Origin of the sequence: Streptomyces sp. NPDC017225, from assembly GCF_044331465.1 — a bacterium.
Taxonomy (GTDB): Bacteria; Actinomycetota; Actinomycetes; order Streptomycetales; family Streptomycetaceae; genus Streptomyces.
Genome location: NZ_JBIRNE010000021.1, coordinates 54,026 through 109,069 on the forward strand (window position 1 = coordinate 54,026; position 55,044 = coordinate 109,069).

Here is a 55,044-nt window from a genome sequence, read left to right on the forward strand (position 1 = left end):
GGCCCCGTCCCGGAGGTCCTAGACTCGTGGGTGTGGTGAGCACCGACTGGAAGAGCGACCTCAGGCAGCGCGGCTACCGGCTGACCCCGCAGCGGCAGCTGGTGCTCGAAGCCGTGGACACCCTCGAACACGCGACCCCCGACGACATCCTCGGCGAAGTGAGGAAGACGGCGTCGGGGGTCAACATCTCCACCGTCTACCGCACGCTGGAGCTCCTGGAGGAGCTCGGGCTGGTCAGCCACGCCCACCTCGGGCACGGCGCGCCCACCTACCACCTGGCCGACCGGCACCACCACATCCACCTGGTATGCCGGGACTGCACCAACGTGATCGAGGCCGATCTGCCGGTGGCCGCCGAGTTCACCGCCAAGCTGCGGGAACAGTTCGGTTTCGACACCGACCTGAAGCACTTCGCGATCTTCGGCCGGTGCGGGGACTGCTCCCTGAAGGGCTCGACTGCCGAGTCGTAGGCTAGGGGTATGAAGAGCCCCCTGCTGGCCCTGCCCGGCGCCGTTCCCGCCGAGGGCGTGGACGAAGGCGTCGCCGCCCACTACGGCGACCTGTTCCGCGAGCAGCGTGCCCTCGCCGAAGGCACCGGTTTCGTCGACCTCTCCCACCGCGGCGTCGTCGCCGTCACGGGCGACGACCGGCTGAGCTGGCTGCACCTGCTGCTCACCCAGCACGTCAGTGACCTGCCGACCGGCGAGGCCACCGAGGCGCTGATCCTCTCCGCCAACGGCCACATCGAACACGCCCTGTACCTCGTCGACGACGGCACGACCGTCTGGGCCCATGTGGAGCCCGGCAGCCAGGAGGCGCTGATGGCCTACCTGGAGTCGATGAAGTTCTTCTACCGGGTCGAGGTCGCCGACCGCACCGCCGACACCGCCGTCGTGCACGTGCCGGCCGGCTCGATCACCGAGGTCCCCGAGGGCGTCGCCGTCCGGGAGACGCCGTACGGCCGTGATCTCTTCCTGCCGCGCGACGAGCTGGAGTCCTTCGCCGACCGGGCCGGCCCGCCGGCCGGGATCCTCGCGCACGAGGCGCTGCGCGTCGAGCGGCACCGTCCCCGCCTCGGCTTCGAGACCGATCACCGGACCATCCCGCACGAGCTGGGCTGGATCGGCACGGCGGTCCACCTCCAGAAGGGCTGCTACCGGGGGCAGGAGACCGTCGCCCGGGTGCACAACCTCGGCAAGCCGCCGCGCCGCCTGGTCTTCCTGCACCTGGACGGCAGCGAGGTCCACCTGCCGCCGAACGGGGCCGAGGTGCGCCTCGCCGACGACGGGCCCGACGGCCGGAAGATCGGTTTCGTCACCACGTCCGTACGCCACCACGAACTGGGGCCGGTCGCCCTCGCCCTCGTGAAGCGGAACGTCCCGGTGGACGCACGGCTGATGGCCGAGGACACGGCGGCGGCCCAGGAGACAGTCGTAGAGCCCTGAGGGCCTGGGAATCCGGTCGGGACGGGGGCCCGGCGGGTGTCAGACCTCGACCAGCACCGTGAACGGGCCGTCGTTCGTCAGCGACACGCGCATCTGCGCGCCGAAGCGGCCCGTCGCCACCGTCGCGCCCAGCGCGCGCAGCTGGGCGACGACCTCGTCGACGAGGGGCTCGGCGACGTCGCCGGGCGCCGCGGCGTTCCAGGTGGGGCGACGTCCCTTGCGGGCATCGCCGTAGAGAGTGAACTGGCTGATCACCAGAAGCGGTGCCCCGGTGTCGCTGCACGACTTCTCGTCGTGCAGCACCCGCACCGACCAGAGCTTGCGGGCCAGCTGCGCCGCCTTCTCCCCGGTGTCGTCATGGGTGACGCCGACGAGGACGCACAGGCCCTCGCCGTCGATCGCTCCCACGGTCTCGCCGTTCACGACGACTTCCGCGCCGTCCACCCTCTGCACCACCGCACGCATCCCGCCATGATGCCGTGCGCCCCCAGGGTGTCGGCGCGCGGGCCCGTACGGGGTTTCTTTTCGCTCCCTAACCCCCCATCTGGGGCCGATCGGGGCCGATCATGGGCACTCGGTCACATAGCGGCCACCTGGGGTGGCACGATGCTCCCAGAAGCCGGTCGAGGGGACGGTTGAGGCTATGAGCACATCGAGTACGGGGCAGCCGCTTGGGACTGTCGCGTTGACATATCCGGGGGGCCTGGAGGCGCCCCGGCCACCCGTGCAGCGCACGGACAGCCCGGAGCTGCCCGCGGATCCGCCGGGGCACGGACAGACCGGGCTGAGCCTGTCGGAGCTGCGCACCCTGCGCCGGAACGCGCAGCGGGACGAGGCCGACCTGAGTTACGTGCGGCGGCTGCTCCAGGGCCGTATCGACATTCTGGGCGCGGAGCTGGCGCGGCGTCGGCCGACGTCCGTGGTGACCACCGCGGCGACGGGGTCCGTGGTCGAGCGGCTGTCGGAGATCCTGACCGACGCCCCGGCCCGGCAGCGTTCCTCCGCCCGCCATGTGACGCTCGGCACTCCGCGGAGCGAGGAGTGCCGACGGCTGGCGGCGGAGATGCTCGGCGAGGTGGAGCTGTCCGACCTGACGGCCCGCACCGACGCCGAGCTGACCGCCGGAATGGGCCGGCTCGTCCGCTACGAGCAGCAGGTTTCCCGGCGGCGGCAGCGGCTCCAGCGCACCGCCGACGACTGCAGCGCGGAGATCGCACGCCGGTACCGTGAAGGGGAAGCACAAGTCGACGACCTGCTCGTGTGACGCGTGGGGCGGCCTCCGGGCCGCCCTCCGGGGCCCGGCGGTCCCGGGCCGTCGCCCGCGGCGGGTCACCCGTCCGGAAGGCCACCGCCGATGCCCGCGCCGCAACCGTCCCAGCCCCAGCCCTCCCAGCCCCGGACCCAGCCGTCCCAGCCCCAGCCGTCCGGGCCGCGGTCGTCCGGGACCGCGCCCACGTCGGACCTCTCGTCCGTCGTGCCGCCCGTCCTCGCCGAGGTCGTCCGGTCCGGCTTCGTCGAAGGGCGGCACCGGGGCAGCCTGGTCGTGCTGGGCGCCGACGGGGCCGTGGAGCTGGCGCTGGGCGAGGTGACGGCGCCGGTCTTCCCGCGCTCCGCCAACAAGCCGATGCAGGCGGCGGGCGTTCTGCGGGCCGGCCTGGAGCTCGCGGGGGAGCGGCTGGCGCTGGCCGCCGCGAGCCACTCCGGGGAGCCCTTCCACCGCGACCTGGTACGCGAGATGCTGGCCGAGTACGACCTGGACCCGGCCCTGCTCCAGTGTCCGGCAGACCTGCCGCTGGACCCCGAAGAGCGGGACACGTATCTGGCGTCCGGCGCGGCGCCCGACCGGATCACCATGAACTGCTCGGGCAAGCACACCGCGATGCTGGCCGTCTGCGCACAGCGGGGCTGGCCTCTGGAGAGCTACCTCGACCCCGGCCACCCGTTGCAGCGGATCATCCACAGGGTTGTGGAGGACGCGGCGGGCGAGCCGGTCGCCGCCGTCGGCACCGACGGATGCGGAGCGCCGCTGATGGCGATCAGCCTGGTCGGGCTGGCCCGCGCCTTCCGCTCCTTCGTCCACGCCGAGCCCGGCACGGCGGAGCGCCGCGTCGCCGACGCGATGCGCGCCCACCCCGAGTACGTCGCCGGCACCCGCCGCGCGGACACCTGGCTGATGCGCGAGGTGCCCGGCGCCCTGTCCAAGATGGGCGCGGAGGCCGTCCAGGCGGTCGCCCTGCCGGACGGCCGCGCCCTGGCCTTCAAGATCGAGGACGGCGCGACGCGGGCCCTGAACCCTGTGCTGGCCCGAGCGCTGACGCTGCTGGGCGTGGCGGGACCCGTGGTCGACCGCATCGGCCGTACGCCCCTGCTGGGCGGCGGGCGCGAGGTGGGAGAGATCCGGGCGGCCTTCTGAGGCCCGGGGCCGGGCGGCTCCCCCGGGCTCCACGGCGCCGGGGCGGGCAGCCCTCCGTGACGCCGGCGAGGGCAAATCCGCGCGACGCCGGTCCGGTCGCCGACCTACCGTGAGCCCATGACCAGCCGCACCGACATCGACGTACGTCCCATCAGCGAGGCCGAGTTCCCCGACTGGCAGCGCGCCCTGAACACCGGGTTCCTGATGCCTCCCACCGTCAGAGCGGAGCAGTTGGAGGCACGCCGCAACCTCTTCGTCCCCGGCCGGTCGCTCGGCGCCTTCGACGGTGAGCGGTGCGTGGCGACCTACCGGTCCTTCGCGCAGGAGATCACGGCCGTGGGCGGCGCCCAGGTGCCCGCCGACGCGGTCTCCAACGTCACCGTCACCGCGACCCACCGCCGCCGCGGCCTGCTCACCCGCATGATGGCGCAGGACCTCGCGGCGGCGAAGGACCGCGGGGACGTCGTCGCGACGCTGATCGCGGCCGAGTACCCGATCTACGGCCGGTACGGCTTCGGCCCCGCCACCACCATGACGGAGTGGACGGTCGACGTGCCGCGCGCCGGTCTCGACCGGCGCCGGGCGGCCCCGGAGGACGGCGGCCGGATCGACCTCGTGGACGGCGAGGACGTCCGCAAGCTCGGCCCCGAGCTGCACGAGCGGCTGCGCCGGGCCCAGCCGGGCGCGGTCAGCCGGACCGAGCAGTGGTGGCTGACCCGTACCGGGGCCCTGAGCGTGTACGACGCCCCGTGGACCGAGCCCTTCTTCGCCGTGTACCGCTCCGCGGACGGCGAGGTCGAGGGCATGGCCTCGTACCGGGCCGACGACCACTGGGGCGACGCCAAGCAGCCGCTGAACACGGCGACCGTCGACTGGCTGCTGGCCGTCACCCCGGCCGCCGAGCGCGCCCTGTGGCACCACCTGTGCTCGATCGACTGGATCACGACGGTGAAGAGCGGCTGGCGGGCCCCCGACGACCTGCTCCCGCACCTCCTGCCGGATCCGCGCGCGGCGAGGATCACCACACAGGCGGACTGGTTGTGGGTCCGGATCCTGGACGTCGTACGGGCGCTGGAGGCGCGGACGTACGAGGGACAGGGTTCGCTGGTGCTGGAGGTCGTGGACCGATGGGAGTCCCCCCGCTCGAGCGGAGCCGAGAGCGGGGGAGGGCTCACCGGCGGTCGGTGGCGGCTGGAGGCGGGGGAGGACGGGGCGTCCTGCACGCCCACCACCGAGAGCGCCCACCTGGAGCTCGAAGTGGCCGAGCTGGCGGCGCTGTGGCTGGGCGACGAGTCCGCCGTACGGCTGGCCGCGCTCGGCCGGGTCCGGGAAGTACGAGCGGGCGCCGCCCGTGTGGCCGACGCCCTGCTGCGTACGTCCAGGCGGCCTTGGTGCCCGGACATGTTCTGAGAGGGCTCCCTTCTGCCGGTGACGGGTGGGCGTGCGCATCCGTAGCGCGTGCTCTTCAGTTGTGGTTGCGGTCCTGCTTGTCATGCTGGTCGTGCGTGGTGCTGACTGACTGTCCGGGCTCCCGGCTCCCCTCCGGAAGGGGGCCCGGACATCAGTACGTCGGTTCAGCCGCACTGAACGAGCGGCACCGTGGTGGCCAACCCTTAGGAGGTACGACCACGTTGTTGAAGTTGGCTGCCAACTTCACTGTACTTATCTCCGCTTGGAAGCGGCTCATAACCACCTTCGCGCGAACTGCCCAAAGATGGCGAGAAGTTGTAGTGTTTGGTCGTGGAGCAGGAACATGCCCCCGTCAACGGGCGGAAGAGACCGCAGCGGCCACAGAGAACACATCGCGAGGTGGCCGACGAACTGCGCGCCCGTATCCGGGCCGGCCGGCTGCGACCGGGCCAGCGCATGCCCACACAGGCGCAGTTGGCCGAGGAGTTCGAGGTGGAGCGCGGTGCCGTCCGGCAGGCCCTGCGCATCCTGCAGTCGGAGCGGCTGCTCACCAACGTGTCCAAGGGAAGCCCCGCGACCGTCGCGCCCGACTCCCACACCGCCCTGACCGGGCCCGGAGCGGCGCCCATGCCGACCACGGTCTCCCTCGCTCCCCGGATCGCCGAGGCCTTCGCCGCCCCGCACGTCGAGATCGACGCCCTGTGTCTGACCTCGGTCTCCCTCACCCTCGCCATCGGTGAATCGCTGCGACAGATCCACGCGGGGCGATGGAAACCGGCCAAGATCGACGTACGGGTGCTGCTGCCGAGCCGGAACATCGACCTGGCCTTCCCGGTGGCGGTGGACGGCCGCGGGGCCGGTGACCCCGTGCACGAACGGTGGCTGGCCATGCGCAACGCCCAGGGTCAGGTCCTCCGGCACAACCTGCTGGGCCTGCGGGCCACGCACGGCATCGACGTGCGCGTCTCCTTCCGCGCGCTGCCCTTCACGCCGCCCGTGAAGCTGTACGTGCTCAACGGCGCGGAGGCCCTCTTCGCGTACTACACCCTCAGTCGCCGCGAACTGGAGATCGATCACGAGCCGACGGAGATGTACGACGCGGAAGGCATCCGCTCGACGCTGTTCGCCTTCGGGCAGGGCGGTGGCCTGCGCGACGGGGTGTTCGTGGAGCAGTCGCGGCTGTGGTTCGACGCGCTGTGGGAGACGATCAGCTCGGAGCTGCTGCTCACCGCCTGATCATCTCCCGGTCACCGCGCAGGGCCCGCGACCAGGAGGGCCAGCACCACCGCTCCGGCGGAGCTGACGGACGGACTCTTGGCCTTGATGCCCACGGTGAGCAGGAGCAGGCCGACGATGCCGCCGGCGCCGTACCTCCACTGCACGAACTGCTCGAAGGTCACGACGAGGACCGCGGAGACGAACGCGAGGACGGGCATGGTCTTTCCCCCTTCGGAAGTCTGGGAAGGAACTTCCGCCAACTAGACCAAGTTGGCAACCAACTCTGACTAGGTTGTCCCCACTTGGCTGCTAGTTGTAAACAAGTTTCAAACAACTCCCCGTAGGAAGGTCGAAGTTGTAGCGTTTGGTCGTGACTCAGGAGAACGTGTCCGTGAACGGCAGCAGAAGGCTCTCGTCCCAGGAGATCGCCGACATCCTGCGGGAACGGATCCGCGGGGGAGACCTCAAGGCGGGCGACCGCCTGCCCACCCAGGCCGAGCTGGCCGACGAGTTCAAGGTGGAGCGCGGCACCGTCCGCCAGGCCCTGCGGGCGCTCCAGGAGGACGGCCTGCTGACCAACGTCAGCAAGGGCAGCCCGCCCCGCATCGCCGAGCCCGCCACACCCTGGGGCGAGCCGCAGCCGACGATGGTGGCGCTCGGTCCGCGGCTGTCGGAGGCGTTCTCGGCACCGCGAGTGCGGGTCGACGTCGTGTGCCACACCTCGGAGACGCTGATGCTGGCCCTCAGTGAGCCGCTCCGCCTGATCCACGAGGGGCGCATCCGCCCGGAGTCCATCGACTTCCGCGTCCTGATGCCGTCGAGGAACATCGAACTGGCCTTCCCCGTCCTGGTCGAGGACGAGGAGGACGACCCGGTCCACCAGCGCTGGCTCCAGATGCGCAACGCCCAGGCCCGGGTGCTCCAGCACAACCTGCACGCCGTGCGCTCCACCCACGGCGTCGACGTGCGCACCGCCTTCCGCGCGCTGCCCTTCACCCCGCCGACGAAGCTCTACCTGCTCAACGGTGAGGAGGCCCTCTTCGGCTACTACATGCTCACCCGGCGCGAGGAGGAGTACGAGAGCCGGACACTGGAGATGTACGACGCCCTGGGCTCCCAGTCGCTGCTGTTCTCCTTCCTGAAGCGGGCGGGCCACCGGGACGCGGTGTTCGTGGAGGAATCGCAGAAGTGGTTCGACGCCCTCTGGGAAACCATCACCTCGGACATGACACTCTCCTAGTGACTTCTGATGCGACGCGGACCGGGCCGGTGGCGGCGGACACGGAGAAGGCCGACCCCGAAAGGCTGGCAGGGCTGCTCGACGACGCCCGTTTCGTGCTCTGGGACTTCGACGGGCCGGTCTGCCGCCTGTTCGCCGGCCACAGCGCCGAACGGGTGGCGGCCGACCTCGTCGACTGGCTGGAGGGGCGCGGACTGCGCGGACTGCTCACGGAGTCGGAGCGGGAGTCCCCGGACCCCCACGCGGTGCTGCGCGCCGTCGACCGCCGGCATCCCCGCAGCGACCTGGTCGAAGAGCTGGAGGAACGGCTCACCCAGGAGGAGCTCCGGGCGACCGCGTCCGCCATGCCGACGCCGTACGCCGACCCGCTGATCCGGACCTGGACGGCGGTCGGGGTGCGGCTGGCCGTCGCCACGAACAACTCGCCCCGAGTCGTGCGCGCGTACCTCGCCGGCCGAAGCCTGCTGCCGTGCTTCTCCCCGCACATCTACGGCCGTACCCAGGAACTCCGGCTGCTGAAGCCCGACCCGCACACGCTCGTCCGCGCCCTCAGCGCCATGGGGGCCGCCCCGTCCGCCTCGCTGTTCATCGGCGACTCCCCCTCCGACTGCCAGGCGGCCCGGCGCGCCCGGGTCCCCTTCCTCGGCTACGCGCGCGACGACCGCAAGGCCAAGCTGCTCACGGACGCGGGCGCCGACACCGTCGTCGACTCCTTCGAACCGCTGGTACGCCTGCTGCGGAACGGCGGGTAGGGGGCGCCGTTCGGGTGTGCGCCGATTCACCCGGGGCGGGGACGGGGACGTACGAGGGCCGGTCCTCCACTCCTGCCTCGAGCGCGGTGGAGTAACGTGCGTCCCCCTTACCCCATTGGCACCACCCGGATGGGCAGAGCGCACAGAATGACGCCCCGACCTGCCTCGCCCGTCAGGCAGCGAGCCGAAGCGATGAATTGCGGCTCGTCCCTGGTCAAGGGCCCGCTCAAGGGGTACCACCACGAGACGTACGTGCTGTCGCCCCCCGGCGGGCCGGGGCCCGTCAAACTGCGTGAACCGCGCTCCACGAGCCTGTGGTTCGACCGCCGGTGCTTCCGGTCGGAGGAGGAACTGCTCCGGGGGCTCAAGGGGCGCGTCGACCGGGTACCCGACGTGGTCGACGTGGCGGGCATGGGCCTGCAGACGTTCATCGAGGGCCGGACCCTGGGCGCACACCGGTGGCGGTGGGGCCGGCGGCTGCCCGACGCGGTGTTCGAGCAGATCGTCACCCTGTTCCGCCAGATGGTGCCGATCACGGCGGAGACACTGCGCGTGGAGCGCCGCTGCTCGCCCCAGGACGCCCCGGAGGACGGCGACACCGACGGGTTCCTGAAACGCCTCATCGTCTTCGTCGGGGAACAGGTCTACGAGGCCAACCGGGCGGACCTCGGTGGACTCTTCGAGGACTTGGGCGTAGGCGACGAGTCGCTCGTGCGCCTGGAGAAGAGCGTGGCCGGGCTCACCGGGCGGCCGTTCTGCCTGCTCCACGCGGACCTGCACCGCGAGAACCTCGTCCTCGACCCGCGAGGGAGGCTGTGGACCATCGACTGGGAGCTGGCGATGGTCGGGGACCCGCTCTACGACCTGGCCACCCATCTCTACCTGATGCGGTACCCGGCCGATCAGGAAGCCCGCATGATCCGGGAATGGTGCGAGGTGGTGGAGGCCGTCCGCCCCGGCAGTTCCCGTGCGTGGAAGCGCGACCTGCGGCTGATCACCGACTTCAAGCGGGCGCAGTCCGTCTACACGGACACCATCCGCGCGGCGATGTCACTGCGCGACCAATCCGGGTTCCGCTGGGCGGCTCTTCCGCGGGCGGCGGGGAAACTGCACGACGTCCTGACCGCCGCCGCCGGGCCGCTCGGCCTGGAGGACGTGCCGGGCCGCCGGGAGATCATGACCGCGTTGATCCACCGGCTCCGAGAACCCACCGGCGAACCCTCCGGCGAACCCACCGGCGAACCCTCCGGCGAACCCACCGGTCTCTCCCCCGGCGAACCGGCCGGCTCCGCGCGGTACTAGCGTCCCCGGTGGCCCGGTCCCCGCGCGGAGACGGAGAGCTGACGGTGCGGCCGGCCGCGCCCGGGGAGGTCGGGGCGCGGTCGTCGACGCCGTACGGGCCGCGCTCGACCGGGACGGCTCCCGTCGGTGTCGTCGGACATCAGCTCCGGCCGATCACCTCGGCGACCCGGGTGAACCCGTCTCCGCCGTGTCCGAGCGCGATGACCCGACGGGCCTGCCCCTCGATCACGCGCATCACGCTCGCGTCGATGCCGTGCGCCTCGGAGGCGTGCACCACGTGCGCCATGGTCGAGGCGGCCGAGGTGATCGGGTTCAGCTCGCCCGAGTACGTACCGGCGTCGGTGTCGGCCGCGAACTCGGTGAACAGCGGCGGCAGGATCGCGGCGATGCCCTGGGCGAAGGGGGCGAGTTCCGCGCCGGTGACGCCCTCCGCGCGGGCCACGGCGAGGGCGTGCGTGTAGCCGCCCATCGCCGTCCAGAAGATGTCGAGCAGCGCGATGTCGTAGGCCGCGGCCCGCCCGGCGTCCTCCCCCAGGTGGGTGTGGGTGCCGCCGAGCGCCGCCAGCACGGGCCGGTGCTCCCGGTACAGCTCCTCGGGGCCGCTGTGCAGGAACACCGCGTCGTCCGTGCCGATGGTCGGGGTCGGGGTCATGATCGCGCCGTCCAGGTAGCGGACGCCGTGCCGGGCGGCCCACTCGGCCGTGTCCCGGGCGCGGTCGGGGGTGTCGGCGCTCAGGTTCACGAGGGTGCGGCCCTTGAGGGCGGCGGTGACGGTCTCCTGGCGCAGTACGGCGTCCGAGGCGTCGTAGTTGACGACGCAGACGACGGTCAGCGGGGAGGCGGCGACCGCCTCCCCGGCCGACGCCGCCGCGAGCGCGCCCCGGGCGACGAGGTCGCCGTCCCGGCCGGGGGTGCGGTTCCAGACGGTGGTGCGCAGCCCGGCGTCCAGGAAGGCGGCGGCCAGTGCCCGGCCCATCGGGCCGAGCCCGAGAACGGTGACGGCGGCGGTGGACGGGGACCGGTCGGTGTGCACGGACATGCTTCAACTCCCGTAACGTGATGACTCGTTGTCGGACAATCGCTGATGAAAAGGGGCACGGCATGGCGCACCGGCGTCAGGATCCGAACGTCTGCGGAGTGACCGCCGCGATCGCCGTGATCGAGGGCAAGTGGAAGACCACGCTGCTGTGGCAGCTGGAGTCGGGCCCGCACCGGCCGGCCGAACTGCGCCGACGGGTGCCCGGCCTCACCGAGAAGGTGCTGACCCAGGCGCTGCGTGAGATGGAGGAGGACGGCCTGGTGGACCGGCGGGTCCACGACGTGCTTCCGCCGAAGACCGAGTACTCCCTGACCGCGTTCGGCCGCGATCTCGCCGAGGCCCTCTCCCCCCTTTCCGACTGGGGCCACCGACGCCTGGACAGGATGGCCGGACCGGAGGCCGTCACTCGCGCGGCCTCCTGACGTTCACCCGCCCCCTCAGCTTCGGCCGCGACCGGGCCGAAGCCAAGTACGCACAAAAAAGTGGGTGTGGACCGGAAGGCGCACTATTGCAAGCAGGCGCTTGCAATAGTTAGCGCCCTGGTGCATCGTGGAGGCATGGCATCGCTCAACGTCGGCAATCTCGGTGAGTACCTGCGCGAGCAGCGGCGCAACGCGCAGCTGTCCTTGCGGCAGCTCGCCGAGGCCGCGGGCGTGTCCAATCCGTATCTGAGCCAGATCGAGCGCGGGCTGCGCAAGCCGAGCGCGGAGGTGCTCCAGCAGGTCGCCAAGGCGCTGCGCATCTCCGCCGAGACGCTGTACGTGCGCGCCGGGATCCTCGACGCCGAGCGGGACCGGGACGAGGTGGAGACGCGTGCGGTCGTCCTCGCCGATCCCTCGCTGAACGAGCGGCAGAAGCAGGTGCTGCTCCAGATCTACGAGTCCTTCCGCAAGGAGAACGGATTCGGGACGGACGCGGACGATGCGAACGATGCGAACGACAGGGCGACGGCCCGGGACAGACCGGTGGACGCCGTCCCGGCCGACGTGGCGGGCGGCATCCCGGACGACGCCCGGGGCGCTGTCCCGGACGGCGGTGCCTCCATATCCGGGCGCCGCCCCCGTACGACCGGCGGCAGCGACGCCGGCCCGCAGCAGACGGCCGGATGAGCGGGAGCCGGCAGCCGGCCGGCCGGGACGCGGGACCACCACGAACCCTCAGCCCAACGTATTTCCGGAGGACCATCACCATGGCCATCACCGACGACCTTCGCAAGACCTTCAGCGACCCCACCCCGCTCTACTTCGCCGCGGGCACCGCCGACCTGGCCTTCCAGCAGGCCAAGAAGGTGCCGGTGCTGGTGGAGCAGCTGCGCGCCGAGGCGCCCTCCCGTATCGACGCCGTGCGCAACACCGACCCGAAGGCCGTCCAGGAGAAGGCGACGGCCCGCGTCAAGGAGACCCAGGGGTCCCTCCAGGCCAAGGCCAACGAGCTCTTCGGCTCCCTCGACGCCGACTTCAAGAAGCTCGGCGAGACCGCACAGGACCTCGCGCTGCGGTCGGTCGGCGTCGCCGCCGAGTACGCCGTCAGGGCCCGGGAGACCTACGAGAAGGTCGCCGAGCGCGGCGAGCAGGCGGTGCGTACCTGGCGCGGCGAGGCCGCCGACGGCATCGAGGACCTCGCCGAGGAGGTGGAGGAGCTCGCCGTGGCCGTGGAGCCGACCAAGCCCGCCACGTCCAAGCCCGCCAGGCCCGAGCCGGTCAGGACCGAGCCCGTGAAGACCGAGCCCGTGAAGACCGAGCCGGTCGAGGTCACGGAGGAGAAGTCCGTCGCGGGCAAGAAGGCCCCCGCCCCGCGCAAGGCTCCGGCCAGGAAGAGCCCCAACGGCACCGCGAAGAAGACGACGCCGCCCGCCAAGTAACCGGCGGCGGCACGGCGAGCACGGCGCGGGCCGGGCACCCTTGGGGTGTCCGGCCCGTTCTCCGGGTACGGTGACCGCGTAGAGACGATCCGAGTCTGGTGGTGGATGTTGTGCTGATGCAGGGGTTCGCAGACTTCCTGGGGCTGCTGAACATCGCCCTGATGTTGTTCACCGGCTTCGCGCTGGTCGACGGTGCCATGCGCCGTGAGGACGCCTACCGGGCGGCCGACAAGAAGACCAAACCGTTCTGGCTGATCATCCTCGGGCTCGCCTTCGTGGTGAGTCTGGTCTTCCCGATCCTGTCGTTCCTGCCGATCATCGGGCTCATCGCGACGATCGTGTACATGGTCGACGTACGGCCCGCACTGCGCGGCCTGCCGGGCGGCGGCCGCAGCAGCCGCCGAGGCTCCAGCAGCGACGGCCCCTACGGTCCGTACAACGGCGGACGCTGACGCGCCGCGCCCTCAGCGGGCGCGGGCGCGGAGCTCCGGCGCGACGGGCTCGGGCGGCTCCGCCGCGCAGGACCGACGCGTCGGACAGGGCGCTCGTCAGGGCGCCCGTTCCAGAGTCCAGCAGGACCACTGCCGCGTCGTCCGTCAGGGCGCCCGGTCCAGCAGGACCACCGCCACGTCGTCCGCGAGTTCGCCGCCGTTGAGCGCGCGGACCTCGTTGACGGTCGCCCGCAGCAACTGCTCACCCTGCAGCCCCTCGGCGAACTGGCGGCGGACCATCTCCACCATGCCGTCCTGGCCGAGCCGCTCCCGGCCCTCGCCGACGTGGCCCTCGATCAGACCGTCGGTGTAGAGCATCAGGCTCCACTCGGCGCCCAGCTCCACCTGCGTGCGAGGCCAGCGGGCGCCCGGCAGCAGACCGAGTGCCGGGCCGTTGTTGTCGTAGGGCAGCAGCCGCGCGGGCGTGTCCGGGCCCGCGACCAGGGGCGACGGGTGCCCGGCCAGGCACAGGCCGGCGCGGCGTCCGTCCGGGGATATGTCCACGGCGCACAGGGTCGCGAAGATCTCGTCGTGGGCGCGCTCGTGCTCCAGCACCTGCTGGAGCGTGCCGAGCAGCTCGTCGCCGCAGAGCCCCGCCAGGGTCAGCGCGCGCCAGGCGATCCGCAGCTCCACACCGAGCGCCGCCTCGTCCGGGCCGTGCCCGCAGACGTCGCCGATCATGGCGTGCACGGTGCCGTCCGGGGTGCGGACGACGTCGTAGAAGTCGCCGCCGAGCAGGGCACGCGAGCGGCCGGGGCGGTAGCGGGCGGCGAAGCGCAGCGGGGAGCCCTCCAGCAGCGGGGTCGGCAGCAGGCCGCGTTCCAGACGCGCGTTCTCCTGCGCCCGCAGCCGGCCCTCGGCCAGGCGCCGCTCCGCCGAGTCGGACCGCTTGCGCTCGACGGCGTAGCGGATCGCCCGGCTCAGCAGCCGGCCGTCGAGCTCGTCGCGGAACAGGTAGTCCTGGGCACCGACCGCCACGGCCTCCGCGCCGCGCTCGGCGTCGCTGGAGGAGGTCAGCGCGAGCACGGCGTGCCGGGGCGCGAGCTCCAGCACGTGCCTGAGCACCGCCAGCTCGTCGTCTCCGCTCCCGTCACTGTCACTGTCCCTGTTGCTGTTGCCTGTGCTCTCGGCGCCCGGGCGGGGCGGGGCGGGGGCCGACAGGGCGAGGTCCAGCAGGATGCAGTGGACGTCGTCGGTCAGCAGCCGCTCGGCCTCGGTGAGGTTGCGGGCCGTCCGGACGCGGATCGGCTTGCCGGCCTGGTCGAGCAGGTCGGGCACGATCGGCGAACCGCCGGGATCGTCCTCGATCAGCAGCAGCGTCAGATTGGTGGGGGCGGCGCTCTCGCGCCGGCCCGTGCCCTTGTCGGTGCTCTCGCCCGTGGTCTCGTCCGTGGTCTCGTCCGTGCTTTCGTCCGTGGTCTTCTCGCGCTTCTCCGTGGGGTGCTCTCGCCGGGTGGCGGGGTTTTCGGCCGGGTGCGTCCCGGGCGGGGCCTGTTCCATGGAAGGGCCGCTGTCCGGGGACGCGGCGGGCGCCTGACCACACTCCACGGCCGGGATCGCCCTCTGCCGCGGTACGGGTACGGGCATCGTCTTGGTTTCCTTCCCTCCCCCCGAGGGCATGGCGGAGCGAGGGACCTCGACCCACCGACGGGGACCATAGCGGGTGACGGCGCCGCTGCGGAATGGTCCGGAACACGTCGGGCGGCACTCGGCCACTGTCATATGCCGCGTTATGTACCGCAGTTGGACACGTCGACCGGGGGCCGGGGATGACGAACGTCACGCGGGGCGGGGCGCCGGGCGTGGACTGGGTCACGTGGCCCGCGTCACTCGGTGAGTACGCGCCGCGGGTCACTCCGAGGACGCGGCGCCCGTGTCCGGCCGCACCACCCCGAGGATCGGCATCGTGCCCGCCCCCGCGACGGTGATCGAGCGCCCGGGGCGCGGGGCGTGCACGACGGAACCGTCGCCGACGTACATGCCGACGTGGCTGGCGTCGTCGAAGTAGATGATCAGGTCGCCGGGCCGCATGTCCTTGATGTCGACATGCTTCAGCTGCTTCCACTGCTGCTGCGAGGTGCGCGGGATCGCCTGCCCGGCCGACACCCAGGCCTGTGAGGTCAGGCCTGAGCAGTCGTAGGCCTTCGGGCCCTCGGCGCCCCACTGGTACGGCTTCCCGACCTGGGCGGTGGCGTACTCGACCGCCTTCCGGCCCCGCTCCGTCGCCTCGGTGTCGAGGTCCTCGACGACGCCGGAGCCGAGCCAGGCGGTCTGGGCCTTGGCCTGGGCCTCCCGCTCCAGCTGGGCGAGGCGCTCCTTCTCCTCCTGCTCCAGCTCGGACTCCAGCTCCTCGGCCGCCGCGATCTGCTTCTCGGTCTTCTTCTGGGCGGTGGCCTTGGCCTTGCGGTTCGCGTCCAGTTTCTCGAACTGGGCGGAGGCGTCCGCCGCGTAGGTCTTCAGGTCCTGCTGGGCGCGGGTCAGCTCGCCGAGCAGGCCCTTCGTCGCGCGCTGGCCCTGGATCACCCGGCCGGTGCCATCGAGGAAGTCCTCGGGGTCGTCGCTCAGCATCAGCTTGGCCCCGTCCGGCAGGCCGCCGGTGCGGTACTGGGCGCGGGCCGCGGCGCCGGCACGCTTCTTCAGTCCGTCGAGCTTCTCCTGACCCTTGACGATCTTCTTGGCCAGTTCGACGATCTCGGCGGACTGCTTCTGCGTCTTCTCCTCGGCGGCGTTGTACTCCTCCGTGGCGGAGGCCGCCGAGCGGTAGAGCTCGTCGAGCTTCTTGCGTACGGCTTCCAGGTCCTTGCCGGGGGTGGCGGCCGGGGAGGAGGGGCCGGGGGAGGCGGCGGGGGTGTTCGGGGCGCCGGACGAGGGCGCCGCGGGTCCGGGGTCCGCGAACGCCGTGCCCGGTACCGCGAGTACGGTGACCGCGCAGACCACGGCCACGGCAGCGGTCATCAAGCCATGCTTCCCCGTACGCATACCTCGCCCCCAAACTGATTAACCGCCAGTAACATAGGTCGCCCGGGGGATCGTGCCATGCCGGCGCGGAAAGCGACAGAGGCAGTGGTTTCCCTCCTGCTCCCCTCTCCTGCTCCCCTTCCACCTCGCCGTCTCCCCGCTGTGTGACGAACGTCGCACGGAGATCGTTCCCGGCGTAGGTTCACGCGCGCGGCGCCAACGCCTCCCACCGCACCGTCACTTCGCCCTGCCGCCACCGCGCCGGCCCGTCCGTCACCGGCCAGCCGGCCGTCAGGTCCCGCACCGCGCGCGTCCAGCGCTGGCGGGCACCGTAGGAGGCGTAGGGCGCGGCGGCGGCCCAGGCGCGGTCGAAGTCGCGCAGGAAGGCGTGCACGGGCTCGCCGGGGACGTTGCGGTGGATGAGTGCCTTCGGCAGCCGTTCCGCCAGGTCGGAGGGGCGGTCGAGGGAGCCCAGCCGGGTCGCGAAGGTGACCGTGCGCGGCCCCTCGGGCCCGAGCGCCACCCACACGTGCCGACGCCCGATCTCGTCGCAGGTGCCTTCGACCAGGAGCCCGCCGCGGGAGTGCTCCGACGCCGGAGCGAGCCGCGCGCACAGCCGCTGCCAGACGGCGGCGACCTCCCCCTCGTCGTACTGGCGCAGCACGTTCGCCGCCCGGATCAGGAGGGGACGGCGGGAGGGGGGTGAGAGGGGGATCTCGAAGCCGCCGTGGCGGAAGACGAGCCCCGCGCGCGCGTAGGGCTCGGCCGCCGCCACCCGCGCCGGGTCGATCTCGACGCCCACCACGCGCGCGTGCGGCGCGACGGTGCGCAGGCGGCCCAGCAGCTCGACGGCCGTCCAGGGGGCCGCGCCGTAGCCGAGGTCGACGGCGACGGGATCGTCGGCGCGGCGCAGCTCGGCGCCGTGCGTGGCCGCGATCCAGCGGTCCATGCGGCGCAGCCGGTTCGGGTTCGTCGTCCCGCGCGTGACCGTGCCCACGACGGGGAGGGCGGCGGCGCGGGAGCGGGAGGGCATGCGTACGAGGGTATGCGGCGGGGCCGCCCTCTCTGACGCGTCCCCACGTCGAACGGTTGATCGATAAGCGGTAATGATTCGGCAAAGGTCGGGAAACCGGAAATGGAGCGCCGTCATCCGGTGTTCCCACCTCTTGGAGGGCGGAGCGTGTCCTCCGCACGGCTTGCCCGCAGCGAGGAGGAACGGCTCGTGAGCCAGTACGTCAGCAGGCTCGGGCGTCGCTCACCGGCGGCCTCCCCGCGGCTCCGGCTGCTGCGCAGGCCCCGCCGCGTCGCCATGCTCTCCGTGCACACCTCACCGCTCCACCAGCCGGGCACCGGCGACGCCGGCGGCATGAACGTCTACATCGTCGAACTCGCGCAGCGCCTCGCCGCGATCAACATCGAGGTCGAGATCTTCACGCGCGCGACCACCGCAGCGCTCCCGCCCACCGTCGAACTGTCGCCGGGCGTCCTCGTCCGGCACGTCGACGCCGGCCCCTACGAGGGCCTGGCCAAGGAGGAGCTGCCGGCCCAGCTGTGCGCCTTCACCCACGGCGTCATGCAGGCCTGGGCCGGACACCGCCCCGGCTACTACGACCTGGTCCACTCCCACTACTGGCTCTCCGGCCACGTCGGCTGGCTCGCCGCCCAGCGCTGGGGCGCCCCCTTGGTGCACGCCATGCACACCATGGCCAAGGTCAAGAACGCCAACCTGGCCGACGGCGACACTCCCGAGCCGGCCGCCCGCGTCATCGGTGAGACGCAGATCGTCGCCGCCTCCGACCGGCTGATCGCCAACACCGCCGAAGAGGCCGACGAGCTGGTCCGGCACTACGCCGCCGACCCGGCCAAGGTCGCCGTCGTCCACCCCGGCGTGAACCTCGAACGCTTCCGCCCCTTCCCCAAGGGCTCCGAGCCCGGCCCGGGGGAGACCGTGAACGCCCGCGCCGCCGCCCGCGCCCGCCTCGGCCTGCCGCAGGACGCGCTGATCCCGCTCTTCGCCGGCCGTATACAGCCGCTCAAAGCCCCCGACGTGCTGCTCCGCGCGATCGCCGTCCTGCTCGACGAACGCCCCGAGCTGCGCTCCCGCATCGTCGTCCCCGTCGTCGGCGGCCCCAGCGGCAGCGGCCTCGCCAAGCCGGAGGGCCTGCAGAAACTCGCCGCCCGGCTCGGCATCGCCGACGTCGTGCGGTTCCGCCCGCCGGTCGGGCAGGAGCAGCTCGCCGACTGGTTCCGGGCCGCGTCCGTGCTGGTGATGCCGTCCTACAGCGAGTCCTTCGGCCTGGTCGCCATCGAGGCCCAGGCGGCCGGTACGCCGGTACTCGCCGCCGCGGTCGGAGGCCTCCCGGTCGCCGTGCGCGACGGGCACACCGGCCGCCTCGTCGAGGGCCACGATCCCGCCGCGTACGCGCGCGTCCTGCGCGAATTCGCCGACAACCCGGAGCTGACGCCCCGGATGGGCGACGCCGCCGCCCGGCACGCCCAGTCCTTCGGCTGGGACAGCGCCGCCGCCGCTACGGCCGACGCCTACACGGCCGCGATCCAGTCCCACCGACGTCGCGTACGCTCCCACCATGGCTGAGGCAGCGCAGAAGGCGGCACAAGTCCTCGAGGCGGCGCTGCGGGACGCCGAGCTGGAGTGGGAGAGCCCCGAGCCCGGCAACTACGTCGTCAGACTCCCCGGCACCCGCAAGCTCTCGACGACGGTCTCCCTCCTCCTCGGCAGACACTCCCTCTCCCTCAACGCCTTCGTCATCCGCCACCCCGACGAGAACGAACCCGCCGTCCACCGCTGGCTGCTGGAACGCAACCTCAAGCTGTACGGCGTCGGGTACGCAGTCGACCGCCTCGGCGACGTCTACCTCACCGCGAAGCTGCCCCTGGCCGCCGTCACCGCCGACGCGATCGACCGCCTCCTGGGCCAGGTCCTGGAGGCCGCCGACGGCGCCTTCAACACCCTGCTGGAGCTGGGCTTCGCGTCCGCCATCCGCAAGGAGCACGAGTGGCGGACCGCGCGCGGGGAGTCGACCCGGAACCTGGAGGCGTTCCAGCACCTGATCGAGCGCTCGGAGCGCTCGGAGCGCTCGGACCGCTCCGAGCGGCCCGACCGCTCTGAGGGCGTTGAGGATTCCGAGGGCTGACGCGCGGTCAGTGCCCTCCGCCGCCGCTGGTGCGGTAGCGGCCGGGCGTGACGCCCACCAGCCTCTTGAAGTGCCGGGTCAGATGCGCCTGGTCGTAGAACCCGGTCGCGGCGGCCACGTCGGCCGGGGCGCGCCCCGCCAGCAGCAGCCGCCGGGCCCGGTCGACCCGGCGGGACATCAGGTACTGGTGCGGCGCGATGCCGTAGGCGCCGCTGAACGCCCGTACCAGGTGGGCCGGATGGGCGCGCACCAGCACGGCCGCGTCCGCCAGGCCGATCCCCTGGACGACCCGCTCGTCGAGCAGCTCCCGCAGCCGCCGAGCGAGCACGGGGTCCCCGCGGCGCACCGGACCGGCCTCCTCCCGGGGCCGCAGATGGGCGTGCAGCCGCTCCCCGACCAACGTCAGCCGGCTCTCCGCCTCCAGCTCGTCACCGGGCAGGGCGAGCGCGGAGTGCAGCTGCCCCACCCGCCGCCGCAGCACCGGATCACGCAGGGCGGGGGCGTCGACGGCGGCCCCGATCAGGTCGTCGCCGAGCCGGGAGGCGTCCAGGTACAGGACACGCTTGCGGAAGCCGTCAGGCGTGGCGGGGGAGCCGTTGTGCGGCACGTGCGGCGGCAGCAGCGACACCGTGTCGTGCGGGGTGCCGTGCTCGTGCCGGTCCAGGTCGTACCGTACGGCCCCGTCGTCGACGATGAGCAGCGTCCACGCGTCGTGGACGTGCATCGGGTAGGCGTACTCGGTGTAGTGGGCGTGGAAGACCTCGACGACGCCCGGTACGGGGGGTCGCCAGGCGGAGACGGTCCGCCGCCGGTCCTGCTCGGCCATGCAAAAAACGTACAAGACCCGGCCGCACGCCGACCGGCAGTCTCACCGTATGAGCACGCACGACGCAGACCCCTCTGACGCCCCCGTCCGCTTCGACACCAAGATCGCCGTCCTGCTCCGCGAGGACCTGGAGACCTGGCAGCGCCTGAACGTCACCGCCTTCCTGGTCAGCGGCCTGGGCGCGGAGATCCCCGAGGTGATCGGAGAGCCGTACGAGGACGCCGACGCGGTCGGCTACCTGCCCATGTTCCGCCAGCCGGTGCTGGTCTTCGAGGGCACCAAGGAGACGCTGACCAACGCCCACGCGCGCGTGCTGTCGCGCGCCCTGCCCCGCGCGCTGTTCACGTCCGACCTCTTCGCCACGGGCAACGACCGCGACAACCGGGCGGCGGTACGGGCCGTGCCCACGGCCGGCCTGGACCTGGTCGGCCTCGCGGTGTACGGCCCGAGAAACGCGGTGGACAAGGTGCTGAAGGGGGCGAGGATGCACCCGTGAGGCCCGGGTGACCGGACGGGGCCGTCACACCGCGCCGACGTCGTCCTTCGCGGACTCGCGCGGTTCGGGAACCCCGGACGCCCCGGAGGCCTTGGAAGCCTCGGACACCTCGGACACCTCGGACACCTCTGACACCTCGGATGCCTCGGACGCTTCGAAGGCGACCGTCTCCTCCCCCGGCAGCCCCCGCATGAGCGTCCAGTACCCCACGGCCGCCACCGTGCCGACGACCGCGCAGACGCCCCACAGCCACTCGGCGCCCCAGCGGTCGATGACGAAACCGGACATCAGCGGGGCGACGAGGGCGGCGACCGCCCAGGACATGGTGTACATCCCCTGGTAGCGCCCGCGCCCGTGCGCGGGGGAGAGGCGGACGACGAGCCCGGTCTGGACCGGCGCGTTGACGATCTCCGCCAGCGTCCACACGCACACGGTGAGCGCGAAGACGCCGACCGACCCCGCGAAGGCGGTCAGCCCGAACCCGTAACCGGCCAGCAGGGACGAGAGGACGAGCAACTGCCGCGGATCCCGGTGCTCGATGAACCGGGTGACGGGAATCTGCAGTACGACGATCAGGACCCCGTTGACGGCGATCGCCATGCCGTAGTCGGCCGGCGTGAACCCGGCCTCGCCCATGGCAACCGGCAGCCCCACGTAGGCCTGCTGGAAGATCACGGCCACGAGGAAGGACAGCCCGACGACGCTCATGTAGCGCCCGTCGCGCAGGACGGTCCCGAGGGAGACGGCGGGCTCGTCCGCCGCCGAGACGTCGCCGGCCCCGCCCTTCCCGGGCGTCCGCTCCGGCCGGGACTCGGGCAGCTTGACGAAGATGAGGACGGCGCACGCCATGGTCATCCCCGCCTCGATCAGGAAACCGGCGAGATAGCTGACCTCGGCGATGAACCCGGCCGCCATGGAAGAGATCGCGAAACCGAGGTTGATGGCCCAGTAGTTGAGCGAGAAGGCGCGGATACGGTCCTCGGGCCGCACGATGTCCGCCATCATCGCCTGCACGGCCGGCCGGGAGGCGTTGCTCGCCATGCCGACCAGGAAGGCGACGGCCGCGATGGCGACCGGGTCCCGCACGAAACCGAGCAGGGCGACGGACAGGGCGGTGGAGGCCTGCGCGACGAGCAGCGTGGGCCGCCGGCCGAGCCGGTCGGTCATCACCCCGGCGCCCAGCGAGGACACGACCCCGCCGAGCCCGTGCAGCGCGGCGACCAGACCGGCGTACGAGGCGGAGTACCCGCGGTCGATGGTCAGGTACAGCGCCATGAAGGTGGCGACGAAGCCGCCGAGCCGGTTGACCAGGGTGCTGGTCCACAGCCACCAGAACTCGCGGGGGAGCCCGGAGACCGACTCGCGCGCGGCACGCCTCAGCCCGGCGACTGACATGGGACCCCCGTGAACTCTTCGTGTGCTGGTCTGTGTAAGTGGCGAAAAAGCCAGCCACAACTTACAAACGAGGCCGTCCCGGGAACCACTCGATTAACAATTCCCGTCAACCGTCCGCCCTGCGGGCGCGGCGCGCGGGCGCTCAGACGGTTCGATTACGCTCGGAGCCATGGCCGACGCACCGTACAAGCTGATCCTCCTCCGCCACGGCGAGAGCGAGTGGAACGAGAAGAACCTGTTCACCGGCTGGGTGGACGTCAACCTCACCCCGAAGGGCGAGAAGGAGGCGACGCGCGGCGGCGAGCTGCTCAAGGACGCCGGCCTGCTGCCCGACGTGGTGCACACGTCCGTCCAGAAGCGCGCGATCCGCACGGCCCAGCTCGCGCTGGAGTCCGCCGACCGCCACTGGATCCCCGTCCACCGCCACTGGCGCCTGAACGAGCGCCACTACGGCGCCCTCCAGGGCAAGGACAAGGCCCAGACCCTCGCCGAGTTCGGCGAGGAGCAGTTCATGCTGTGGCGCCGCTCCTACGACACCCCGCCGCCCGCGCTGGACCGCGACGCCGAGTACTCCCAGTTCTCCGACCCGCGCTACGCGATGCTCCCCCCGGAGCTGCGCCCGCGGACGGAGTGCCTGAAGGACGTCGTCGTCCGGATGCTCCCGTACTGGTTCGACGCGATCGTCCCCGACCTCCTCACCGGCCGCACGGTCCTGGTCGCGGCGCACGGCAACTCGCTCCGCGCCCTGGTCAAGCACCTCGACGGCGTCTCCGACGCGGACATCGCGGGCCTGAACATCCCGACGGGCATCCCGCTCTCCTACGAACTGGACGCCGAGTTCAAGCCCCTGAACCCGGGCGGCACCTACCTCGACCCGGACGCGGCCGCCGCCGCGATCGAGGCGGTCAAGAACCAGGGCAAGAAGAAGTAGCTTCGCTCTTAGAGCCTCCTACCTGCGGATTCTTCGTGGGAAGGGGGCTCTTCGGCGTTGCTGTGGGCCGTCTCGGGACCGGCCGAGGGCTTCGGCGCGGGGTTCCGTGCGGTCGTGTCTGTCCAGTTCAGCCGGCGTCGAACGACCAGACGAGGCCGATCTCCTCGCGGGACACCACGACAGGCCCGAGTTCCCAGGCGTACTGAGTCATCGGCCAGCAGCCGGTGACCCGTTCGTAGAGGCGGGGGTGGTCGTCGTCGTGTCGGGTGTTCGTGCAGAACCGCGAGCCCTGCGGGAAGCGCGACAGGATGACCCGCGCGTGTTTCTCCATGCCCGGTCGACGGTCATCGAAGCCGTACGCCGCGACACGTCCATGGCGTCCGTCGCCGGCATGACGAGCAGCCGTACGACGGCGGAACGCGGAATCTCGGCCCGGAAGGCATCGGGGGAGTTCGGTGGATGCCGCTCCACCCCGACGCGGACAGGAGTGTGCCGTCTCTCTCCGACTCGCCGGCTCCTGCGGGTTCCCTGACGTCAGCCCATGCTCTTGGCGCCGTCCAGGGTCTCCCGGATGATGTCGGCGTGGCCGGCGTGCTGGGCGGTCTCGGCGACGATGTGCATCAGTGCCCGGCGGGCCGACCACTGCGCGCCGGGCTCGAACCACGGAGCCTTCGGCAACGGCCACGCGGCGTCCAGGTCGGGCAGGGTGGCGACCAGGTCGTCGGTCCGGCGGGCCACCTCGGCGTAGTCGGCCAGTACACCGGCCAGCGTCTCGCCGGGCAGCATCCGGAACTCGTCGGCCCGGTGGGCCCAGTCGGCCTCGGTCATGGCCGTGAAGTCCCCCATCGCCGACGGGCCGTTGAGGATGAAGCCCACCCAGCCCCGCTCGACCGAGCCCACGTGCTTGATCAAGCCGCCCAGACACAGCTCGCTGGCGGTGGGCCGGAGCCCGGCCTGCTCGTCGGTGAGGTCACGGGTGGTGAAGCGCAGGAAGTGCCGTTGCTTGGCCAGCATCTCCAGCAGGTCGGCGCGCTCCCCGGTGGCGTCCGCCGCTGCGGCCTGATCGCGGGTGGTCTGCTCGTTGGACGTCATGGGTTCCGCCTTCCGGTGTTTTCGCTCCGTCGGTCGACGACCACGCTATGAGGCCTCTAGGTCAGATGACGTCCTAGATCGCGCGAGGGCTCCCTCGCGGAACCGCTCCGCCCTCAGCCGCTACGATCACGGCCAAGGGCGGGACGTAGCGCAGTGGTCGACGCGAGCGGTCTCCAGAACCGCGAGGACGCCGGTTCGAATCCGGTCGTCCCGCCCCCTCAACCCCTTCTGAGGCCGCCCCGGGCTTTTCGACCTACGGCAGCGGCCTCACGCGGGTTCCACCGGCAGCCACAGTTCGCAGGTCGCGGTGGAGAAGTCGGCCGCGCGGTCGAGGACGGCGACGATCGACGGGCCCGGGCGCAGGCGCCACGGGTTGGACGGGAACCACTCCGACGCGGTGGCCGCCCAGGTCGACTGAAGGGTTCCCGGGTAGGGGCCCGCGCTGCGGAAGACCGCCCACCGGCCGGCCGGTACCTCGATGGCGTCGAGGTCGTCGGGGGTCGGCGTGTCCCGGGTGACGGCGACTCCGTGCAGGTAGGTCAGTTCGCTGCCCTCCGAGTTGTCGGGGGCCAGGTCGTCGCAGACCGCGAGCAGGCCCGCCGGGTCGGTGTCGCCGAGAGCTTTCAGGCGGGCGTGCTCCTGCTGGGGCAGCGCGGCGATGTGCTGCTCGATGTGCGGGTTGACGCCCTCGTGGATGAGCGGGACGCGGGTGGCGTGGCCGATCAGGCGGAAGGCGGGGCGGTCGGCGAAGCGGGTGTCCATGGGGGTGCTCCCTTCGACGGTCAGGCGGAACCTGAGCTGCGGCTGTGTCTGAAGGGGGCCTCCGTCACGCCGTACGTCACGCGGGGCGGCGCCGTGGACCGCCCGGAACGCACGTCCGAACGCTTCCGTGGAGCCGTATCCGTGCCGTACGGCGATGCTCAGCAGGTCGTCCTCACCGCGTACGACGTCGGCGGCGGCGACCGTCATGCGGCGCCGGCGCACGTACTCCGACAGCGGCATGCCCGCCAGCGACGAGAACATCCGGCGCAGGTGGTACTCGGTCGTGCCGAGCGCTCCGGCCAGTGCGGGGACGTCGAGTTCCTCGGTGAGGTGTTCCTCGACGAGGTCGACGAGCTTGTTGAGTGCCGAGATCACGAGGCCTCCTTTCGACATCAACCGTGGCAGGGAGCCGGGGCGCGCTTCCCGATCGTTGCGGTCCGGTTCGGTCGGGCGCGCTGACGGGAGGGCTTGGGATCGTGGCAGCACGGTGAGCGCCGGGCGAGTCCCGCCGATGGCGTCGCGCGGCCGGTGCCGGCAGGCCTCGAAGCCGGCCGCGCGTCGGCGACCCTGCTCGTGGGTCACTGGGGTGGGGGCCGAGTGGCTCCGCCGTCCGTCGGCCGCTTCTCAGCTCGCCGCCGTCAGACGCCCCCGGCGCTCCTCCCGGTGTCCCCGCAGGGCCTGCCAGACCGCGCCCAGGGCCAGTGACTGGACCAGGGCCGCGAGCACGATGCCGCCGATGAAGAACCAGGCGGGGGCGTCGCCGCCCCAGCCCGCCTCGCCGAGCCAGGCGACGAAGCCGAAGGCCGGGAAGGTGAACAGGGCCGGCCAGACCCAGATGAGGGACGCGTCCGGGCTGGTCGTGAAGAGGGGCTCCAGCGCGGCGACGGCCATCGCGCCGCCGACCAGTGCGAGGTAGGCCGCCGAGGCGCGGTTGGCGAAGGCCATGCGGGTGAAGGTGCGTATCGGGCCGGTGCGTATCGGGCCGGTGCGTAGCGGGATGGTCTTCATCGGATCTCGGTCTCCCCGTGGTCGTCGTCCCGTCCAGGGTCGGACGGGAGCGGTCCCGGGGCCTGAGTACCCGTACTCAAGTCGGGCGACTCGGTACCCACCGGTCCAGGGAGAACCCAGGGGGCGGAAGCGGGGGTGCGGCGGCCGGGGTGGTCCCGGACGCCGCACTCCCGCGTTTCGCTGTCGCTGTCGCTATTGCGATCGCTGCTGCTGCCGCCGTTGCCGCTGCCGCGTCAGCCGCACTGGCAGGGACTGCCCGACTGGCAGCCGCAGCCGCAGCCCGAGCCGCAGCCGCACGCGGCGATCAGGGGCAGGCTGCGGATCTCGGGCGGCTGTTCGGTGGGGCGTTCCTGTGCGGGGTCGGGGCTGGTGCTGGGGGAATCGGCCATGGTTCCTCCTAGAGGCTGGTGCCTGGGCCCATTGCACGCCCCGGAGGCCGGTGGCATCAACGGCGCATTGGGGCGAGTACGCGCGCCCCCGGCCCGAGGGTCCGCCGGCCGGCCGCCGCCGGGCCGGCCTCAGGCCCCCTCGACCTGCGTCGGCGGCTGGATGTCCGCCTGGAGCTCGCTCACGTGCTCGCCGGTGACCAGGTAGACCACGCGCTTGGCGACCGAGACGGCGTGGTCGGCGTAGCGCTCGTAGTAACGGCCGAGCAGGGTGACGTCCACGGCCGTCTCGATGCCGTGCTTCCAGCGGTCGTCCATCAGGTGCTGGAAGAGGGCGCGGTGGAGGAGGTCCATCGCGTCGTCGTCCTGCTCCAGCTGGAGGGCCAGGTCGACGTCCTTGGTGATGATCACCTCGGCCGCCTTCGCCATCAGGCGCTGCGCGAGCTGGCCCATCTCCAGGATGGTCGCGTGCAGGTCGTGCGGCACCGCCCGCTCCGGGTAGCGCAGCCGGGCCAGCTTGGCCACGTGCTGGGCCAGGTCGCCCGAGCGCTCCAGGTCGGCCGACATCCGCAGCGAGGTGACGACGATGCGCAGGTCCGTCGCCACCGGCTGCTGCCGTGCCAGCAGGGCTATCGCCCTGGCCTCCAGCTCGTGGTGGAGCTCGTCGACCTTCTGGTCGCCCTCGATCACGTTCTCGGCCAGCTTCAGATCCGAGTCGAGGATCGCGGTCGTGGCGCGTCCGATGGCCGACCCGACCAGCCGGGCCATCTCCACCAGACCGTCGCCGATCGAATCCAGTTCCTCGTGGTACGCGTCCCGCATAAGGGTTCCCTCTCGTACGTCCTTTTAGGGGGCTCGCACTGGCTCGCACCGGCTCGCAACCCCTCGCCGTGCCCCCACGCTTACACGTTCCGGCCTGGACGCGTCCGTTTCCGGCACCACAAATGAACCATCCCTGGCTCCAAGGTGAACTCTGGGCGACGAGTGTTCGAGGTCGCAGTCCGATGGCTGGGGCCGGACCGTTCGCCATGCCTAACCTGGAGGCATGGACGTGAACGCGGCGGTCGCCGCAGCGGCAGCGATCGCCGGAGTGCTCACCGGCGTCATCGCCATGCTGGCGTTCCGCTGGAGCGAGCGCGACCAGCGCCGCCCCACTCGCACCTCCCTGCACACCGACCCGGTACTCCCGCCCGGCGTGGACACCGTCCTGTCGGTGCTCCGTTCCTCCGCGGTCGTCCTCGACGAGGCCGACGCGGTGGTCAAGGCCAGCTCGGCGGCGTACGCCCTGGGCCTGGTCCGGGGCGGCAAGCTCGCCGTCGAGCCCATGCTGCAGATGGCCCGGGACACCCGGCGGGACGGGGAGATAAGGCAGGTCGAGCTGGACCTGCCCCGGCGGGGGAACGGACGCGGGGAGGCGCTCGCCGTCTCCGCGCGCGTCGCGCCCCTCGGCTCACGGCTCGTACTGCTGCTGGTCGAGGACCTCACCGAGGCCCGCCGCATCGAGGCCGTACGGCGCGACTTCGTCGCCAACGTGAGCCACGAGCTGAAGACCCCGGTGGGCGCGCTCTCACTGCTCTCCGAGGCCGTGCTGGACGCCTCGGACGACCAGGAGGCCGTCGAGCGGTTCGCCGGGCGCATGCAGATCGAGGCGACCCGGCTCACCAACCTGGTGCAGGAGCTCATCGACCTCTCCCGGGTCCAGAACGACGACCCCCTCGACGACGCCGAACCCGTCCGCGTGGACGAACTCGTCGCCGAGGCCATCGACCGCTGCCGGCACGCGGCCGGCACCAAGCAGATCACCATGGCCGCCGGAGGAACGGCGGATCTGCACGTACGCGGAAACCGCGGCCAGCTCGCCGCCGCCCTCGGCAACCTCGTCGAGAACGCCGTCAACTACTCGCCCGCCCGCACCCGCGTCGGCATAGCCGCCCGCCGGGTCAGCACCACCGGCGGCGACCTGATCGAGATCGCCGTGACCGACCAGGGCATCGGCATCTCCGACAAGGACAAGGAGCGCGTCTTCGAGCGCTTCTACCGCGTCGACCCGGCCCGCTCGCGGGCCACCGGAGGCACCGGTCTGGGTCTCGCGATCGTCAAGCACGTGGTCGCCTCGCACGGCGGGGAGGTCACGGTGTGGAGCGCCGAAGGCCAGGGCTCCACTTTCACCCTGCGACTGCCGGAGTCGGGCAGCGCCGCCCGCGACCGCGCACCGCGCCGGGCCGCCCACGAGGACCACGACGACCACGAGAACCGTGTGGACCAGGTCGACCAGATGGACCTGGGACACGTGGAACACGGAGAAATCGCCGACAACGGGCGGTCCGCCCCGCATTCCCCCCACACTTCCCCGTACCGAACGCTTCCCGCCCCGGAGGTCCTTCCGTGACCCGTGTGCTCGTCGTCGAGGACGAGGAGTCCTTCTCCGACGTCCTGTCGTACATGCTCCGCAAGGAGGGCTTCGAGGTCGCCGTGGCGACCACAGGGCCCGACGGGCTCGACGAGTTCGAGCGCAACGGCGCCGACCTCGTCCTCCTCGACCTGATGCTGCCCGGCCTGCCGGGCACCGAGGTGTGCCGCCAGCTGCGCGGCCGCTCGAACGTCCCCGTGATCATGGTGACCGCCAAGGACAGCGAGATCGACAAGGTTGTCGGGCTGGAGATAGGGGCCGACGACTACGTCACCAAGCCCTTCTCCTCCCGTGAGCTGGTCGCCCGCATCCGTGCCGTACTGCGCCGCCGCGGCGAGCCGGAGGAGGTCGCCCCCGCCGCGCTGGAGGCCGGGCCCGTCCGCATGGACGTCGACCGGCACGTCGTGACCGTGGGCGGCACCAAGGTCGACCTGCCGCTGAAGGAGTTCGACCTGCTGGAGATGCTGCTGCGCAACGCCGGCCGCGTGCTGACCCGCATGCAGCTGATCGACCGGGTCTGGGGCGCCGACTACGTCGGTGACACCAAGACCCTCGACGTCCACGTCAAGCGGCTGCGCGCCAAGATCGAGCCCGACCCGGGCGCGCCGCGGTACCTGGTGACCGTGCGGGGGCTCGGCTACAAGTTCGAGCCGTAGAGCGGCCGGCGCGGCCGGCTCCTTGCCGCTGCCGCGTCCGTACGCCCGACGCGCCGTGCCGGTGGCGTGTCGTGCGTACGACGAAGGGCGGGACCTCCGGGAGAGGTCCCGCCCTTCGTGCGGTGTGTGCGGCGTTACGGGGGCTCAGTGGCCGGCCGTGTCCTCCTGCGAGTCCACGGTGCCCGGAGCGTCCTGCGCGTCCTGCGCGTCCTGCGCGTCCTGCGGGGCGGAGTCCGTCGCGGAACCGGTCTCGGTGCCGGTGCCGTTGCCGGTGGCGCCGTCCGTCCCGGGGGCCGTGGCGTCGCCGGACGGGGCGCCAGGGGTCTCGCCGTCGGACGGTTCCCCGGAGGCCTCCTGCGACGGCTGCGCCGACGCGCCGGGCGCCGCCGGGACGTCGCTCGGGCCCCACTTCGAGAAGTAGCTCTCGGCGGGGACGACGAACGCCTCCAGGCTCACGTCGCCGGTCTTGCTGAGGGCGAAGGTGACCTTCTGGGCGTCGCCGTCCCTCAGTGCCTCGCGGCTGTCGGTCAGGACGGCGGAGGCGTTGCCCTCGCCGCCGAGGATCAGGGAGCCGCCGGCCGGGACGGTCAGGCCGTCGGCGCCGCCCTCCTCGCCCTTGGCGGGCTTCAGCTCGACGGACTTGCCGGCACCGTCCACGGTGATGGACTCGAGGGTCTGGTCCGTCCGGCCGTTGTTGAACAGGGTGGCGGAGACCGCGGCCGGGCCGGTCGACTCCGGGTCGGGCTGCGTGATGACGATCGCGTTCTGGATCTGGACGTCACCGACGGTCGTCGCAGCGTTGTCCGGCTTGATCTCCAGCGTCTGGGCGTTGTGACCGGCACCGCACGCGGCGAGCGAGGCGATCGAGAACGCGATGGCGGCGGCGGCGAGGGCACCGCGTCGAAGGCTGCTGCTCACGGCGGCGGCAACTCCTTGGACTCGAGCGGGGTGGCGGCAACGGATAAAGCCGCCCTAAGTGACTGTCAGCGGGCCTTAGGCTACCGAGCCGTTCACGGGCCGCCGCACCCGACCCTCCCCCAAGTCGCCCGGCTTCGCTCGGCAGGCGGTAGGTCCGGGGCCGTTCCAGGCGATCTTCCCGAGTCGTTTTGCCGCCTGCGGCCGTCCGTCATTCATATAAGAGGCACCCGCCATACGGGTCGCCGATCGGCGCGCGAATTTTCCGTGAAGGAATGCGCGGACGGCCAGGAAATGGATCACCGGAGGGCCGGCCGGGGCACCTGGTGATCAATTCCGGATTCGACGGGAAGCCCGCCCGGGCCACCGAACGGAGTAGCGGAAGTCGCACGCCTGGAACCAGACATACCGGATCATCCGGGCAGGTGGACAGGCCTCCGGATGTGCGTGACGTGCGTGTTTCGCCCGACCTGAAGAGCCGCTCCGACCTGCGAATACTTTCTTCCGCTAGCTCGGCGCAGCACGTTCCTGTTGCAGTTGTCAAGCCCCGAGATATGCCCTGACCTGCGAAAACGCCATTCAGAAGACGCCGTTTCCGTGTTACCCTGGATAGCCACGGAAGGGGTACCTGTCACATGACGTTCAAGGTTGGCGACACCGTGGTCTATCCCCATCACGGGGCCGCGCTGATCGAGGCTATCGAAACTCGCCAGATCAAAGGCGTGGACAAGACCTACTTGGTGCTGAAGGTCGCCCAGGGCGACCTGACGGTACGTGTGCCAGCGGACAATGCGGAGTTCGTCGGCGTGCGTGATGTGGTCGGTCAGGACGGACTGGACCGGGTCTTCGAAGTGCTGCGCGCGCCGTATGCCGAGGAGCCCACGAACTGGTCGCGTCGTTACAAGGCAAACCTGGAGAAGCTCGCCTCCGGCGACGTCATCAAGGTCGCGGAAGTCGTACGCGATCTGTGGCGCCGTGAGCGTGAGCGCGGACTCTCCGCAGGTGAGAAGCGCATGCTCGCCAAGGCCCGCCAGATCCTGGTGAGCGAGCTCGCTCTCGCGGAGAACACCAACGAGGACAAGGCGGAGGCCCTGCTCGACGAGGTGCTCGCCTCCTGAGGCGAGGCGCGAACCGCTGCCCGCGCGGTTCGGCGCACTGAAATGCCGTGGTGCCCGATGACATCTTTCATGTCGCCGGGCGCTGCGGCATGTTCGTACCCGGATTCGGGCGTGCCCGGGCGCCCCCGGATTTCGTCTTCTGACGCTTGTCCCGGGAGACTTTTCCCCGATCTCCCCGGTCCTGGCGTGCCGGGCCCGGACTGCTGGCTCGACCAGGGTCACGGAAGGGTCCGGTCAAGGCGTCGCGCCCGGCACGGTGAGGCCATACCCAACTAGGTCGAGCACACAAACCTGACAGGAACCGATGTCTGACGAATCGCGTCCCTCGCCCGCGGAACCGCCCGCGGAGACCTCTGCCGACGCCCGTACGAACACCAGGACCGCGGCTGTGATTCCGGCCGCCGGCCGCGGCGTACGACTGGGCCCGGGCGCCCCGAAGGCCCTCCGTGCGCTGGGCGGCACACCCATGCTCATCCACGCGGTCCGTGCCATGGCCGCCTCCCGCGGGGTCTCCCTCGTCGTCGTCGTGGCCCCGCCCGACGGGGCCGCCGAGGTCAAGAGCCTGCTCGACGCGCACGCGCTGCCCGAGCGGACCGACTTCCTCGTCGTGCCCGGCGGCGAGTCGCGGCAGCAGTCCGTACGGCTCGGCCTGGACGCGCTGCCGCCCGAGTACGACATCGTCCTCGTGCACGACGCGGCCCGGCCGCTGGTGCCCGTGGACACGGTGGACGCCGTGATCGAGGCCGTGCGGGAGGGCGCGCCCGCCGTCGTGCCGGCGCTGCCGCCGGCCGACACGGTCAAGCAGGTCGAGCCCGCCGCCGTCCCGGGGGAGCCGGAGCCGGTGGTGGCGACGCCGGAGCGGGCACGGCTGCGCGCGGTGCAGACGCCCCAGGGGTTCGACCGGAGCACGCTGGTGCGCGCCCACGAGACGGTGAGCGGCGACGTCACCGACGACGCGAGCATGGTCGAGCAGCTCGGACTCACGGTGGTCGTCGTGCCGGGACACGAGGAGGCGTTCAAGGTGACGCGGCCCCTCGACCTGGTGCTCGCGGAGGCGGTCCTGGCACGCAGGAGGCTGAACGATGGGTTCTGAGATTTCCGAGGGCTCCGGGTGTTCTGAGGTTTCCGAGGTTTCCGAGAAGGGCGCTCTCCCCCCGCTGCCGCAGGTCGGCATCGGTACCGACATCCACGCCTTCGAGGACGGGCGTGAGCTGTGGTGCGCCGGGCTGAAGTGGGAGGGCGAGGGGGCCGGGCTGGCCGGGCACTCCGACGCGGACGTCGTCGCGCACGCGGCGTGCAACGCGTTGTTCTCCGCGGCGGGCCTCGGGGACCTCGGGCAGCACTTCGGCACCGGGCGGCCCGAGTGGTCCGGGGCGTCGGGGGTCACCCTGCTGACGGAGGCCGCGCGGATCGTGCGGGCGGCGGGGTTCCGGATCGGGAACGTCGCGGTGCAGGTGGTCGGACCGCGGCCGAAGATCGGCAGGCGGCGCGAGGAAGCGCAGCGTGTGCTGTCCGCGGCGGTGGGGGCGCCGGTGTCGGTGTCGGGAGCGACGACGGACGGTCTCGGGTTCCCCGGGCGGGGGGAGGGGCTGATGGCGGTGGCCACGGCGCTGGTGGCGCGGGTGGGGTGAGCGGCGGGTGAGCGGGGGCGTCCCGGGCGGCCGGGTTCGTGGTGGGGCCGGCGTCGGACGAGCGCGCGGGGCCCCGCGCTCCGGCCTGGGCCGCGCCAGGGGCTCCGCCCCTGAGCCCCGTGCCAGGGGCTCCGTCCCTGGGCCCCGGCCAGGGTCCACCCACCACCCGACCCGGTCGGGCAGGAAGCCGGCCTCGCCCCAGCGTCACCGGCTCGGTCGGGCCGCCGGCGGGCATGTACGCCCCTGGCACCGTCCCGCGCCTACTACCCTGGACCCGTGACTATTCGCCTGTACGACACCAGCGCCCGGCAGATCCGTGACTTCGCCCCCCTCACGCCGGGCTGCGTCTCGATCTACCTGTGCGGTGCCACCGTGCAGGCCGCCCCGCACATCGGGCACATCCGGTCCGGGCTGAACTTCGACATCATGCGCCGCTGGTTCGCGTACCGCGGCTACGACGTCACCTTCATCCGCAACGTCACCGACATCGACGACAAGATCATCCGGAAGGCGGCCGAGCAGGACCGCCCCTGGTGGTCCATCGGGTACGACAACGAGCGCGCGTTCAACGACGCCTACGACGCCCTCGGCTGCCTGCCGCCCACCTACGAGCCGCGTGCCACCGGCCACATCACCGAGATGGTCGAGATGATGCGCGTCCTCATCGAGCGCGGCCACGCCTACGAGGCCGACGGCAGCGTCTACTTCGACGTACGGTCCCTGCCCGGGTACCTGTCCCTGTCCAACCAGGACCTCGACGAGCTGCGCCAGCCCTCCGGAGAGGGCGAGACCGGCAAGCGGGACCCGCGGGACTTCGCCATGTGGAAGGCGGCCAAGCCGGGCGAGCCCAGCTGGGAGACGCCGTGGGGCCGGGGCCGGCCCGGCTGGCACCTGGAGTGCTCCGCCATGGCGCACAAGTACCTGGGCAGCGAGTTCGACATCCACGGGGGCGGGATCGACCTGATCTTCCCCCACCACGAGAACGAGATCGCCCAGGCCAAGGGCTTCGGCGACGCCTTCGCCCGGTACTGGGTGCACAACGCCTGGGTCACCATGAGCGGCGAGAAGATGTCCAAGTCGCTCGGCAACAGCGTGCTGGTGAGCGAGATGGTCAAGCAGTGGCGCCCGGTCGTGCTGCGGTACTACCTCGGCACCCCGCACTACCGCTCCACCATCGAGTACAGCGAGGAGTCCCTGCGCGAGGCCGAGTCGGCGTACGCGCGGATCGAGGGCTTCGTGCAGCGCGTCACCGAGCTGGCCGGCCGGACCGTCGAGCCCGCCTCCGACGTGCCGCCCGCCTTCGCCGAGGCGATGGACGACGACCTGGGCGTCCCGGGGGCCCTCGCCGTCGTGCACACCACCGTCCGGCAGGGCAACAGCGCACTGGCCGCCGACGACAAGGAGGCCGCGGTCGCCCGCCTCGCCGAGGTCCGTGCGATGCTCGGGGTACTGGGCCTCGACCCGCTGGCCCCGCACTGGGCCGGCGAGCGGGAGCAGGGCGAGGACCTGCGGCACGTCGTCGACAGCCTCGTACGCCTGGTCCTCGACCAGCGCGAGGCCGCCCGGGCCCGTAAGGACTGGTCCACCGCGGACGCCATCCGCGACCAGCTGGGACAGTCCGGCCTGGTCATCGAGGACGGCCCGCAGGGGCCCCGCTGGAGCCTCGGCTCCCGCTGACCCCCGCCCGTCACCGAAGACCGCACACGCGGGTCACGAGGCCGCCGAGTACCGCGGGTCCCGGGGTTCCCGTAGATCGATTGTGCCGCCCGGCCTCCCGGGCGGCACACTGCATACAAACGCACGTACCACGCACACTCCCGTAGAGAGCGGAGACAGGTAACTCATGGCCGCGAACAACCGCCGCATGTCCGGCAAGAAGGGCGCGCAGGTCGGCAGCGGCGGCAAGCGACGCCGGGGCCTGGAAGGCAAGGGGCCGACGCCTCCCGCCGAGATGCGCAAGGGGCACGCCAAGCAGCGCGTCGCCAACGCGAAGGCTCGCCGCGCCACAGGACGCGCGCCCCAGCGGCGCGGGGGCGGCCGGTCGACGTCCGAGCTCGTCGTCGGCCGCAACCCCGTCTTCGAGGCGCTGCGCGACGGCGTGCCCGCCTCGACGCTCTACGTCCAGCAGTTCATCGACAACGACGAGCGGGTGCGCGAGGCGCTCCAGCTCGCGGCCGAGCGCGGCGGCATCAACCTCATGGAGGCGCCGCGTCCCGAGCTCGACCGGATGACCAACGGGCTCAACCACCAGGGGCTCGTCCTCCAGGTCCCGCCGTACGAGTACGCGCACCCCGAGGACCTGGTCGCCGCCGCCCACGACGAGGGCGCGGACCCGCTGATCGTCGCCCTCGACGGGGTGACCGACCCGCGCAACCTCGGTGCCGTCGTCCGCTCCGTCTCCGCCTTCGGGGGCCACGGCGTCGTCGTTCCCGAGCGGCGCGCGGCCGGCATGACGGCGGGCGCCTGGAAGTCGTCCGCCGGCACGGCCGCCCGTACGCCGGTGGCCCGCGCCACCAACCTCACGCGGGCGCTGGAGTCCTACCAGAAGGCCGGCGTCACGGTCGTGGGTCTCGCCGCCGACGGCGAGGCCGACCTGGGCGATCTGGAGGCGCTGGCGGGACCGGTCGTCATCGTCGTAGGCAGCGAGGGCAAGGGCCTGTCGCGGCTGGTCGGCGAGACCTGCGACTACCGGGTGCGGATCCCGATGCCCGGCGGGGCGGAGTCGCTGAACGCCGGTGTGGCCGCGGGGATCGTGCTGTACGAGGCGGCGCGTCGGCGGAGCTGACGGCTGACGGCTGACGGCTGAGGGGGGAACGGGGTTTCGACTCCGTCCCCCGCACGGGGTGTTCCGGGCGGTCCGGGCAAGCTTGACGCGGTCCGGACAGATCCGGGCGGTCAAGGCAGTGTCCTAACGACACGTCACTCGGTTAGATGAGTGTGGACACCAGAACACCCCGCACACCCACGGGGGACCGCTCGTCGGGAATCGACGACGCTCCCGCGCTGAGCATGGTGAAGGTGCCGAGCGATCCGGCCCAGGTCATCGTCAACCACGCGAGTTTCCGCGTGCAGTTCGGTGCCTCCACGCGGCGGACCCAGTCCCCGCGGATCGCACGGCACCTGAGCGCCACCCAGGACACCGGCCGCATGCCCCTCGCAGGCACCGCGGGGGCCGCCGTGCCGCCTGCCGCCCGTCGTCGCGCCGTCGTCTGGAGCGGGCGCTCCGACCCGGACGACACCGGCGCCCACCGGCTGCTCCAGGCGGTGCGGGCCGGAGCCGGCCACCACGCCGAGGACCCGGTCGCCGACGCCGGAGCCACCCAGGTCATCCACCGGGGCGGCATCGACGACGGAGCCCCGGGCTACGACGGCTACGACGACGGCCCCGCCACCCAGACAATCGAAACCCCCCTCGTCGGCGCCCAACGACGCCCCGTACCCGAGGGCGCCCGGCTGCTGCCCGCCATGCGCCCCGTCGGCAGCGCCTACGACGAACCCGCCTACACCGGCGAGGACTTCGGCTCCGCCCCCGGCCACGACGGCTACGACGACGGTTACGACGACTACGACGACGACTACGACGACGGGCCGGACCAGGCCGAGCCGCGCACCAGGCGTCATGGCGACGACCCGGCACGGCACGCCTACTTCCCCGGCCGCCGTATGAACCTCGGCGTCGTGCTGCTGCCGCTGCGCGTCTTCCTCGGCTTCATCTCCATCTACGCCGGCATGGGCAAGCTCTGCGACCCCGTCTACTTCGACGGCGGCGAACGCGGCTCCATGGTCAAGTGGCTCAACACCCTGCACCCGTGGGACGTCGCCGAGCCGCTGCGTCAGTTCGCCCTCGCCCACCCCGTCGGCGCCGGGCTCGTCATCGCCTTCCTCCAGGTGATCGTGGGCGTCCTGACCGTCCTGGGCTGCTGGCAGCGCGTCGGCGCCGTCATCGGCGCGGGTCTGTCCGCGGCGCTCCTGGTCACCGTCAGCTGGAAGAGCGTCCCCGTCTACGACGCGCCGGACATCATCTACCTCGCCGCCTGGTCCCCGCTGATCATCGCCGGGGCCCCCGTCTACTCCGTGGACGGCCGGCTCGCCGGCAGTGCCTGGCGCCGCCTCGGTCCCCGCGCCGACATCTGGGACCTGCGCCGCTACGTCCTGCGCCGCGGCGCCCTCGTCACCTTCCTCGTCGCCGGTGTCACCCTCCTCGTCGGCTCGCTGCTCGGCGGTGCCGTCCGGGACGCCGACCGCGTGGTCGTCCCCGGGCCCGGCGAGTCCCCGCGCAACGAACTGCCCGGCACCCCGCTCCCGAAGGAATCCGGTACACGGAAGCCGAAGACCCCGGAGGCCTCCGCCTCGCCCTCCCAGGGCGCCACCAGCGGCTCGGCCACGCCCTCCACGGGCGCCGCGACCACCCCCGGAGCGACCCGCGACAGCGGCACCGTCACCGGCGGCGCCCCCAGTCAGACCCAGGGCACCACGGGTCAGGCCCCGCCCCGGCCGTCCTCCCCGGCCGACCGGGCACCGAGCACCACGGCCGGACCGACCTCCGGCGGCAGCGGCTCGACCGGCGGCGGCAGCGGCTCGACCTCTGGCGGCACCGGCTCGACCGGCAGCACCGGAACCGGCAGCGACGGCGGCGGCGCCGGCTCCTCCACCGGAGAGCCGGGCAGAGGCCTGGTGGGCGGCCTCCTGGGCTGACTCCGGTGCCGGGGCCGGGAGGTCGTGCCCACTCATAGACGGTGAGTGGGCACAACTTCCCGGCCTTGCCCTTTAGGCTTCCGGCGGGGGCGTTGCGAGCCGCGTACGGCGGTCGCCGCCCTGGCGGACGGGAGCGAAGAGGCGTCATGACATGGGGTGGGGCGGCCGTGCGGTCGGGAACCGACGACATCGACGAAACGGCGACCGAAGGCGGCCGAGACCTCACGCGTCCGGCCGAGGGCGCGGCGCCCGTCGCCCCCGGCCAGTTGGTGACCGTACGCAACCGCCCGTGGGTGGTGACGGAGGTGACCCGTTCCTCCCTGACCACCGATGATCCCGCCCGCAGTGCCGGGGCCGCCGCACCGCACCTCGTGTCCCTGACCTCCGTCGAGGACGACGCCCGGGACGAGGAGCTGCGGGTGGTGTGGGAGCTGGAGCAGGGGACCAGCGTCCACGACCAGTACGAGCTGCCCTCCCCGAGCGCGGGGTTCGACGCGCCCGGCCGGCTGGACGCCTTCCTGGACGCCGTGCGCTGGGGTGCCATCGCCTCGGCCGACAGGACTGCGTTGCAGGCGCCGTTCCGCTCCGGGGTGGAGATCCAGGACTACCAACTGGACCCGGTGGTTCGTGCGCTGTCCATGCCCCGGACGAACCTGCTGATCGCGGACGACGTCGGCCTCGGCAAGACCGTCGAGGCCGGCCTCGTCGCGCAGGAGCTGATGCTGCGCCACCGAGCCCGTTCCATGCTGATCGTCTGCCCCGCCGGACTGACCTTGCAGTGGCGGGACGAGATGCGGGACAAGTTCGGCCTGGACTTCCGCATCGTCGACACCAGGCTGCTGCGCGAGCTGCGCCGCTCCGCGACGGGCCTCTCCGCCAACCCGTGGACCCATCACCCGCGCCTGATCGTGTCGATCGACTGGCTGAAGCGGGAGCGCCCGATGCGGATGCTGCGCGAGGTCCTCCCGTCGGTGCCAGAGTACCCGCGCGCCTTCGATCTGCTGATCGTGGACGAGGTCCACACCTGCGCCCCCTCCGGCACGGGCAGGTACGCGGTCGACTCGCAGCGCACCCGGGCCGTGAAGCTGCTCGCCCCGCACTGCGAGCACCGCCTCTTCCTCTCCGCGACCCCGCACAACGGCTACCTCGAGTCCTTCACGGCCCTCCTCGAACTGCTCGACGACCACCGCTTCGCCCGTGGCGTGAAGCCGGCCGACGAGCAGCTGCGCCGCGTGATGGTGCGACGCCTGAAGTCGGAGCTGCCGCCGAAGTGGAACGGCGAGCCCCGCTTCCCCCGTCGCGTGCCGCACCCCCTGGAGGTGCGGTACAGCGAAGAGACCCGCGCGGCCTACGCCAAGCTCGCCGAGTACGCTCGCTCGCGCCGCGACGGGAACGGCGGAGGGAAGGCCGGCCATACGGCGGCGGACTTCGTGACGACGCTGCTGAAGAAGCGGTTCCTGTCGTCACCGAAGGCGTTCGCGGAGACCATCGCCACGCACCTCGAAACGATGACGACCCGGCGCCCCGTCGAGGAGACGGAGCCCGCTCCCAGCGTCCGCGTGCTCAGGCCGCTCATCGACGGCGTCGAGGAGGCCGAGGAGGACGGCGAGCAGGAACAGGCCGAGGCGGCGGCCCGCGCCCTCACCGCCGCCCGCCAGGTGATGCGCCCGCTGTCGGACCGTGAGCGCACCCTGCTGAAGGAGCTGGACGCCTGGGCCGTGACGGCCGGGAAGCGCCCCGACGCCAAGTTCGCGCGCTTCCGCGAGTGGCTGGACGCGATCACCTGCGCCGACGGCCCCCTGGGCGACTGGACGGATGAACGGGTCATCGTCTTCACCGAGTACCGGGACACCCAGCGCTGGCTGTACGAGCAGCTGATCGCGGCCAAGTACCCGAAGGAGCGGATCGCCCTGCTGTACGGCGGTCAGGACCCGAAGGAGCGCGAGGGCGTCAAGACGGTGTTCCAGGAGAGCCCGGACCTCTCTCCCGTACGCATTCTGCTCGGCACCGACGCCGCCAGCGAGGGCATCAACCTCCAGGCCCACTGCCACCGGGTCCTGCACTGGGAGATCCCCTGGAACCCCAACCGCCTGGAGCAGCGCAACGGCCGCGTCGACCGGCACGGCCAGCGTGCCCACCAGGTGGACGTCCACCACTTCGTTCCCGAGGGCTGGCAGGGCTTCGACGCCGCGCACGACCACCAGACCGACTCCGGGTACGAGGCCGGGGCGCTGGAGGACGAGATGCACTTCCTCGCGGTGGCCGCCCGCAAGACCGAGCGCATCCGTGAGGACCTGGGCAGCGCGGGCGAAATCATCGCCGCGCAGGTCGAGCAGAAGATGCTGGGCCGCCGTTCCGACTGGACCACCGCCGACGCGGAGATCACCAAGAGGTCCGGCAAGGCCGTGCTCAAGGTCGAGCGGGACCTCGCCCGCGACCTGGAGAAGCTGGTCAACGCCCTCGCGGGCAGCCGCCAGGACCTCCACCTCAACTCCGAGACCCTGGAGCGGGTCGTCCGCACCGGTCTCCAGCTCGCCCACCGCAAGGACCTGACCGAGGTCCCCGACCCCCAGCCGGGCCAGGGCGCCCGCTGCTTCCGGCTCCCCGAACTGCCCGGCGCCTGGGCCAGGGCCCGCAATGACGGCCTGCGGCATCCGCTCACCGGCGTGGACCGCCCGGTCGTCTTCGACGAGGCCGAGGCCCGCGACCGCACCGACGTCGTGTACCTCCACCTGGGCCACCGGCTGACGCAGATGTGCCTGCGCCTGCTGCGCGCGGAGCTGTGGTCCGGCGGGGACGCGAAGCCGCGGGGCTCCGGCGACGCTCGTCCCGGGGACAGGAAGCTGTCCCGCGTCACCGCACGCGTGGTGCCGGACGGTGCCCTGCGCGGGCCCGCCGTCGTGGCACACGGCCGGGTCGTGATCAGCGGCAGCGGCGGCGCCCGCCTCCACGAGGAGGTGATCGCGGCGGGCGGCCTCATCGAGGGCGGCAGGCTCGCCGTCGCCAAGAAGGAGGACGTGGAGAACTGGCTCGACGCCGCGACGGACGACCTGCCGCCCGAGGAGATCCGCACCGAGGTGTCCGCCCTGTGGCCGGACAACCTGGACGTCCGCCTCTCCCGCGCCCTGAACACCCAGGCGAACCGCCGCTTCCGCACCCTCCAGTCGCTGCTCGCCAAGCGCTGCGAGGAGGAGGTCGACGGCATGCGCGCGGTCCTGGAGGACCTCGGCCGGTCGATCCGGGAGCGCCTGGACGATACGGGACACTGGCAGCAGGAGTCGCTGTTCGACGTCGACGACGAACGCCGCCAGCTGCACGCCGACCGCGAGGCGCTTCAGGAGCGCCTGCGCCGGCTGCCGCAGGTGATCGAGTCGGAGACGTCGGCCCTGCGGCGCCGCTGGGCGGACCCGTCGCCACGCTGGTTCCCGGTGTCCGTCACCTTCCTCGTCCCCCGTTCCCTCGCCGTCACCGCCCGCCAGGAGTCCCGCTGATGCCCACCGCCGCCGCCAAGAAGAGGGTGCCGCCGAAGGGCACCGTCCCGACGCCGACGGAACAGCACGAGGACTGGCTGCGCCTGCTCCGCCCCGACGGCCCGTTCGTCTCCCTGCCCGTGCTGGTCGGCGCGTTCCCGCAGGGCCTGGACACCATCCCGCCCGAGACGTGGACGCGGCTGCGCCAGGCCTGGGCGGAGGTCCAGGAGGATCCGGCACTGCTGCGTTCCGCCTGGGAGAAGCTGGTCCTCGCCGAGATCCTCGGCTGGCGCTCGCCCGGCCTGCGTGAGGGCGCCGCGATCCCCGAGTCCCTGCACGCCGGCGCGAACACCCCCGACGCGGTACTCCTGGGCCCCGGCGAGTCGGGTCTGACACCCCGCGCACTGCTCTTCCGCACGGATGACTGGGCCGCCTCGCTGACCCGCCCGCGCGGCGACCGGCCGGCCTTCGTCGACCAGGCCGCCGACCTGTGCCGGGCCCGCCAGGTCCCCCTCGCCCTCCTCACCAACGGCCCCGAGTGGGCCCTTGTCCACGCCCGCCCCAAGGAGGCCACCACCGTCGCCGTCTTCGACGCCGACCTGTGGTCCGAGGAACCGCTCCTCGCCCGCGCCTTCGCCAGCCTGCTCACGGCACGCCGCGCCATCCGCCCGCCGCTGGACGCCGCGGGCAAGCCGTCCGACTCCACGGCCGGGCTCTTCGCCCGCACCGCCGCCGCCCAGTCCGAGGTCACGGACACCCTCGGCCGCCAGGTCCGCGAGGCGGTCTCGCTGCTGGTCGCCGAGGTCTCCCGCCTCGACCGCGAGTCCCACGGCGCCCTGCTCCGGGACGTCCCGGCCAAGCAGGTCTACGAGGGCGCCCTCACCGTGATGATGCGCCTCGTCTTCCTCCTCTACGCCGAGGAACAGCGCCTGCTCCCCTCCGGGGACGAGCTGTACGACGCCTCCTACGCCGTCGGCCCGCTGCACGAGAAACTGCGCACCGCCCGTCGCCTGCACGGCGGTGAGCTGGGCGACCGCAGCGCGGCGACGTGGCCGCGCCTGCTCGCGACGTTCACCGCGATCCACGGCGGCAGCACGCACGACCTCCTGTGGATCCCCCCGTACGGCGGCTCGCTCTTCGACCCGGCGCGCTTCCCCTGGCTGGTCGACGCCAAGGTCACCGACCGGGTCGTCTACGAGATCCTCGACGCCCTCCTCACCCTGCGCGCCCGCAAGGGCTTCAAGGGTGAGGAACGCCTGTCCTACAAGGGCCTGGACGTCGAGCAGATCGGCCACGTCTACGAGGGCCTGCTGGAGTACGGCTGCCACTGGGCCGACGAGCCGTACGTCGGGGTCTCCTTCGGGCGCGACAAGAAGTACGAGGCGGTGTTGCCGCTGGCCCGCCTGGAGGAGTGGGCGGCTGCGGGCACGCTGGCCGATGAGGTCGCGGCGGCGGCCGGCACGAAGGCGCCGACGGTGACCAAGGCCCTGGCCAAGCCCGCCGTCGTCACGGTCGAGCTGGAAACCGCCTGCGGCAGCGATACGGCACTCATCGAGCGGGCGGTCGCCTTCTCCGGGCTGTACGGCGTCGACCTGCGCGGCGAGCCCAAGGTGTGGCCGGCGGGCTCGGTCGTGGTGGTGCGGTCCGGCAACCGGCGCGACACCGGCACGCACTACACGCCGAAGGCGCTGGCGGAGGAGGTCGTCGAGCACACCCTGGCCCCGCTGTGCTTCGCGCCGGGTCCGGCGGAGGGCGCGGAACCGAGCGTCTGGCGGGCGAAGACGGCCGACGAGCTGCTGAAACTCCGGGTGCTGGACCCGGCGATGGGCTCGGGCGCCTTCCTCGTGTCGGCGTGCCGGTACCTGTCCGACCGGGTGGTCGACGCGTGGGTGCGGGACGGGCTGCCGCACGAGATCGCGCGGGACGTGGACGCCGACGACCGTGAGCAGCTCCATCAGGTGGCGCGGCGGTTGGTCGCCGACCGGTGCCTGTACGGGGTCGACCGCGACCCGATGGCGGTGGAGCTGGCCAAGCTGTCGCTGTGGCTGGTGACGCTGGCGAAGGGGCGGCCGTTCTCGTTCCTTGACCATGCGCTGCGGTGCGGGGATTCGCTGGTCGGGGTCATCGACGTGGAGCAGGTGAAGGCGTTCCATCTCGACTCCGGCGCGCGTCAGTTGAGCCCGGAGGTGTCGCGGGCGCTGGACGTGACGGAGACGCTGCTGTCGGACGCGGCCGAGCTGCGCCGGAAGATCGAGTCGACGGCGGTCACGGACATCCGGGTCGTCCGGGACAAGGCCGAACTGCTGGAGCAGGCCGACGCGTTGAGCGGCAAGCTGCGGCTTGCGGCGGACGCGGTGGTGGGCGCCGCGCTGGCGGCCGAGGGCATCTCTGACGAGGAGGCCACGGACATCTCCGGCGTGGAGAGCGTCGGGGGAGCGCGGGGGCGGGCGGCTCACGCCGAGGCCAAGGAGGACGCCAAGGCGAAGGCGTACCGGAACCGGCTGGAGGCGGTGGCTGGGCTGGTCGCGGCGGCTATGGGGGACGGGGCCGGTGCCGAGGAGGCTGCGGTTCGGGCTCGGGGGATCGTGGAGGGGTGGCTGAAGGGGACGAGGGCGGAGGCGGTTCGGCCGTTGCATTGGCCTTTGGAGTTTCCCGAGGTTATGGGGGTGGGGGGTTCCAGTGGTTTTGATGCGGTGGTGGGGAATCCGCCGTTTGTGGGCGGGCAGAAACTCACGGGCACACTGGGACGGGACTATCGCGAGTACCTGGTCAATCGGATCGGGGGCGGCAAGCGAGGCAGCGCGGATTTGTGCTCTTACTTTTTGCTGCGGAACCTGTCGCTCGCTCCTGGGAGCCGTACCGGGATCATTGCTACGAACACCATCGCTCAGGGGGACACCCGGGAAGTCGGGCTGGATCAAGCTACGGCTAACGGCTGGGCGGTGTATCGAGCAGTAAAGGCTCAGCCATGGTCCGGTACGGCTGCAGTAATGGTGTCGCTGCTGTGGCTGGCTGAGAAGCTTAGCGAGGGCGAGACTTCCATACTAGATGGCAATGAGGTGCGGGGAATTACGTCCGGGCTAGACTCGGCATCAAGAGTGTCGGGAGTGCCCTACCGGCTGGCGGCGAATGAGGCACAGTCTTATCAAGGGTCGAACGTCCTGGGTAAGGGATTTGTGCTGGAATCCGAGCAGGCTCGAGAGCTGCTGACGAAGAGGCCTCAGAATAAGGACGTACTGTTCCCCTTCCTCGGCGCAGAGGATTTGAATTCGCGCCCCAACTGTACCGCAAGCAGGTGGGTGATCAACTTTCATGACTGGCCGCGAGAGCGAGCAGCGGAGTATGTGGATGTATTCGCCATCGCGGAAAGGGACGTCAAACCAGTACGTGAGACCAATAACCGGCAAGTCTACCGTGAGTACTGGTGGCAGTACGGAGAAAAACGCCCTGCCATGCTTGATGCTATCGCCGATTTGGACCAGGTAATTGTAATCGCGCTGCACACGAAGCTGCTTACGCCAGCACGCGTCCCCACCAGTCAGGTCTTCTCTCACGGGCTGTGCGTAATTTCCACACAGTCCGAAGCTGCACTTGCGACCCTCTCCAGCGCCGCCCATCTTGGATGGACGTTGCAGCGGGGATCTACATTGGAAACGCGCATCCGTTACACGCCATCTGACGTTTACGAAACATTCCCGCATCCCACTGCGACCCCTCGCCTCCACTCTGCCGGACAAGCACTAGAGGAGGCTCAGCGGACATCCATGGCCAGTCGCGGAATTGGCCTTACTGCACTGTATAATAGAGTTCATTCCGAATCTGGAAGCGCTCCAGACATCCAAGCCCTCCGCGACGCCCACGTAGAGGTAGATCATGCGGTGAATGCAGCTTACGGATGGACTGAACTCGATTTGGAGCACGGATTCCACGAGACTCCACAAGGCCCTCGCTTCACCATCTCCCTGGGCGCCCAGGTCGAAATTTTGGACCGCCTCCTAGAGCTGAACCACTCTCGTTACAAGGAAGAGCTGGGCCAGGGGCTGCACACGCCGGAGGCGAAGAAGCGCAGGAATGCCGCTCGGAAGGCCAAGGCGAAGGCGCGGGCCACTCAGCGTAATTCCCGACCCGGTTCAGAGGATGACGGCGGGCTCTTCTCCACGTTGGACGTGTCCTGAAGCCATACACCAATGCGCCCCGTGCCCAGTGTCTGCCGGGCACGGGGTGCAAGGCATTGGGACGTCAGCTCTCCGAGGTGTACGTCACGAAGTTCGACCACGCACCAAGTGTGAGCGCCAGGCGAGGCCCGTCGGTGCTCTTGGAATCCCGGACGTGTACGGTGCCGGGGCTAGTGGCGATCTCGACGCAGGACTCGCCGTTGGTGCCACTGCTGTAGCTGCTCTTGAACCACGCCAGTTCGGAGGCGCCCCCGGCGGATTCCTTGCGGATCATGTCTCTCCCAGCAGTTGCTCGATGAAGACCAGTGACTCCCGAGGGGTGAGAGCCTGGGCCCGGATAGCGCTGAACTGCAACTCCAGGACGCGAAGTTGCCGCAGATCGGAGACTGCTCGGCCGTTGAACACGCCTTCAGCGCGCCCTACGGCTGTACCGTCCACGAACTTCAACAACTCGATCCTGCCGTCCAATCCCGGATGAGCGTCGCTCTTCGTAGGAATCACCTGAAGCGTGACGTTCCACAACCGCCCCCGCTCCAGCAGGCGTTCGAGCTGTTGGCGCCACTCCATTGTGCCCCCGATTCCGCGTCGCAGCGGTGCCTCTTCCAGCACGAAGTGGATCGCGGGCGCCGGGTCTCGCTCGAAGACGGACTGCCGTGCCATACGAGCGGCCACCATGCGCTCAACGTCGTCTGGCGGGTATGGCGGCTGCCACGCTCCAAACAGGGCTCGCGCGTGCTCTGATGTCTGCAACAAGCCGTGAATGCTGTTGCACTCGTACAGGCCGATCTCGACCGCCTTCGCCTCCAGCTTCCCCAGCTCCCGTACCTTCTTCGGGTACCGGACCTTCTTCACGTCCTCCCAGGTCGCCGAGATGAGGCCACCCGCCCCCAGCACCTCGTCCGCCCTGTCCAGATACTCCTGTCGGGGAATCCGCTTGCCGCCCTCCACCTTGTAGACGAGGTCCTCCCCGTACCCCACCGCCGCCCCGAACTCGCCGGCCCTCATCCCCACGGCCTCGCGCCGCAGCTTCAACTGCCGTCCCACCGTTGCGATGACCGCGATGCCCCACTCGTCGTCCGGGTCGACCTCCCACCCCGGCTCATCCGCGTCATCCCCGAGCCGCCCCGCCTCCGCCTCGACCGTCATTCCGCCCGCTCCTTCGTCGTACTCGCCGCGTTGCCCTCAGCGCCCTACCCGCACGCACCACTCCGACAGCACCGACACCACTGGACAACCACCGGACAGTCACCATACGTATCCGCTGAGTCACTTCCCACGGTACGCACACGTCGCCACGCTCTGTGACGTGAATCAGAAATCCGCAGAACTCCCGACGTTCGTCCGCAACTTCAGCGTTCAGCTGTCTCCCACGCCACGCGGTGCCCGTCTGGCCCGTCTGCTCGCGACCGAGCAGATCCGTTCCTGGGGCCTGCCCCTCGACCCCGCTCGCCACCTCGTGGCCGAACTGGCCAACAACGCGGCGGACCACGGACGCGTCCCCGGCCGCGACTTCCGACTCACCCTCTACGTCGTCGGCGACACCCTCCGTATCGAGGTCACCGACACCAGGGGCCAGGAACTCCCCGACCCTCGGACACCCGCCCCCGACGCCGAGTCCGGCCGTGGGCTGTTGCTGGTCGAGGCGCTGGCGGATCGCTGGGGCGTAGTCGAGGGCCGCTTCCCGCGCAAGACCGTCTGGGCCGAGCTGCGCTGTACGCCACCGCAACCCATGTTCTGAGGTTTCGGTGCCGTCGGTGCCTTACCAAGAGCAAGAACTCGGGGAGAAAGGACCCCCCCCCAAGCCCCACCCCTCCCGCCCGAGGCGCGTCGTCACCCGGGCGGGTGAACATCACCGGCTCAGCTGGATTTCCGGGGTCCCAACTCCCCTACTCTCAGCGCAAGCGAGTCCATCCGAAAAAGACATCGGCCCCCGCTGGGACTGCAATCCCGGTGCGAGGGCCTACCACCAAGGAAGAGAAGAGCTTCCCGATGGGTACCCAAAACCCTAGCGCGCCCACGCGCGCCCAGTCAGCCCCCGCCGCCAATCCGACCCGTACGCGTCGCCACGGCGGCGGCATCACCCACGAGAACACCCGCCACACCACCCGCTTCGTGGTGATCGGCAACCACCTGGTCCAGCACAAGGAGCTGTCGCTCCTCGCGATCGGCCTCAGCTGCCACCTCCAGTCGCTGCCCACCGGTGCGGGCGCCGACATCAAGACGCTCACCGCCCGATTCCCCGAGGGTCCGACCCGCATCGCCGCCGCCCTGCGCGAGCTGGAGGCCCACGGCTACCTGCGCCGGGAACGGCACCGTACGACCACCGGTCGCATCGTCACCCGCACCGTCTCCTGCAACCAGCCGCAGGCGGCCCGCCGCGAGCCGGCCAACACCGGCGGCTGCCCGGACCGTCCGCCCGCGTCGCCCCGGCAGCCCCGTCCGGCAGAGCGACCGCCGGCACCCGCCGGGGAACAAGGCCAAGCACCCCACCCGCCCCGCACCGAAACCGGCACCCGCACCGGCCACCGCCCTCACCCCCGCCCCCGCAAGGCCCTCCCCACCGTCCCCCAGCCCAGCTGCACCGCCCCCGCCCTCCTCCAGCAGGCCGCCGACCTCCTCGCCACCCTGCGCCGGTACGACCCCCGCCTCCTCCTCTCCGCGTCCGACACCGCCCACCTGGCCCCCGGCGTCGCCGCCTGGCTGGAACGGGACGTCACCCCCAGCGGCGTACGCCACGCCCTGACCGCCGACCTGCCGGACGACCCGTTGCGGCGCCCCGCAGCCCTCCTCGACCACCGCCTCACCGCCCAACTGCCATCCCCGCCGCCGGTCAGGACCCCGGCCGGTCCGCCATCACCTCGCTACGAGGTACGCAACTGCGACGGCTGCGACCGCGGCTTCCGGGCCGCCGAGACCGAAGACCGCTGCCGCGACTGCCGCGCAGCCGTCCGCTCGTAGCCGAAGCAAGGAACTCAATGGTCAGCTCGTCCTTCTACAAGTCGCCCCTCTTCCAGGAAGTCAGGGCGGAACGGGCCGCCGAAGACGTCCTCGCCGTCCTCGACATGCGAGGCGTCGACGTCCCAGAAGAGGCGCGCGCACGTATCACCGGCTGCGACGATCCCGACGTCCTGCGCGGCTGGCTGCGGCAAGCCGCTATCGCGACCTCCATCGACGACGTCTTCTGTACCGAGTAATCCGCCCTGAGGCACACATGAGCATCGAACTCGCGCCGATACCCCAGCCGCCCCGGACGCTACCCTGGCCGGTGCACTCCTGGGAGGACTCCATGAGCACTCAGGCCGACCACGGACACGAGCTGGTCCCCCGTCCCGAGCAGACGCCAGACGCACTGCGGGCCGCCCTCGCTGTCGTCGCCCCCGAGCGCCTGCCGGAGATGCAGCGGACGAAGGACGAGGCGTTGGCCAAGGCCCTGGAATGGCAGTCGCTCAGCCCGCTACGCAGCTGGGTGCTGGCCTGGCTCCGCGACATCGAGATCGTCCGCCGCCCCGACCTCGCGGCCCGCCACACCCGGGCCAGGAACAACCTGGAACACGAGGACGCGGACGTGGCCCGTGAAGCCCTGCGAGAGCTGAGCGCCGTCCTGGACGAAGCGATGAACGCCGCCGGACAGGCCGAACTGCCGACCGTTCCGCATCCGGCCGAACGCCCCCGTCAGGTCCCCTGCGGGTGACAGCTTCCCGGAACGCGCCCAGCATGGTGGCGGGCTTCGCATACTGTGACGCCGGGAACCGTGACCGTGGAGGGAGGGACAGCATGAGGATCGAACTCGAGCTGAGGCTGCTCGGCCCGCACGCCGGTATGGACGCGCAGGAATCGCTCCAGGCCCTCACCACCATGCTGGCTCTCCTGCGTGAGCTGGAGGCCACCGAGACGGCCCGGCCGAGCGGTAACGGAACACGCTGGACGTTCAACGAACTACGGCTCGGCAGCGTCGCCTGCACCCTGGAGCCACTGCGGATCGCCGAGCACTCGACCTACGACGTGGTCGAACGCGTGGCCCGCAGCGCGGTCGGCGGGCTCCACGAGGCCGAGTCCACCGCCCGTATCCCCACCGGTTGGACGCTGAAGGCCGCGAATCTCGGACGACGAGTCGCCAAGTCGCTCGGCGCGTCGCCCGACGTCGGCATGATCCTCGAGGTCCGGGGAGACGGAGAGCCCCTGCATACTGCGGAGATCACCCAGCGGACCGCGCTGCATCTGGAGTCCGCGACAAGGACCCGCCACCGCACGTTCGGTTCTCGCAGGGGACGTCTGAGCGGGCTGCAGGAGGGCGGCAGACAGCGGCGGCCCCGGGCCGTGCTGCGCACCGAGGTCGGAGGCGAGGTGATCCCGGTGTACTTCGGGGACGACCTCGATCCCGAACTGCGTCGGGCGTGGCGGCGCGACCGGGTGGAGATCACCGGCGAGATCACCGAGAACGCTCATGGCCAAAGCATGTGGATGCGCGCGCGGGACATCGAACTCCTGCCGACACAGCCCCAGCTGTCCGACGACGATCTGCGAGGCGGGTTCTGGCCCGACATGACCGGCGGCCAGGACGCCGTGGAATACGTGGAGGCCCTTCGTGGGGATGCCTGACCGCCCCGAGTCGGTCTACCTGGACACCAACTGCTTCGTCGACTGGGCACAGGGGATGCATTGCGTCCGTGAGGCGGAGAGCATGCTCCGAGCGGGGCGCGCCGGACACGTTCGGCTTTTCACCTCCACACTCACCCTCGCGGAGGCACGCGGCACCAACGCGAGCGAGCACCGGCTGCGCATCCGGACCCTGCTCCAGGAGCCGTACATCACCCTGATCGACGTGACCCGGCGCGTCGGACTCCTCGCCAACGACATCACCGCCGACCGCCCGAAGATCAAGGGGGCCGACGCGGTCCACTTGGCATGCGCCTGCTTCGCCGGGGCCGAGGTTTTCATGACCCGCAACTGGCGGGACTTCTCCCCGGGGGATACGTACAAGGGCGTGCTGTTGCGCACGCCCTTCGAGTTCGGTGGCGAAGGCATCTTCCCGGCCTCCGACATCGGCTGAGCAGTCCGATCACCGTCGCCGCACCCGGCTCACGGCCGGCCACGGGCACGGCGCCTCGCGTGCCTACCAGGCACCTGGCAGCCATGACTGCCCTCACCCCTCCCGGACGGCGAACCCGAGCACCTGTCGCATGCGCAAGCCGGTCCCGTAAGGCGTCAGGTCGCCCTTCACCGCAACCTCCAACCCGTGGCGCCAGGCCCGCGTCGCCTTGTCCACGTCCTCCGGCCGCAGATCGACCCGGACACTGCGCACCCGCGCGTCGTCCTCGTGAAGCAGCGTGCCGTAGACCGTCGCCTCGCGGTTGCCCTGTCCGCTGAGCCGGGTGACCATGCCGTGCAGGATCGCCTCCGGTTCCCGCCCCCACTTCTCCCTCAGGTCCTTGGCGCCCGCCTCCAGTGCCTCCAGGTGGCCGGGAGCGAGCGTCACCGGAGGCGAGGCCTGCTCCATGCGGACGTCGGAGGACCAGGCGAAGGCCACCGAGAACTGGCGCCGCTCCTCGCCCGCGATCCTCACCAGGGCCTCGCAGAGGTTGGCGGACAGGCCCGCGTCGGCGTAGGACGCGAAGTCGGCCAGGGAGTCGCGCCGCAGTGTCTCCTCGGCTGCGGCGTGGGCGCAGGTCACACCGGCGAAGAGAGTGCGGGAGACCCTGCGGGGGAAGGGTTCCGGCCGCCGCGAGCCCGGGCCGTCCGAGAACGCGTCGTCGTCGAAGAGGGAGGGCCACACCGGCTTCGGCGGGGGCGGCAGCGGTGTGTGCGCCGCGACGACGTAACTGCCGACGCGGGTCTGGTCCAGTCGTACCGCCGCCACATGGTCCTTCACCGCCTGCGGCTTCTGCCCCGGCTGCACCCGCTGCGGGGTGAGCGCCGACGACGCGGCGGCCGTGTGGAGTTCCCTCAGGCCGCTGAGGGCCGAGACCAGGTCCAGCAGGGGGGCCGTCCCCGAGGGACCCGGCGGCAGCAGGCGCAGGAACTGCCAGTCCGACGGCGGCAGTCGCATCTCACGGATGATGTCCGCCGGCCGACGCTCCTCCACCAGTGCGAGGGTCTCCAGGATGTCGGCGATGCGGCCGGGGTAGTCCCGGCGCCGTTCGGCCGGCACCAGGACCTCGTAGGGCTGGTCGGGCTCGGTCTCGACGTATCGCTCCCACAACTCCGCGCCCGAGAGCTCGCGTTCCGCACGCCAGCCCTTGCCGCTTAGATAACGCCTGAGGGTCTGCGGGGCCAGCGTCCGGGCCTCCTCGAACTCCGCGTCCGTGATCACGTTCACGACACCCCCACCATGGCCCGGAAGTACGGCGAGAACAGGTCGTGCAGTGTGGCGGCGGTCAGCAGATTGCCGCGCGGGACATGCACCCTGCGTGCGGTCGTGCCCGCGCCGACGAGTTCCTGGTCGTGCAGGCACGTCCAGTAGGCGGCCTCACGCAACAGCAGCCGTTCGGGTGTCACGTCGGACCAGGTCAAGGGGTCCGACGGGGCCAGGACGAGGAACAGGAAACGCGGGATGTCGTAGTCCCGGCCGGCCAGCTCGTTGTAGTGCTGGGCCTTCATGTCGAAGGCGATGTGGTCGTCGTGCAGCTCGGGCGACGAGGTGCACTTCACCTGCGCTTCAATGACCGGATACCGACGCCTGCCCGGCCGGCCCGGGTGCCCCAGCTGCCAGTCCACGCCGACCCGGTCGCGGTCGCGCTGGGCCGCGTCGAGGTTGGCGGCCACGGCCAGCATGCGGACGAACTGCTCACCGAAGTGGCCCCTGTGGCGGTTGTCGCCGAAATCCGGGGACAACGCGGCCCACCCTGTATCCGGTCCGTGCTGCTGTGGCGGAACGGAGCCGAGCGGAACCCCGTACGTCATTTTCGGTGCCTGGTGGGGAACTCCGCCGGTCGTGCCCTCTGCCATCCGTCCCCCAACGTGCCTTCCCGCCCCGCCCCCAAGCCGTACGTGTCTCGTACTCTTCGGCGAACACAGAGTAACGAGCGTCACACTGCTTGCCAACGCTGATGATCAAGTTTCGGCCGGAAGCGGTCGGCTCGGCCGAAACCTGATCACCGCTCCCGGCCCACTCCCCGCCCAAGTCCCTGCCGTATGTCAGTGCTCCGACCTAATCTGTGCCCGTGACCCAGGAATTCATCGCCGCCCCCGGCCCCGGGCCGGCCTCCGCCGCCCCGGTGCTCGCCGCGCCCACGCCGCAGCAGCTGCGCGACAAGCTCGCCGCGCTCGTCGTACGCGATCTCCTGGGCCCGGAGGGGGACGAGCCGGAGGAGCTGACCGGCAATCCGCTGGATCACTACATCGTCGGGCGGTTGGCCCCGGGCGGAGTGCGGGACGAGGACGACGGGATCGTCAAGCCGGTGGGCAAGGAGGTCGCGCCCGACACCCTCGACGAGCCCGGGATGATGCCCGACCAGGAGATCGAGGCCGGAGATCCGGAGCCGTCCGCGCCCAACGTCCCCAGCCTTCACCCGTCCACCCTGGGCATGACGGTGCGCCTCGAGGACGGCGTCCAGGAGGTGGCCGTCGACTGCGCCTGGGCGCGGTACGAGCGGGGCGAGTCCGAGATCGAGGGCAATCCGCGGCGGGTCTACCACCGGGTGCCCTGCGCGGGCCGGGTCACGGTGAAGCTGGTGGAAGGGAAGCTGTCGGCACAGCCCGTGCACGCCAAGGACTTCCCGCACATCGTCGTACGCGGCCGGGCCAGGCGACACGAAGGGTCGTGGCTGGTCTCCCTCTTCCTCGTCAACGGGCAGGAGGACCGGCCCGGTTGCGCCCACTGGATGTTCCAGGCGTCGATGACGGTCGCGGGCCCGCCCGGCACCGCGCCCTTCCTGCCCCGCCGTACGGTGGAACCGGCGGGCGGGGACGCCGACGAGCGGCGCTCGCTGGCCATGACGTACCGCTTCCATCCCGAGTTCGCCGTCGGGCACGGGACCGGTGTCCACGCCGCGCAGGCGCCGGACGACGCCCGGCGTGCGATCCGCGTCTCGACCACGGCGACGCCGACATACGAGGTCCCGCACACCGACGTGCCCAACCCGCACGCCGACGAGCGCGACCGGGACCTGCCTGAGCTGACCGACCTCGTCCTGGACATGCGGGAGCTGAGCGAGCTGAAGCCCGCGCCACTGCGGGCCGCGCTGCTGCCGCTCGTCCAGGGGTACCGGTCGTGGATCGACCGGCAGCTCGCGTCCGTGGACGACCCGGACTCCGGGCTCGCCGACTACGAGGGCGAGGCCCGGGAGAACATGCGGCGGGCCGAAAGCGCCGCCGACCGTATCCAGGACGGCATCGACCTGCTGCGGGACGATCCCGAGGCCCTCGACGCCTTCCGCTTCGCCAACCGCGCCATGTGGCACCAGCGGGTGCACACCATCGCCGCGGGGGACCGGCGACGCGACCCGGCGCAATCGCTCCAGGAGGCGGTGGAGCGGGCCGACCTGCCGAAGAACCGCAGCTGGCGCCCCTTCCAGCTGGCGTTCCTGCTGCTCAACCTGCCCGCCCTCGCCGACCCCGCCCATCCGGAGCGGGCCGACGACCGGGGTGCGCTGGCCGACCTGCTCTGGTTTCCCACCGGTGGCGGCAAGACCGAGGCCTACCTGGGTCTGACGGCCTTCACCCTGGCCATCCGGCGGCGCAAGCCGCACCTGGGCGGGCTGGACGCCGAGCACGGCGTCGCGGTGATCATGCGGTACACGCTGCGACTGCTCACCATCCAGCAGTTCCAGCGCGCCACCGCATTGATCTGCGCGTGCGAGGTGATCCGCAGGGAGGCACCCGACCACTGGGGGCACAACCCGTTCCGGATCGGCCTGTGGGTGGGTGGCCGGGTCACGCCCAACACCACCGACCAGGCCGACGACTGGGCCAAGGAGCGCAAGAGGGAGAAGGGGTTCGGGGGTTTCGGCCGGATGGGCTCCCCGCACCAGCTCACCAGCTGTCCCTGGTGCGGCTCCAAGATGGAGGCCGGACGCGACATCGGCGTCGACACCACCCTGCGCCGCACCTTCGTCACCTGCCCCGACGCCTTCGAGTGCCCCTTCGGAACGAGTGCGTTCGGGCTCCCCGCGGAGGAACTGGGCTTGCCGGTCCTCGTCGTCGACGAGGAGATCTACCGCTTCCCGCCCAGCCTGGTCATCGCCACGGTCGACAAGTTCGCGCAGCTGCCCTGGAAGGGCGACACCCAGGCGTTGTTCGGGCAGGTGTCCCGGCGCTGCACCAGGCACGGCTACGTGACACCGTCCGCGGTGGACACGGACTGGGAGTCCTCCAGCCACCCCCCGGCAGGCGGCCACCCCGCCGCGTCCACCGTCGACGCCGGCCGCGTCCGCCCGCCGGACCTGATCGTGCAGGACGAGCTGCACCTCATCTCCGGACCGCTGGGGTCCCTCACCGGGCTCTACGAGACGGCCGTGGACCGGCTCTCCACCTGGGAACCGGAACCCGGTCGCAGCGTGCGCCCCAAGGTGATCGCCTCCACGGCCACCGTGCGCCGTGCGGACCGACAGATCAACGACCTCTTCGCCCGCCGGACCGCCGTCTTCCCACCGTCCGGACTGAGTGCCGACGACACCTTCTTCGCCCGGCGCCGACGCACCGACGAGACGCCGGGCCGCCGGTACGTCGGAATCTGCGCACAGGGCGTACGCACCAAGTCGGTCGCCATCCGCGTCTTCGTCGCCCAACTGGCCGCGGCCCAGCACCTGTACGAGACCTACGGGGCGAGCGAGCTCACCGACCCGTACATGACCCTG

At 71.5% G+C, this 55,044-nt stretch carries 53 protein-coding genes, 1 tRNA gene and 1 pseudogene (2 of these 55 only partly in view); 36 read left to right on the top strand and 19 right to left on the bottom strand.

All coding sequences use genetic code 11. The features are described 5' to 3' along the window. The 3 genes in view from ACH4NX_RS32235 to ACH4NX_RS32245 are tightly spaced (at most 31 nt apart) and all read left to right on the top strand, a layout consistent with a single transcriptional unit that may run on beyond the window. Window position 1, top strand: a 1-nt sliver of a protein-coding gene (locus tag ACH4NX_RS32235; protein WP_351398442.1) for an FABP family protein. The gene continues 575 nt to the left of window position 1, outside the view; just 1 of its 576 coding nucleotides falls inside the window; the start codon falls outside the window, past its left edge; its stop codon straddles the left edge of the window (only 1 of its three bases is visible, at window position 1). Between the two features lie 31 nt (window positions 2–32). Further along, window positions 33–470 carry a transcriptional repressor gene (locus ACH4NX_RS32240; RefSeq protein ID WP_351398444.1) on the top strand — a complete coding sequence of 146 codons (438 nt, stop codon included), beginning with the start codon at window positions 33–35 and terminating at the stop codon, window positions 468–470. A gap of 9 nt (window positions 471–479) precedes the next feature. Next, complete coding sequence (locus tag ACH4NX_RS32245) at window positions 480–1,445, top strand: folate-binding protein (RefSeq protein WP_351398446.1); 966 nt, start codon at window positions 480–482, stop codon at window positions 1,443–1,445. A gap of 39 nt (window positions 1,446–1,484) precedes the next feature. Here the strand turns inward: ACH4NX_RS32245 and dtd are convergent, their stop codons facing one another. Then, window positions 1,485–1,910 carry a D-aminoacyl-tRNA deacylase gene (gene dtd / locus ACH4NX_RS32250; protein WP_351398448.1) on the bottom strand — a complete coding sequence of 142 codons (426 nt, stop codon included), beginning with the start codon at window positions 1,908–1,910 and terminating at the stop codon, window positions 1,485–1,487. Between the two features lie 178 nt (window positions 1,911–2,088). Here dtd and ACH4NX_RS32255 point away from each other — a divergent pair, with 178 nt between their 5' ends. From ACH4NX_RS32255 to ACH4NX_RS32270, 4 genes are all read left to right on the top strand, one after another. Then, complete coding sequence (locus ACH4NX_RS32255; protein WP_398129605.1) at window positions 2,089–2,709, top strand: aerial mycelium formation protein; 621 nt, start codon at window positions 2,089–2,091, stop codon at window positions 2,707–2,709. Between the two features lie 90 nt (window positions 2,710–2,799). Next, window positions 2,800–3,858, top strand: a complete 1,059-nt coding sequence (locus ACH4NX_RS32260) for an asparaginase (protein WP_351398452.1) — start codon at window positions 2,800–2,802, stop codon at window positions 3,856–3,858. A 117-nt stretch (window positions 3,859–3,975) separates the two neighbouring features. After that, a complete protein-coding gene (locus ACH4NX_RS32265; protein ID WP_398129604.1) occupies window positions 3,976–5,268 on the top strand; it encodes a GNAT family N-acetyltransferase in 1,293 nt (430 codons plus the stop codon). A gap of 324 nt (window positions 5,269–5,592) precedes the next feature. Next, entirely contained in the window at window positions 5,593–6,504 is a 912-nt protein-coding gene (locus tag ACH4NX_RS32270) for a GntR family transcriptional regulator (RefSeq protein WP_351398456.1), read from the top strand. 11 nt (window positions 6,505–6,515) lie between these two features. Here ACH4NX_RS32270 and ACH4NX_RS32275 read toward each other — a convergent pair whose 3' ends face one another. Further along, the gene (locus ACH4NX_RS32275; RefSeq protein WP_351398458.1) at window positions 6,516–6,704 is read right to left on the bottom strand and encodes a hypothetical protein; all 189 of its coding nucleotides are present in this window, start codon (window positions 6,702–6,704) and stop codon (window positions 6,516–6,518) included. A gap of 146 nt (window positions 6,705–6,850) precedes the next feature. On the opposite strand from ACH4NX_RS32275, the gene ACH4NX_RS32280 reads away from it, so the two are divergent. The 3 genes from ACH4NX_RS32280 to ACH4NX_RS32290 all read left to right on the top strand — a co-directional run bounded on the left by ACH4NX_RS32280 (window position 6,851) and on the right by ACH4NX_RS32290 (window position 9,780). Next, window positions 6,851–7,726: a winged helix-turn-helix domain-containing protein gene (locus tag ACH4NX_RS32280; protein ID WP_351398460.1), complete on the top strand. Its 876-nt coding sequence runs from the start codon at window positions 6,851–6,853 to the stop codon at window positions 7,724–7,726. Then, complete coding sequence (locus ACH4NX_RS32285; RefSeq protein WP_351398461.1) at window positions 7,726–8,478, top strand: HAD family hydrolase; 753 nt, start codon at window positions 7,726–7,728, stop codon at window positions 8,476–8,478. The genes ACH4NX_RS32280 and ACH4NX_RS32285 overlap by 1 nt, the downstream gene beginning before the upstream one ends. A gap of 192 nt (window positions 8,479–8,670) precedes the next feature. Continuing rightward, window positions 8,671–9,780 (top strand): phosphotransferase, encoded by a 1,110-nt coding sequence (locus ACH4NX_RS32290; RefSeq protein WP_398129603.1) that lies wholly within the window; start codon window positions 8,671–8,673, stop codon window positions 9,778–9,780. Window positions 9,781–9,919: 139 nt separating this feature from the next. Here the strand turns inward: ACH4NX_RS32290 and ACH4NX_RS32295 are convergent, their stop codons facing one another. Continuing rightward, a complete protein-coding gene (locus ACH4NX_RS32295; protein WP_351398464.1) occupies window positions 9,920–10,819 on the bottom strand; it encodes an NAD(P)-binding domain-containing protein in 900 nt (299 codons plus the stop codon). Window positions 10,820–10,881: 62 nt separating this feature from the next. On the opposite strand from ACH4NX_RS32295, the gene ACH4NX_RS32300 reads away from it, so the two are divergent. From ACH4NX_RS32300 to ACH4NX_RS32315, 4 genes are all read left to right on the top strand, one after another. Further along, window positions 10,882–11,241 (top strand): helix-turn-helix domain-containing protein, encoded by a 360-nt coding sequence (locus ACH4NX_RS32300; protein ID WP_351398466.1) that lies wholly within the window; start codon window positions 10,882–10,884, stop codon window positions 11,239–11,241. Window positions 11,242–11,376: 135 nt separating this feature from the next. Continuing rightward, window positions 11,377–11,928, top strand: coding sequence for a helix-turn-helix domain-containing protein (locus ACH4NX_RS32305; protein ID WP_398129602.1), 552 nt, complete (start codon window positions 11,377–11,379; stop codon window positions 11,926–11,928). 80 nt (window positions 11,929–12,008) lie between these two features. Next, a complete protein-coding gene (locus tag ACH4NX_RS32310; protein ID WP_398129601.1) occupies window positions 12,009–12,680 on the top strand; it encodes a hypothetical protein in 672 nt (223 codons plus the stop codon). A gap of 116 nt (window positions 12,681–12,796) precedes the next feature. Next, window positions 12,797–13,132, top strand: coding sequence for a DUF2516 family protein (locus ACH4NX_RS32315; RefSeq protein ID WP_351398472.1), 336 nt, complete (start codon window positions 12,797–12,799; stop codon window positions 13,130–13,132). A 144-nt stretch (window positions 13,133–13,276) separates the two neighbouring features. Here ACH4NX_RS32315 and ACH4NX_RS32320 read toward each other — a convergent pair whose 3' ends face one another. The 3 genes from ACH4NX_RS32320 to ACH4NX_RS32330 all read right to left on the bottom strand — a co-directional run bounded on the left by ACH4NX_RS32320 (window position 13,277) and on the right by ACH4NX_RS32330 (window position 17,162). After that, on the bottom strand, window positions 13,277–14,758 hold the full coding sequence (locus ACH4NX_RS32320) for a PP2C family protein-serine/threonine phosphatase (protein ID WP_398129600.1): 1,482 nt from the start codon (window positions 14,756–14,758) through the stop codon (window positions 13,277–13,279). Window positions 14,759–15,022: 264 nt separating this feature from the next. Next, window positions 15,023–16,150, bottom strand: coding sequence for an NlpC/P60 family protein (locus ACH4NX_RS32325; protein WP_351398476.1), 1,128 nt, complete (start codon window positions 16,148–16,150; stop codon window positions 15,023–15,025). A gap of 181 nt (window positions 16,151–16,331) precedes the next feature. Next, on the bottom strand, window positions 16,332–17,162 hold the full coding sequence (locus ACH4NX_RS32330) for a class I SAM-dependent methyltransferase (protein ID WP_351398478.1): 831 nt from the start codon (window positions 17,160–17,162) through the stop codon (window positions 16,332–16,334). Window positions 17,163–17,351: 189 nt separating this feature from the next. Here ACH4NX_RS32330 and mshA point away from each other — a divergent pair, with 189 nt between their 5' ends. Together mshA and ACH4NX_RS32340 are read left to right on the top strand one after the other, a co-directional pair. Beyond that, window positions 17,352–18,725 (top strand): D-inositol-3-phosphate glycosyltransferase, encoded by a 1,374-nt coding sequence (gene mshA, locus ACH4NX_RS32335; protein WP_351398480.1) that lies wholly within the window; start codon window positions 17,352–17,354, stop codon window positions 18,723–18,725. Then, window positions 18,718–19,284 carry a YbjN domain-containing protein gene (locus ACH4NX_RS32340; protein WP_398129599.1) on the top strand — a complete coding sequence of 189 codons (567 nt, stop codon included), beginning with the start codon at window positions 18,718–18,720 and terminating at the stop codon, window positions 19,282–19,284. The genes mshA and ACH4NX_RS32340 overlap by 8 nt, the downstream gene beginning before the upstream one ends. 7 nt (window positions 19,285–19,291) lie before the next feature. Here ACH4NX_RS32340 and ACH4NX_RS32345 read toward each other — a convergent pair whose 3' ends face one another. Beyond that, the gene (locus ACH4NX_RS32345) at window positions 19,292–20,110 is read right to left on the bottom strand and encodes an AraC family transcriptional regulator (protein WP_398129598.1); all 819 of its coding nucleotides are present in this window, start codon (window positions 20,108–20,110) and stop codon (window positions 19,292–19,294) included. Window positions 20,111–20,159: 49 nt separating this feature from the next. On the opposite strand from ACH4NX_RS32345, the gene ACH4NX_RS32350 reads away from it, so the two are divergent. After that, the gene (locus tag ACH4NX_RS32350) at window positions 20,160–20,606 is read left to right on the top strand and encodes a DUF2000 domain-containing protein (RefSeq protein ID WP_351398485.1); all 447 of its coding nucleotides are present in this window, start codon (window positions 20,160–20,162) and stop codon (window positions 20,604–20,606) included. A 24-nt stretch (window positions 20,607–20,630) separates the two neighbouring features. Here ACH4NX_RS32350 and ACH4NX_RS32355 read toward each other — a convergent pair whose 3' ends face one another. Beyond that, a complete protein-coding gene (locus tag ACH4NX_RS32355) occupies window positions 20,631–22,001 on the bottom strand; it encodes an MDR family MFS transporter (protein WP_398129597.1) in 1,371 nt (456 codons plus the stop codon). A gap of 169 nt (window positions 22,002–22,170) precedes the next feature. Between ACH4NX_RS32355 and ACH4NX_RS32360 the strand changes: the two genes are divergently transcribed. Continuing rightward, window positions 22,171–22,932, top strand: coding sequence for a phosphoglyceromutase (locus ACH4NX_RS32360; RefSeq protein WP_351398489.1), 762 nt, complete (start codon window positions 22,171–22,173; stop codon window positions 22,930–22,932). A 127-nt stretch (window positions 22,933–23,059) separates the two neighbouring features. On the opposite strand, the gene ACH4NX_RS32365 is transcribed toward ACH4NX_RS32360, so the two are convergent. Continuing rightward, window positions 23,060–23,263, bottom strand: coding sequence for a hypothetical protein (locus tag ACH4NX_RS32365; protein WP_398129596.1), 204 nt, complete (start codon window positions 23,261–23,263; stop codon window positions 23,060–23,062). A gap of 203 nt (window positions 23,264–23,466) precedes the next feature. Then, entirely contained in the window at window positions 23,467–24,024 is a 558-nt protein-coding gene (locus ACH4NX_RS32370; RefSeq protein WP_351398493.1) for a DinB family protein, read from the bottom strand. Between the two features lie 139 nt (window positions 24,025–24,163). Here ACH4NX_RS32370 and ACH4NX_RS32375 point away from each other — a divergent pair. Next, window positions 24,164–24,238 (top strand) — tRNA-Trp (locus tag ACH4NX_RS32375). A gap of 53 nt (window positions 24,239–24,291) precedes the next feature. Here the strand turns inward: ACH4NX_RS32375 and ACH4NX_RS32380 are convergent. The 4 genes from ACH4NX_RS32380 to phoU form a co-directional block, all read right to left on the bottom strand. After that, entirely contained in the window at window positions 24,292–25,161 is an 870-nt protein-coding gene (locus ACH4NX_RS32380) for an AraC family transcriptional regulator (RefSeq protein ID WP_351398495.1), read from the bottom strand. 249 nt (window positions 25,162–25,410) lie between these two features. Next, window positions 25,411–25,794 (bottom strand): SCO4225 family membrane protein, encoded by a 384-nt coding sequence (locus tag ACH4NX_RS32385; protein ID WP_351398497.1) that lies wholly within the window; start codon window positions 25,792–25,794, stop codon window positions 25,411–25,413. Window positions 25,795–26,027: 233 nt separating this feature from the next. Further along, window positions 26,028–26,183: a hypothetical protein gene (locus tag ACH4NX_RS32390; RefSeq protein ID WP_351398499.1), complete on the bottom strand. Its 156-nt coding sequence runs from the start codon at window positions 26,181–26,183 to the stop codon at window positions 26,028–26,030. Between the two features lie 129 nt (window positions 26,184–26,312). After that, window positions 26,313–27,002 carry a phosphate signaling complex protein PhoU gene (gene phoU, locus ACH4NX_RS32395; protein ID WP_351398501.1) on the bottom strand — a complete coding sequence of 230 codons (690 nt, stop codon included), beginning with the start codon at window positions 27,000–27,002 and terminating at the stop codon, window positions 26,313–26,315. Between the two features lie 223 nt (window positions 27,003–27,225). Here phoU and ACH4NX_RS32400 point away from each other — a divergent pair, with 223 nt between their 5' ends. Then, window positions 27,226–28,569, top strand: coding sequence for an ATP-binding protein (locus ACH4NX_RS32400; RefSeq protein ID WP_351398503.1), 1,344 nt, complete (start codon window positions 27,226–27,228; stop codon window positions 28,567–28,569). Further along, window positions 28,566–29,246 carry a response regulator transcription factor gene (locus ACH4NX_RS32405; protein WP_043381903.1) on the top strand — a complete coding sequence of 227 codons (681 nt, stop codon included), beginning with the start codon at window positions 28,566–28,568 and terminating at the stop codon, window positions 29,244–29,246. The genes ACH4NX_RS32400 and ACH4NX_RS32405 overlap by 4 nt, the downstream gene beginning before the upstream one ends. Before the next feature lie 144 nt (window positions 29,247–29,390). Here the strand turns inward: ACH4NX_RS32405 and ACH4NX_RS32410 are convergent, their stop codons facing one another. Continuing rightward, on the bottom strand, window positions 29,391–30,164 hold the full coding sequence (locus tag ACH4NX_RS32410) for a copper chaperone PCu(A)C (RefSeq protein WP_398129595.1): 774 nt from the start codon (window positions 30,162–30,164) through the stop codon (window positions 29,391–29,393). Window positions 30,165–30,796: 632 nt separating this feature from the next. On the opposite strand from ACH4NX_RS32410, the gene ACH4NX_RS32415 reads away from it, so the two are divergent. The 8 genes from ACH4NX_RS32415 to ACH4NX_RS32450 all read left to right on the top strand — a co-directional run bounded on the left by ACH4NX_RS32415 (window position 30,797) and on the right by ACH4NX_RS32450 (window position 45,250). Continuing rightward, window positions 30,797–31,279: a CarD family transcriptional regulator gene (locus ACH4NX_RS32415; RefSeq protein ID WP_003953493.1), complete on the top strand. Its 483-nt coding sequence runs from the start codon at window positions 30,797–30,799 to the stop codon at window positions 31,277–31,279. A gap of 304 nt (window positions 31,280–31,583) precedes the next feature. Next, complete coding sequence (gene ispD / locus ACH4NX_RS32420) at window positions 31,584–32,372, top strand: 2-C-methyl-D-erythritol 4-phosphate cytidylyltransferase (RefSeq protein WP_351398508.1); 789 nt, start codon at window positions 31,584–31,586, stop codon at window positions 32,370–32,372. Further along, window positions 32,362–32,910, top strand: coding sequence for a 2-C-methyl-D-erythritol 2,4-cyclodiphosphate synthase (ispF, locus tag ACH4NX_RS32425; RefSeq protein WP_351398510.1), 549 nt, complete (start codon window positions 32,362–32,364; stop codon window positions 32,908–32,910). The genes ispD and ispF overlap by 11 nt, the downstream gene beginning before the upstream one ends. Window positions 32,911–33,186: 276 nt before the next feature. Then, window positions 33,187–34,587: a cysteine--tRNA ligase gene (gene cysS / locus ACH4NX_RS32430; RefSeq protein WP_398129594.1), complete on the top strand. Its 1,401-nt coding sequence runs from the start codon at window positions 33,187–33,189 to the stop codon at window positions 34,585–34,587. Window positions 34,588–34,753: 166 nt separating this feature from the next. Then, the gene (rlmB, locus tag ACH4NX_RS32435) at window positions 34,754–35,695 is read left to right on the top strand and encodes a 23S rRNA (guanosine(2251)-2'-O)-methyltransferase RlmB (RefSeq protein WP_351398514.1); all 942 of its coding nucleotides are present in this window, start codon (window positions 34,754–34,756) and stop codon (window positions 35,693–35,695) included. Window positions 35,696–35,841: 146 nt separating this feature from the next. After that, the gene (locus ACH4NX_RS32440; protein ID WP_398129593.1) at window positions 35,842–37,605 is read left to right on the top strand and encodes a DoxX family membrane protein; all 1,764 of its coding nucleotides are present in this window, start codon (window positions 35,842–35,844) and stop codon (window positions 37,603–37,605) included. A 146-nt stretch (window positions 37,606–37,751) separates the two neighbouring features. Continuing rightward, window positions 37,752–41,096 (top strand): DISARM system SNF2-like helicase DrmD, encoded by a 3,345-nt coding sequence (drmD, locus tag ACH4NX_RS32445; RefSeq protein ID WP_398129592.1) that lies wholly within the window; start codon window positions 37,752–37,754, stop codon window positions 41,094–41,096. Further along, entirely contained in the window at window positions 41,096–45,250 is a 4,155-nt protein-coding gene (locus ACH4NX_RS32450) for an Eco57I restriction-modification methylase domain-containing protein (RefSeq protein WP_398129591.1), read from the top strand. Before drmD ends, ACH4NX_RS32450 begins: the two co-directional genes overlap by 1 nt. A gap of 64 nt (window positions 45,251–45,314) precedes the next feature. Here ACH4NX_RS32450 and ACH4NX_RS32455 read toward each other — a convergent pair whose 3' ends face one another. After that, window positions 45,315–45,524, bottom strand: a complete 210-nt coding sequence (locus ACH4NX_RS32455) for a DUF397 domain-containing protein (protein ID WP_398129590.1) — start codon at window positions 45,522–45,524, stop codon at window positions 45,315–45,317. Beyond that, window positions 45,521–46,396, bottom strand: a complete 876-nt coding sequence (locus ACH4NX_RS32460; RefSeq protein WP_398129589.1) for a helix-turn-helix domain-containing protein — start codon at window positions 46,394–46,396, stop codon at window positions 45,521–45,523. Before ACH4NX_RS32460 ends, ACH4NX_RS32455 begins: the two co-directional genes overlap by 4 nt. Window positions 46,397–46,556: 160 nt before the next feature. Here ACH4NX_RS32460 and ACH4NX_RS32465 point away from each other — a divergent pair, with 160 nt between their 5' ends. From ACH4NX_RS32465 to ACH4NX_RS32490, 6 genes and pseudogenes are all read left to right on the top strand, one after another. After that, window positions 46,557–46,988, top strand: coding sequence for an ATP-binding protein (locus tag ACH4NX_RS32465; RefSeq protein ID WP_398129588.1), 432 nt, complete (start codon window positions 46,557–46,559; stop codon window positions 46,986–46,988). 251 nt (window positions 46,989–47,239) lie between these two features. After that, window positions 47,240–48,208: a helix-turn-helix domain-containing protein gene (locus tag ACH4NX_RS32470; protein ID WP_398129587.1), complete on the top strand. Its 969-nt coding sequence runs from the start codon at window positions 47,240–47,242 to the stop codon at window positions 48,206–48,208. A gap of 17 nt (window positions 48,209–48,225) precedes the next feature. Then, on the top strand, window positions 48,226–48,444 hold the full coding sequence (locus tag ACH4NX_RS32475; RefSeq protein ID WP_398129586.1) for a hypothetical protein: 219 nt from the start codon (window positions 48,226–48,228) through the stop codon (window positions 48,442–48,444). A 92-nt stretch (window positions 48,445–48,536) separates the two neighbouring features. After that, window positions 48,537–48,872: pseudogene (locus ACH4NX_RS32480) on the top strand (hypothetical protein); the annotation flags it as partial. A gap of 152 nt (window positions 48,873–49,024) precedes the next feature. Beyond that, window positions 49,025–49,849: a hypothetical protein gene (locus ACH4NX_RS32485; protein ID WP_398129585.1), complete on the top strand. Its 825-nt coding sequence runs from the start codon at window positions 49,025–49,027 to the stop codon at window positions 49,847–49,849. Then, window positions 49,842–50,300, top strand: a complete 459-nt coding sequence (locus tag ACH4NX_RS32490; RefSeq protein ID WP_398129632.1) for a type II toxin-antitoxin system VapC family toxin — start codon at window positions 49,842–49,844, stop codon at window positions 50,298–50,300. The genes ACH4NX_RS32485 and ACH4NX_RS32490 overlap by 8 nt, the downstream gene beginning before the upstream one ends. Before the next feature lie 93 nt (window positions 50,301–50,393). On the opposite strand, the gene ACH4NX_RS32495 is transcribed toward ACH4NX_RS32490, so the two are convergent. Continuing rightward, window positions 50,394–51,566 (bottom strand): hypothetical protein, encoded by a 1,173-nt coding sequence (locus ACH4NX_RS32495; protein ID WP_398129584.1) that lies wholly within the window; start codon window positions 51,564–51,566, stop codon window positions 50,394–50,396. Continuing rightward, window positions 51,563–52,081, bottom strand: a complete 519-nt coding sequence (locus tag ACH4NX_RS32500) for a DUF4365 domain-containing protein (RefSeq protein ID WP_383525555.1) — start codon at window positions 52,079–52,081, stop codon at window positions 51,563–51,565. The genes ACH4NX_RS32495 and ACH4NX_RS32500 overlap by 4 nt, the downstream gene beginning before the upstream one ends. A 329-nt stretch (window positions 52,082–52,410) precedes the next feature. Between ACH4NX_RS32500 and drmA the strand changes: the two genes are divergently transcribed. Continuing rightward, a protein-coding gene (gene drmA, locus ACH4NX_RS32505; protein ID WP_398129583.1) for a DISARM system helicase DrmA crosses the window boundary here: on the top strand, window positions 52,411–55,044 show its 5' portion. Its footprint extends 978 nt past the window's final position; only the first 2,634 of its 3,612 coding nucleotides appear in the window; its start codon is at window positions 52,411–52,413; the stop codon falls past the right edge of the window.

Excerpts from the sequence above, each read along its gene's own strand:
- ACH4NX_RS32415 (WP_003953493.1), top strand. The coding sequence starts at position 30,797 with ATGACGTTCAAGGTTGGCGACACCGTGGTCTATCCCCATCACGGGGCC.
- ACH4NX_RS32385 (WP_351398497.1), bottom strand. The coding sequence starts at position 25,794 with ATGAAGACCATCCCGCTACGCACCGGCCCGATACGCACCGGCCCGATA.
- rlmB (WP_351398514.1), top strand. The coding sequence starts at position 34,754 with ATGGCCGCGAACAACCGCCGCATGTCCGGCAAGAAGGGCGCGCAGGTC.
- ACH4NX_RS32295 (WP_351398464.1), bottom strand. The coding sequence starts at position 10,819 with ATGTCCGTGCACACCGACCGGTCCCCGTCCACCGCCGCCGTCACCGTT.
- ACH4NX_RS32320 (WP_398129600.1), bottom strand. The coding sequence starts at position 14,758 with ATGCCCGTACCCGTACCGCGGCAGAGGGCGATCCCGGCCGTGGAGTGT.
- ACH4NX_RS32325 (WP_351398476.1), bottom strand. The coding sequence starts at position 16,150 with ATGCGTACGGGGAAGCATGGCTTGATGACCGCTGCCGTGGCCGTGGTC.
- ACH4NX_RS32310 (WP_398129601.1), top strand. The coding sequence starts at position 12,009 with ATGGCCATCACCGACGACCTTCGCAAGACCTTCAGCGACCCCACCCCG.
- ispD (WP_351398508.1), top strand. The coding sequence starts at position 31,584 with ATGTCTGACGAATCGCGTCCCTCGCCCGCGGAACCGCCCGCGGAGACC.
- ACH4NX_RS32370 (WP_351398493.1), bottom strand. The coding sequence starts at position 24,024 with ATGACGTCCAACGAGCAGACCACCCGCGATCAGGCCGCAGCGGCGGAC.
- ACH4NX_RS32400 (WP_351398503.1), top strand. The coding sequence starts at position 27,226 with ATGGACGTGAACGCGGCGGTCGCCGCAGCGGCAGCGATCGCCGGAGTG.
- ACH4NX_RS32290 (WP_398129603.1), top strand. The coding sequence starts at position 8,671 with ATGAATTGCGGCTCGTCCCTGGTCAAGGGCCCGCTCAAGGGGTACCAC.
- ACH4NX_RS32390 (WP_351398499.1), bottom strand. The coding sequence starts at position 26,183 with ATGGCCGATTCCCCCAGCACCAGCCCCGACCCCGCACAGGAACGCCCC.
- ACH4NX_RS32360 (WP_351398489.1), top strand. The coding sequence starts at position 22,171 with ATGGCCGACGCACCGTACAAGCTGATCCTCCTCCGCCACGGCGAGAGC.
- ACH4NX_RS32490 (WP_398129632.1), top strand. The coding sequence starts at position 49,842 with ATGCCTGACCGCCCCGAGTCGGTCTACCTGGACACCAACTGCTTCGTC.
- ACH4NX_RS32275 (WP_351398458.1), bottom strand. The coding sequence starts at position 6,704 with ATGCCCGTCCTCGCGTTCGTCTCCGCGGTCCTCGTCGTGACCTTCGAG.
- ACH4NX_RS32315 (WP_351398472.1), top strand. The coding sequence starts at position 12,797 with ATGCAGGGGTTCGCAGACTTCCTGGGGCTGCTGAACATCGCCCTGATG.
- phoU (WP_351398501.1), bottom strand. The coding sequence starts at position 27,002 with ATGCGGGACGCGTACCACGAGGAACTGGATTCGATCGGCGACGGTCTG.
- ACH4NX_RS32460 (WP_398129589.1), bottom strand. The coding sequence starts at position 46,396 with ATGACGGTCGAGGCGGAGGCGGGGCGGCTCGGGGATGACGCGGATGAG.
- ACH4NX_RS32260 (WP_351398452.1), top strand. The coding sequence starts at position 2,800 with ATGCCCGCGCCGCAACCGTCCCAGCCCCAGCCCTCCCAGCCCCGGACC.
- ACH4NX_RS32475 (WP_398129586.1), top strand. The coding sequence starts at position 48,226 with ATGGTCAGCTCGTCCTTCTACAAGTCGCCCCTCTTCCAGGAAGTCAGG.
- ACH4NX_RS32340 (WP_398129599.1), top strand. The coding sequence starts at position 18,718 with ATGGCTGAGGCAGCGCAGAAGGCGGCACAAGTCCTCGAGGCGGCGCTG.
- dtd (WP_351398448.1), bottom strand. The coding sequence starts at position 1,910 with ATGCGTGCGGTGGTGCAGAGGGTGGACGGCGCGGAAGTCGTCGTGAAC.
- ACH4NX_RS32450 (WP_398129591.1), top strand. The coding sequence starts at position 41,096 with ATGCCCACCGCCGCCGCCAAGAAGAGGGTGCCGCCGAAGGGCACCGTC.
- ACH4NX_RS32330 (WP_351398478.1), bottom strand. The coding sequence starts at position 17,162 with ATGCCCTCCCGCTCCCGCGCCGCCGCCCTCCCCGTCGTGGGCACGGTC.
- ACH4NX_RS32245 (WP_351398446.1), top strand. The coding sequence starts at position 480 with ATGAAGAGCCCCCTGCTGGCCCTGCCCGGCGCCGTTCCCGCCGAGGGC.
- ACH4NX_RS32265 (WP_398129604.1), top strand. The coding sequence starts at position 3,976 with ATGACCAGCCGCACCGACATCGACGTACGTCCCATCAGCGAGGCCGAG.
- ACH4NX_RS32440 (WP_398129593.1), top strand. The coding sequence starts at position 35,842 with ATGAGTGTGGACACCAGAACACCCCGCACACCCACGGGGGACCGCTCG.
- ACH4NX_RS32305 (WP_398129602.1), top strand. The coding sequence starts at position 11,377 with ATGGCATCGCTCAACGTCGGCAATCTCGGTGAGTACCTGCGCGAGCAG.
- drmD (WP_398129592.1), top strand. The coding sequence starts at position 37,752 with ATGACATGGGGTGGGGCGGCCGTGCGGTCGGGAACCGACGACATCGAC.
- ACH4NX_RS32455 (WP_398129590.1), bottom strand. The coding sequence starts at position 45,524 with ATGATCCGCAAGGAATCCGCCGGGGGCGCCTCCGAACTGGCGTGGTTC.
- ispF (WP_351398510.1), top strand. The coding sequence starts at position 32,362 with ATGGGTTCTGAGATTTCCGAGGGCTCCGGGTGTTCTGAGGTTTCCGAG.
- ACH4NX_RS32255 (WP_398129605.1), top strand. The coding sequence starts at position 2,089 with ATGAGCACATCGAGTACGGGGCAGCCGCTTGGGACTGTCGCGTTGACA.
- ACH4NX_RS32355 (WP_398129597.1), bottom strand. The coding sequence starts at position 22,001 with ATGTCAGTCGCCGGGCTGAGGCGTGCCGCGCGCGAGTCGGTCTCCGGG.
- ACH4NX_RS32470 (WP_398129587.1), top strand. The coding sequence starts at position 47,240 with ATGGGTACCCAAAACCCTAGCGCGCCCACGCGCGCCCAGTCAGCCCCC.
- ACH4NX_RS32365 (WP_398129596.1), bottom strand. The coding sequence starts at position 23,263 with ATGGAGAAACACGCGCGGGTCATCCTGTCGCGCTTCCCGCAGGGCTCG.
- ACH4NX_RS32345 (WP_398129598.1), bottom strand. The coding sequence starts at position 20,110 with ATGGCCGAGCAGGACCGGCGGCGGACCGTCTCCGCCTGGCGACCCCCC.
- ACH4NX_RS32350 (WP_351398485.1), top strand. The coding sequence starts at position 20,160 with ATGAGCACGCACGACGCAGACCCCTCTGACGCCCCCGTCCGCTTCGAC.
- ACH4NX_RS32485 (WP_398129585.1), top strand. The coding sequence starts at position 49,025 with ATGAGGATCGAACTCGAGCTGAGGCTGCTCGGCCCGCACGCCGGTATG.
- ACH4NX_RS32300 (WP_351398466.1), top strand. The coding sequence starts at position 10,882 with ATGGCGCACCGGCGTCAGGATCCGAACGTCTGCGGAGTGACCGCCGCG.